The sequence below is a fragment of the Bifidobacterium sp. LH_389 genome (genome assembly GCF_056357235.1).
Genome location: NZ_JBKEVR010000001.1, coordinates 230,686 through 287,634, shown reverse-complemented (window position 1 = coordinate 287,634; position 56,949 = coordinate 230,686). Strand labels below are relative to the sequence as shown.

Annotated in this window: 55 protein-coding genes and 1 pseudogene (2 of these 56 cut by a window edge); 17 read left to right on the top strand and 39 right to left on the bottom strand. The window is 65.6% G+C overall.

Annotated elements, in window-relative coordinates; all coding sequences use genetic code 11:
- Together recN and AC1AZA_RS01195 are read right to left on the bottom strand one after the other, a co-directional pair.
- Positions 1-693 carry the beginning of a DNA repair protein RecN gene (gene recN / locus AC1AZA_RS01200; RefSeq protein ID WP_476512923.1) on the bottom strand. The gene continues 1,131 nt to the left of window position 1, outside the view, so the window shows 693 of its 1,824 coding nt (coding positions 1-693); the start codon lies at positions 691-693; its stop codon lies off the left edge, out of view.
- Entirely contained in the window at positions 693-1,613 is a 921-nt protein-coding gene (locus tag AC1AZA_RS01195; RefSeq protein ID WP_476512922.1) for an NAD kinase, read from the bottom strand. Before AC1AZA_RS01195 ends, recN begins: the two co-directional genes overlap by 1 nt.
- Positions 1,614-1,826: 213 nt before the next feature.
- On the opposite strand from AC1AZA_RS01195, the gene AC1AZA_RS01190 reads away from it, so the two are divergent.
- The 3 genes from AC1AZA_RS01190 (at position 1,827) to AC1AZA_RS01180 (ending at position 4,928) form a co-directional block, all read left to right on the top strand.
- The gene (locus tag AC1AZA_RS01190) at positions 1,827-3,281 is read left to right on the top strand and encodes a TrkH family potassium uptake protein (protein ID WP_476513154.1); all 1,455 of its coding nucleotides are present in this window, start codon (positions 1,827-1,829) and stop codon (positions 3,279-3,281) included.
- 106 nt (positions 3,282-3,387) lie between these two features.
- Complete coding sequence (locus AC1AZA_RS01185) at positions 3,388-4,044, top strand: potassium channel family protein (protein ID WP_476512921.1); 657 nt, start codon at positions 3,388-3,390, stop codon at positions 4,042-4,044.
- 185 nt (positions 4,045-4,229) lie between these two features.
- Positions 4,230-4,928, top strand: a complete 699-nt coding sequence (locus tag AC1AZA_RS01180; RefSeq protein ID WP_476512920.1) for a hypothetical protein — start codon at positions 4,230-4,232, stop codon at positions 4,926-4,928.
- On the opposite strand, the gene AC1AZA_RS01175 is transcribed toward AC1AZA_RS01180, so the two are convergent.
- The 34 genes and pseudogenes from AC1AZA_RS01175 to AC1AZA_RS01010 form a co-directional block, all read right to left on the bottom strand.
- A complete protein-coding gene (locus AC1AZA_RS01175; RefSeq protein WP_476512919.1) occupies positions 4,912-5,658 on the bottom strand; it encodes a TlyA family RNA methyltransferase in 747 nt (248 codons plus the stop codon). The genes AC1AZA_RS01180 and AC1AZA_RS01175 overlap by 17 nt on opposite strands.
- A gap of 4 nt (positions 5,659-5,662) precedes the next feature.
- On the bottom strand, positions 5,663-5,818 hold the full coding sequence (locus AC1AZA_RS01170) for a hypothetical protein (protein ID WP_476512918.1): 156 nt from the start codon (positions 5,816-5,818) through the stop codon (positions 5,663-5,665).
- Positions 5,815-6,927 (bottom strand): HAD-IIA family hydrolase, encoded by a 1,113-nt coding sequence (locus tag AC1AZA_RS01165; protein ID WP_476513153.1) that lies wholly within the window; start codon positions 6,925-6,927, stop codon positions 5,815-5,817. Before AC1AZA_RS01165 ends, AC1AZA_RS01170 begins: the two co-directional genes overlap by 4 nt.
- Positions 6,927-8,900: pseudogene (locus AC1AZA_RS01160) on the bottom strand (tetratricopeptide repeat protein); the annotation flags it as partial. The gene AC1AZA_RS01165 and the pseudogene AC1AZA_RS01160, both read right to left, overlap by 1 nt.
- A gap of 586 nt (positions 8,901-9,486) precedes the next feature.
- Positions 9,487-10,809 (bottom strand): tyrosine--tRNA ligase, encoded by a 1,323-nt coding sequence (tyrS, locus tag AC1AZA_RS01155; protein WP_476512917.1) that lies wholly within the window; start codon positions 10,807-10,809, stop codon positions 9,487-9,489.
- A 107-nt stretch (positions 10,810-10,916) separates the two neighbouring features.
- Positions 10,917-11,657 carry a GDSL-type esterase/lipase family protein gene (locus tag AC1AZA_RS01150; protein ID WP_476512916.1) on the bottom strand — a complete coding sequence of 247 codons (741 nt, stop codon included), beginning with the start codon at positions 11,655-11,657 and terminating at the stop codon, positions 10,917-10,919.
- Between the two features lie 345 nt (positions 11,658-12,002).
- Positions 12,003-12,863, bottom strand: coding sequence for a putative ABC transporter permease (locus AC1AZA_RS01145; RefSeq protein ID WP_476512915.1), 861 nt, complete (start codon positions 12,861-12,863; stop codon positions 12,003-12,005).
- Complete coding sequence (locus AC1AZA_RS01140) at positions 12,860-13,405, bottom strand: HD domain-containing protein (protein WP_476513152.1); 546 nt, start codon at positions 13,403-13,405, stop codon at positions 12,860-12,862. The genes AC1AZA_RS01145 and AC1AZA_RS01140 overlap by 4 nt, the downstream gene beginning before the upstream one ends.
- Positions 13,406-13,702: 297 nt before the next feature.
- Positions 13,703-15,199: an argininosuccinate lyase gene (gene argH, locus AC1AZA_RS01135; RefSeq protein WP_476512914.1), complete on the bottom strand. Its 1,497-nt coding sequence runs from the start codon at positions 15,197-15,199 to the stop codon at positions 13,703-13,705.
- 91 nt (positions 15,200-15,290) lie between these two features.
- Complete coding sequence (locus AC1AZA_RS01130; RefSeq protein ID WP_476512913.1) at positions 15,291-15,710, bottom strand: hypothetical protein; 420 nt, start codon at positions 15,708-15,710, stop codon at positions 15,291-15,293.
- 138 nt (positions 15,711-15,848) lie between these two features.
- Entirely contained in the window at positions 15,849-16,058 is a 210-nt protein-coding gene (locus tag AC1AZA_RS01125; RefSeq protein WP_476512912.1) for a DUF3791 domain-containing protein, read from the bottom strand.
- Positions 16,048-16,305, bottom strand: a complete 258-nt coding sequence (locus AC1AZA_RS01120) for a hypothetical protein (RefSeq protein ID WP_476512911.1) — start codon at positions 16,303-16,305, stop codon at positions 16,048-16,050. The genes AC1AZA_RS01125 and AC1AZA_RS01120 overlap by 11 nt, the downstream gene beginning before the upstream one ends.
- Positions 16,302-16,781: a DUF3990 domain-containing protein gene (locus tag AC1AZA_RS01115; RefSeq protein ID WP_476512910.1), complete on the bottom strand. Its 480-nt coding sequence runs from the start codon at positions 16,779-16,781 to the stop codon at positions 16,302-16,304. The genes AC1AZA_RS01120 and AC1AZA_RS01115 overlap by 4 nt, the downstream gene beginning before the upstream one ends.
- Positions 16,782-17,020: 239 nt before the next feature.
- Complete coding sequence (locus AC1AZA_RS01110; protein ID WP_476512909.1) at positions 17,021-18,259, bottom strand: argininosuccinate synthase; 1,239 nt, start codon at positions 18,257-18,259, stop codon at positions 17,021-17,023.
- 218 nt (positions 18,260-18,477) lie between these two features.
- On the bottom strand, positions 18,478-19,017 hold the full coding sequence (locus AC1AZA_RS01105; protein WP_476512908.1) for an arginine repressor: 540 nt from the start codon (positions 19,015-19,017) through the stop codon (positions 18,478-18,480).
- 17 nt (positions 19,018-19,034) lie between these two features.
- Positions 19,035-20,009, bottom strand: coding sequence for an ornithine carbamoyltransferase (gene argF, locus AC1AZA_RS01100; protein ID WP_476512907.1), 975 nt, complete (start codon positions 20,007-20,009; stop codon positions 19,035-19,037).
- Positions 20,010-20,133: 124 nt separating this feature from the next.
- Positions 20,134-21,429, bottom strand: a complete 1,296-nt coding sequence (locus AC1AZA_RS01095) for an acetylornithine transaminase (protein WP_476512906.1) — start codon at positions 21,427-21,429, stop codon at positions 20,134-20,136.
- Positions 21,410-22,336: an acetylglutamate kinase gene (argB, locus tag AC1AZA_RS01090; RefSeq protein WP_476513151.1), complete on the bottom strand. Its 927-nt coding sequence runs from the start codon at positions 22,334-22,336 to the stop codon at positions 21,410-21,412. The genes AC1AZA_RS01095 and argB overlap by 20 nt, the downstream gene beginning before the upstream one ends.
- 48 nt (positions 22,337-22,384) lie before the next feature.
- Positions 22,385-23,554 carry a bifunctional glutamate N-acetyltransferase/amino-acid acetyltransferase ArgJ gene (gene argJ / locus AC1AZA_RS01085; RefSeq protein ID WP_476512905.1) on the bottom strand — a complete coding sequence of 390 codons (1,170 nt, stop codon included), beginning with the start codon at positions 23,552-23,554 and terminating at the stop codon, positions 22,385-22,387.
- Positions 23,551-24,645, bottom strand: coding sequence for an N-acetyl-gamma-glutamyl-phosphate reductase (gene argC / locus AC1AZA_RS01080; RefSeq protein ID WP_476512904.1), 1,095 nt, complete (start codon positions 24,643-24,645; stop codon positions 23,551-23,553). Before argC ends, argJ begins: the two co-directional genes overlap by 4 nt.
- A gap of 213 nt (positions 24,646-24,858) precedes the next feature.
- Positions 24,859-25,734, bottom strand: a complete 876-nt coding sequence (locus AC1AZA_RS01075) for a DUF4190 domain-containing protein (protein WP_476512903.1) — start codon at positions 25,732-25,734, stop codon at positions 24,859-24,861.
- 218 nt (positions 25,735-25,952) lie between these two features.
- Positions 25,953-28,571: a phenylalanine--tRNA ligase subunit beta gene (gene pheT / locus AC1AZA_RS01070; protein ID WP_476512902.1), complete on the bottom strand. Its 2,619-nt coding sequence runs from the start codon at positions 28,569-28,571 to the stop codon at positions 25,953-25,955.
- Positions 28,572-28,578: 7 nt separating this feature from the next.
- Positions 28,579-29,646: a phenylalanine--tRNA ligase subunit alpha gene (pheS, locus tag AC1AZA_RS01065; RefSeq protein WP_476512901.1), complete on the bottom strand. Its 1,068-nt coding sequence runs from the start codon at positions 29,644-29,646 to the stop codon at positions 28,579-28,581.
- 23 nt (positions 29,647-29,669) lie between these two features.
- A complete protein-coding gene (locus tag AC1AZA_RS01060; RefSeq protein ID WP_476512900.1) occupies positions 29,670-30,575 on the bottom strand; it encodes a TrmH family RNA methyltransferase in 906 nt (301 codons plus the stop codon).
- A gap of 222 nt (positions 30,576-30,797) precedes the next feature.
- The gene (locus tag AC1AZA_RS01055) at positions 30,798-31,754 is read right to left on the bottom strand and encodes a hypothetical protein (protein WP_476512899.1); all 957 of its coding nucleotides are present in this window, start codon (positions 31,752-31,754) and stop codon (positions 30,798-30,800) included.
- A gap of 421 nt (positions 31,755-32,175) precedes the next feature.
- Entirely contained in the window at positions 32,176-34,767 is a 2,592-nt protein-coding gene (locus AC1AZA_RS01050; RefSeq protein ID WP_476512898.1) for an ATP-binding cassette domain-containing protein, read from the bottom strand.
- 121 nt (positions 34,768-34,888) lie between these two features.
- Complete coding sequence (locus AC1AZA_RS01045; protein WP_476512897.1) at positions 34,889-35,500, bottom strand: ECF transporter S component; 612 nt, start codon at positions 35,498-35,500, stop codon at positions 34,889-34,891.
- 544 nt (positions 35,501-36,044) lie between these two features.
- Complete coding sequence (locus AC1AZA_RS01040; RefSeq protein ID WP_476512896.1) at positions 36,045-37,238, bottom strand: ABC transporter permease family protein; 1,194 nt, start codon at positions 37,236-37,238, stop codon at positions 36,045-36,047.
- Positions 37,216-38,010 carry an ABC transporter ATP-binding protein gene (locus AC1AZA_RS01035; RefSeq protein WP_476512895.1) on the bottom strand — a complete coding sequence of 265 codons (795 nt, stop codon included), beginning with the start codon at positions 38,008-38,010 and terminating at the stop codon, positions 37,216-37,218. Before AC1AZA_RS01035 ends, AC1AZA_RS01040 begins: the two co-directional genes overlap by 23 nt.
- Positions 38,001-39,131, bottom strand: a complete 1,131-nt coding sequence (locus AC1AZA_RS01030) for a peptidoglycan-binding domain-containing protein (protein ID WP_476512894.1) — start codon at positions 39,129-39,131, stop codon at positions 38,001-38,003. Before AC1AZA_RS01030 ends, AC1AZA_RS01035 begins: the two co-directional genes overlap by 10 nt.
- Positions 39,132-39,249: 118 nt before the next feature.
- Positions 39,250-39,954 carry a hypothetical protein gene (locus AC1AZA_RS01025; protein ID WP_476512893.1) on the bottom strand — a complete coding sequence of 235 codons (705 nt, stop codon included), beginning with the start codon at positions 39,952-39,954 and terminating at the stop codon, positions 39,250-39,252.
- A gap of 510 nt (positions 39,955-40,464) precedes the next feature.
- Positions 40,465-41,133, bottom strand: a complete 669-nt coding sequence (locus AC1AZA_RS01020) for a hypothetical protein (RefSeq protein ID WP_476512892.1) — start codon at positions 41,131-41,133, stop codon at positions 40,465-40,467.
- A 59-nt stretch (positions 41,134-41,192) separates the two neighbouring features.
- Positions 41,193-41,597, bottom strand: coding sequence for a hypothetical protein (locus AC1AZA_RS01015; RefSeq protein WP_476512891.1), 405 nt, complete (start codon positions 41,595-41,597; stop codon positions 41,193-41,195).
- Positions 41,598-41,812: 215 nt separating this feature from the next.
- Entirely contained in the window at positions 41,813-42,484 is a 672-nt protein-coding gene (locus AC1AZA_RS01010; protein WP_476512890.1) for a hypothetical protein, read from the bottom strand.
- A gap of 256 nt (positions 42,485-42,740) precedes the next feature.
- Between AC1AZA_RS01010 and AC1AZA_RS01005 the strand changes: the two genes are divergently transcribed.
- From AC1AZA_RS01005 to AC1AZA_RS00990, 4 genes are all read left to right on the top strand, one after another.
- Entirely contained in the window at positions 42,741-42,902 is a 162-nt protein-coding gene (locus AC1AZA_RS01005) for a hypothetical protein (RefSeq protein WP_476512889.1), read from the top strand.
- A gap of 25 nt (positions 42,903-42,927) precedes the next feature.
- Positions 42,928-43,563 carry a response regulator gene (locus AC1AZA_RS01000; protein ID WP_476512888.1) on the top strand — a complete coding sequence of 212 codons (636 nt, stop codon included), beginning with the start codon at positions 42,928-42,930 and terminating at the stop codon, positions 43,561-43,563.
- Between the two features lie 19 nt (positions 43,564-43,582).
- Entirely contained in the window at positions 43,583-44,749 is a 1,167-nt protein-coding gene (locus AC1AZA_RS00995; RefSeq protein WP_476512887.1) for a sensor histidine kinase, read from the top strand.
- A 102-nt stretch (positions 44,750-44,851) separates the two neighbouring features.
- Entirely contained in the window at positions 44,852-45,031 is a 180-nt protein-coding gene (locus AC1AZA_RS00990) for a hypothetical protein (RefSeq protein ID WP_476512886.1), read from the top strand.
- An 11-nt stretch (positions 45,032-45,042) separates the two neighbouring features.
- On the opposite strand, the gene AC1AZA_RS00985 is transcribed toward AC1AZA_RS00990, so the two are convergent.
- Together AC1AZA_RS00985 and AC1AZA_RS00980 are read right to left on the bottom strand one after the other, a co-directional pair.
- The gene (locus AC1AZA_RS00985) at positions 45,043-45,717 is read right to left on the bottom strand and encodes a hypothetical protein (protein ID WP_476512885.1); all 675 of its coding nucleotides are present in this window, start codon (positions 45,715-45,717) and stop codon (positions 45,043-45,045) included.
- Positions 45,718-45,832: 115 nt separating this feature from the next.
- Entirely contained in the window at positions 45,833-47,218 is a 1,386-nt protein-coding gene (locus AC1AZA_RS00980) for a M20/M25/M40 family metallo-hydrolase (RefSeq protein ID WP_476513150.1), read from the bottom strand.
- A gap of 95 nt (positions 47,219-47,313) precedes the next feature.
- Here AC1AZA_RS00980 and AC1AZA_RS00975 point away from each other — a divergent pair, with 95 nt between their 5' ends.
- The 10 genes from AC1AZA_RS00975 to AC1AZA_RS00930 all read left to right on the top strand — a co-directional run bounded on the left by AC1AZA_RS00975 (position 47,314) and on the right by AC1AZA_RS00930 (position 56,422).
- The gene (locus tag AC1AZA_RS00975; protein WP_476512884.1) at positions 47,314-47,940 is read left to right on the top strand and encodes a DUF3043 domain-containing protein; all 627 of its coding nucleotides are present in this window, start codon (positions 47,314-47,316) and stop codon (positions 47,938-47,940) included.
- Between the two features lie 89 nt (positions 47,941-48,029).
- Positions 48,030-49,463 (top strand): dihydrolipoyl dehydrogenase, encoded by a 1,434-nt coding sequence (gene lpdA, locus AC1AZA_RS00970; RefSeq protein ID WP_476512883.1) that lies wholly within the window; start codon positions 48,030-48,032, stop codon positions 49,461-49,463.
- 401 nt (positions 49,464-49,864) lie between these two features.
- Positions 49,865-49,999 (top strand): matrixin family metalloprotease, encoded by a 135-nt coding sequence (locus AC1AZA_RS00965; RefSeq protein WP_476512882.1) that lies wholly within the window; start codon positions 49,865-49,867, stop codon positions 49,997-49,999.
- A 29-nt stretch (positions 50,000-50,028) separates the two neighbouring features.
- Positions 50,029-50,583 (top strand): hypothetical protein, encoded by a 555-nt coding sequence (locus AC1AZA_RS00960; RefSeq protein WP_476512881.1) that lies wholly within the window; start codon positions 50,029-50,031, stop codon positions 50,581-50,583.
- Positions 50,584-50,864: 281 nt separating this feature from the next.
- Positions 50,865-51,617, top strand: coding sequence for a DUF4191 domain-containing protein (locus tag AC1AZA_RS00955; RefSeq protein ID WP_476512880.1), 753 nt, complete (start codon positions 50,865-50,867; stop codon positions 51,615-51,617).
- Between the two features lie 272 nt (positions 51,618-51,889).
- A complete protein-coding gene (glnA, locus tag AC1AZA_RS00950) occupies positions 51,890-53,326 on the top strand; it encodes a type I glutamate--ammonia ligase (RefSeq protein WP_476512879.1) in 1,437 nt (478 codons plus the stop codon).
- Positions 53,327-53,567: 241 nt separating this feature from the next.
- Positions 53,568-54,647 (top strand): hypothetical protein, encoded by a 1,080-nt coding sequence (locus AC1AZA_RS00945; RefSeq protein WP_476512878.1) that lies wholly within the window; start codon positions 53,568-53,570, stop codon positions 54,645-54,647.
- A 13-nt stretch (positions 54,648-54,660) separates the two neighbouring features.
- Positions 54,661-54,816: a hypothetical protein gene (locus AC1AZA_RS00940; protein ID WP_476512877.1), complete on the top strand. Its 156-nt coding sequence runs from the start codon at positions 54,661-54,663 to the stop codon at positions 54,814-54,816.
- Between the two features lie 131 nt (positions 54,817-54,947).
- Entirely contained in the window at positions 54,948-56,201 is a 1,254-nt protein-coding gene (locus tag AC1AZA_RS00935; protein WP_476512876.1) for a Fic family protein, read from the top strand.
- Positions 56,198-56,422 (top strand): hypothetical protein, encoded by a 225-nt coding sequence (locus tag AC1AZA_RS00930; RefSeq protein WP_476512875.1) that lies wholly within the window; start codon positions 56,198-56,200, stop codon positions 56,420-56,422. The genes AC1AZA_RS00935 and AC1AZA_RS00930 overlap by 4 nt, the downstream gene beginning before the upstream one ends.
- A 290-nt stretch (positions 56,423-56,712) precedes the next feature.
- On the opposite strand, the gene AC1AZA_RS00925 is transcribed toward AC1AZA_RS00930, so the two are convergent.
- Positions 56,713-56,949 carry the 3' portion of a putative toxin-antitoxin system toxin component, PIN family gene (locus tag AC1AZA_RS00925; RefSeq protein WP_476512874.1) on the bottom strand. It continues 159 nt past the right edge of the window, so 237 of the gene's 396 nt are visible here — the last part of the coding sequence; the start codon falls outside the window, past its right edge; it ends in the stop codon at positions 56,713-56,715.

Below are 56,949 nucleotides of genomic sequence, written 5' to 3'. Positions count from 1 at the left end.
CGCGTTCTCGATGCGGTCCCGCCGGGCCTTGAGCTCCGTGTCCTCGCCGGGCTGCGGATCCACGCGGTCGATGCGCGCCACGGCGTCCTTGAGGTAGTCGGCGCGCTGGCGGGCCTCGGCCTCCTGACCGTGCAGCTTGGCGAGCTTGGCGTCCATGTCCTTCAGGGCCTGCCACGCGACGCGGTACGCCTCGAACGCGTCGGCGTCCGCGGCGTAGGCGTCCAGGAATTCGCGCTGGCGGGAGGCGGAGGCGATGCGCAGCTGGTCGGCCTGACCGTGAATGGTCACCAGTTCTCCGGCGAGTTCGGCCAGCACGCCGCGCGGCACGCTGTGGCCGTTGAGCATGGCGCGCGAACGGCCCTTGGCGGGCACCGAACGGGTGAGGAACAGTTCGCCGTCCTCCCCCGGCGCGCCGGCGTCCTCGGCGATGGCGGCCGCACGCGAGCCGTCCGGCACAGCGAAGATGCCCTGCGCGCGGGTCTCGTCCGCCCCGGCGCTGATGCGGCCCGAATCGGCCTGCGCGCCGGAGATGAGGCGGATCGCGTTGAGCAGCATGGACTTGCCGGCGCCGGTCTCGCCGGTGATGGCGGTCATGCCGGGCGCGAAGTCCAGCAGCGCGTGGCGGATGGGCGCGAAGTCCAGCACGGCATGGTGGATGGGACCGAGGTTGCGGATCTCCAGTTCCTCGAGCATCAGCGCTCCCCCTTACGACCGGGCTGCTGCGCCTCCTGCGCCTGCTGGGCCTGCTCGCGCCAGCCGACCACGGGAAGGTCGAACTTGGTGACGAGCCGGTTGGTGAACGGCACGCCGGACAGGCGGGCGAGGCGCAGCGTGTCGCGCGACTGGCGCACGTCGATGCGCGTGCCCTTGGGCAGCACGCGCTGGCGGCGGCCGTCGCAGCAGATCCATCCCTCGGACATCGAATCGTCCAGAATCTCCATGGTGAACGTGGAGCCGGCGCCGATGACCAGCGGCCGTGCGAACAGCGCGTGCGCGGCGATCGGCACGAGCTGCAGGGCCTCCACGTTCGGCCAGATGATCGGCCCGCCGGCGGAGAACGCGTACGCGGTGGAGCCGGTGGGCGTGGAGACGATCACGCCGTCGCAGCCGAACGAGCTCATGTCCACGCCGTCCACCCGGATGCCGATCTCCACCATCTTGCCGCGGTCGGCGCGCTCCACGGTGATGTCGTTCAGGGCCCAGTCCTGGATCGGCTCGCCCCCGCCGGGCAGGGTCACGTCCACGTGCGCGATCATGCGCTCGTCCACCGAGTAGTCGTGCTCGCCCACGCGCCGGATGGCGTCGGACAGCTGGAAGCTTTCGAACTCGGCCAGGAAACCCACATGCCCCATGTTGATGCCGATGATCGGCACCCGCGTGCAGTGCACGAGCTCCGCGGCCCGCAGGATCGTCCCGTCGCCGCCGAGCACCACCACGATCTCCGTGTCCGGACGCACGACGGGCGGCTGCACGCCGAACGCGGGTGCCTCGAGGTTGTCCACCACCGTCACTTCGAACCCCACGCGGCGCAGCTGTTCAACGGCCTCGGCGACGACGGTGCCGCTGGCGCGCAGGCGCTGATGGGTGACCACCACGGCATGGCGTGTGCTCATAGGATTCCTTTCGACGCGATATGCCTCCAATCCTAGCGGCCAGCGCGGCAAATCGGCGTATCATCCTTGGTAGTGAAACGCAGAAGGATCAGAAAGACGTACTGGCACCGGCCGAGGGAAGCCGGCCGTGCGGTCGCGCGTGCCCTGAGCCTGCCGGGGTGGAAGCGCCGGGCGGACACCTCCGATCTGGTCACCACGCAGAGCGATGAGGCCATGGCCGCCGCCGGGCGGGCGGACGAGCACGGAGCCCCCGACTGGGTGCGCCACGCCCTGCACGCCGACTCGCAGTCCCCCGACCGGCGCAAGGCGGCCCGCGTGCCGTGGCCCAGCCGGGCGGACGCATTGCTGAGCCACCCCGCCCTGCTGTCCATCTGCTATTTCCTCACGCTCATCGCACTGGTCGCGTTCCTGCTGTGGCTGCCGCTCTCCTCGCGCAACCGCGGCTTCACGTCCCCGCACATCGCCGTCTTCACGGCCGTCTCCGCGCTGACCACGTGCGGCATCCCGGTGGTGAACACCGCCATCCACTGGACCATGTTCGGTCAGGCGGTCATTCTGGTGGCCGTGCAGCTCGGAGGGCTCGGCGTCATGACGTTCGCCTCCATGCTCGCCATCGCCGCCAGCCGCAGGATCAAGGTCTCGCAGCGGCTGCTGACCGCCACGGAGCTGGGGACCACCAAGCTCGGCGAGGTCAAGAGCATCATCACCGTGGTGCTGGTGAGCACGGTCGTCATCGAGGCGACCACGTTCGCCGCCCTGTTCCCCGGCCTGTACCGCGCCAACGGAGGCCTGTTCGGCAGGGCCGTCTGGCAGGCGCTCTTCTATGCGGTCTCCGCCTACAACAACACCGGGTTCACGCCGGACGCCACGGGACTTGTGGTGAGCAATTGGAACGTGGGCCTGCCCATCATGCTCAGCGCCTTCTGCGGCACGATCGGCTTCCCCGTCATCCTCAACGTGTTCCGCACGGCCCGCGCGCGCAAGTCGCCGGCCCACTGGAGCCTCAACACCAAGATCACGCTGGCCGCCACGGGGATCATCGTGGCCGTGTCGCTGGCATGGTTCCTCGCCAACGAGTGGAACAACCAGAACCTGTTCTACGGGGCGGACGGCTCCAAGCGCTTCCGCTACGCCCTGTCCGCGGCGGTGATGCCGCGCTCCTCCGGGTTCGACATCACGTGGGTGCCGCAGGTCTCCGAGCAGACCAAGGTGTTCATGAGCGCGGTCATGTTCATCGGCACCGGCAGCTCGTCCACCGGCGGCGGCATCCGCGTGACCACCTTCGCGGTGCTTGCGCTCATCTGTCGCGCCGCGCTGCTCAACCGCAGGGACGTCACGGCGTTCCGGCGCCGGCTGCCCCGTCAGGTGCGCATCATGGCGGTCAGCGTGGCCGCCACGTGTCTGACCGCCGTGTACGCGGGGGCGATCGCGCTGATCGTCACCACCGGGTGCTCCTTCGGGGACGCGATCTTCGAGGCGAGCTCCGCGTTCAGCCTCGGCGGCTATTCGGTGGGCGTGGCCCGCACCGACACGCCAGCATCGCTGTACATTCTGGCGGCTCTCATGCTGGTGGGCAGGCTCGGCCCGATGACGATCGCCTACACGTCCTCCAAGACGCGCCCGCAGTCGGTGGTGCGCTACCCGGAGGAGTCGATCGGCGTGGGCTGACCGGCGCGGTGTCCCGTACGCGACGCACGCACGGGACGCACACGGGAACGCACAAGGGCACACGTGGAATGCGTGAACAGGCAATTTCCAAGGAAAGGTGGCAGACATGGCCGGCAACAACGCCAACAGCGTGCTCGTGGTGGGCCTCGGGCGCTTCGGCAGCGCGGTGGCGCAGACCCTCAACGACCTGGGGCAGGACATGCTCGCCGTGGACCGCAACCCGGCGCTCGTGGCCCGATGGTCGAGCGTGTTCAACGTGGTCGAGGCGGACATGACCGACATGCTGGCGATCGAGCAGATCGACGCCGCGGAGTTCGGCAAGGCGGTCGTGGCGATCGGCGACAGCATCGAGGCCTCGGTGCTCACGGCCGGCAACCTGCTCGACGCGGGGCTCACGGACATCTGGGCGAAGTCGGTCTCCCGCGAGCACACGCGCATCCTGCAGCGCATGGGCGTGCGGCACGTGATCAGCGCCGAATCGGACGCCGGCAAGCGCGTCGGCCATCTCGTGGCCGGCGACTACCTCGACTACATCGAGATCGAGGGCCCGTACACCGTGGTGAAGATCCACACCCCGGCCGCCATGGTCAACCGGACGGTGGGCGAGGCGCGCATCCGCGAACGCTATGGCATCACGGTGATCGGCGCCATCACGCCCGGCCTGCCGTTCCGCCACGGCGACGAGGAGACCGTGATGCACCGGGACGACGAGCTCATCGTGCTGGGGCTGCAGGACCAGATCGACCGGTTCATCCGAAGCTGACGGGCGGTCCGGGCTTCGGCCCTTCTTCGTTTCCGCCGTTTCTTCCTCCTGCGTGAGGGAGCGCCCGGAAAGTCGCCCGCTGTTCCGTCCCGGTTCTCGCCGCGGACACGTTCCCGTCACCTTGGCCTGCCCATAATGGGGAGGAAGGGCATCCGCCGTTGCGGCGGAGGAAAGGCGACGGGGCCATGGATCATCATCACACCACCACGACCAATCTGACCCTGCCGGCCGGCGGCGAGGTGCGCGCGGGACGCTACGGGCGCATCCGCATCTACGGCGACGCCACGATCGACGACGAGGCGCAGTTCGACGTGATGGACGTGCACGGTTCGATCGTGGCCCACAACGTGAACGGCGGCGTGCTCGTGGTGGACGGGACGATGCGTGCTACGGGCTCGATGCATGTGGGCACGCTCGGCGGCAACGGCGCCGTGGACGTGGAGGGCGCCATGCGCGTGGGGCGCATGCAGTTCACCGGCATCCTCACGGCCGACCGGACCCTGCGCGTGCTGCGCGGTCTGGATCTGAGCGGCATCCTGCGCAATCCGCAGCGCATCGACGCGGACAGCGTGGACGTGGACGGGTTCGTGGAGGTGGCGGACCTGCATGCGGTGGGCGCGGTGAACATCCACCCGCTGGAGACGATGATGCTCTCGTGGACGTGCTTCCGCCAGTTCGACCACGGCAGTACGGCGGACAGCATCTCCTGCAAGGATCTCGATGCGAAGGACCTCTCCTGCCCGCAGATCCGCGCACATACGGTCACGCTGCGCGGCTCCAGCTTCGCGCAGGACGTGACGTGCACCAAGACGCTGAGTCTGGACCGTTCGTCCGTGGCGCTGCAGGTGACGGGCAACTGCGAGCGGATCAGGCTGGAAGGCTGAGCCAGAGCAGGTATTCGCGGTTGCCGTGCGTGCCGGCGATCGGCGAATCGGCGTGGGCGTGCACGGTCAGTCCGTGTCCGCGCGCGCTGGCGACGACGGTGTCCAATGCCTTGAGCCTCAGGGCGTCGCTTTCCACGATGCCGCCCTTGCCCAGTCCCGCGCGGCCCACCTCGAACTGGGGCTTGACGAGCAGCACGATCTGCGCGCCCGGCGCCCCCAGGGCCGCGATCGGGTCCATGAGGTAGGTCAGGGAGATGAACGAGACGTCGGAGACGATGTAGTCGGGCGCGTACGGCAGGTCCGCTGGCGTGACGTCGCGGATGTTCGTGCCGCTCATTTCCGTGACGCGCGGGTCGCCGGCGATGCGCGGGTCGAGCTGGCCGTGGCCCACGTCGAGGGCGATCACCCGTTCGGCGCCGCGGCGCAGCAGTACGTCCGTGAATCCGCCGGTCGAGGCGCCGATGTCGAGGCACATGCGGCCGGCCGGCGAGGGCAGCCCCTGCGGGCCGAACGCGTCGAGGGCTCCGATGAGCTTGTAGGCGCCGCGGGAGACGTAGTCGTCGCCCTTGTCCACCGCGATCGCCGCGCCGGCGGGCACGGCTTCGGACGGTTTGGCGGCCGTTGCGCCGTCCACCGTCACCGCGCCCGCGCGGATGAGCCGCTGCGCCTTGGAACGGGTGTCCACCAGCCCGCGCGCCACGAGTTCCGTGTCAAGACGGTTGCCGGGCATACGGCTAGTCCCTCTGCGCGTCGAGTTCGGCGAGCAGACGGTCGAGCGTCGCCTGCAGGGCGTCGATGCGCTGCTCGTCGTCCAGGGAATCGAATCCCTCGAACTGAGGGAAGCGCTCGGCAAGCGGCTTGCGCGTCTCGTCGTCGTGCATGCCGCTCACGCCTCGTTGGCGGCATCGTCCGCCGCCGTATCGCCAGCCGTACCCGCAGCCGTATCCGCAGCCACCGGGTCGATGGCGAAGGCGGGCAGACGATCGGCGTCGAATGCCTGACCGTCCCGGTCGGCAAGTTCCCATGCCAGGCAGCATGCGGCGCGCAGGGCGTCAAGGCTGTTTGGATCGCTCACGGCCATGCGTCCGTCCGCGTCGAGCCATGCCGCGGCTTCGGCGCAGGACCAGCGTCCCTCGCCCTCGCGCTGCGGGGCGGCGTGCGGCACGTTGAGCCCGGTGAGGTTGCGTGCGATCATCGTCGGGCGCAGTTCGGGGCGAGCCTGCATGAGCTGGAGCGGATTCGCCACACCGGTGAGCACGACCATGGAGTCGTAGCCGCCGCGGTTGCCGGCCTCGATGTCCGTGTCCAACCGGTCGCCGATGGCGATGGACTGTTCCTTGGGCGCCAGATCGCGGCCTTCGCCGGCGTTGAGCATGCGCGCCTCGTCGTACATGGCCGATTCGGGCTTGCCCGCCGAGCCGACCGGCTGGACGCCCGTGGCGGCAACCACCGCGTTGACGAGCGAACCGCAGCCGGGGGCGATGCCCTGTTCGCGCGGAATGCTGAGGTCGCGGTTGGTCACGAAGTACGTAGCTCCTCGTTCCACCGCGTAGGCGGCCTGCGCAAGTTCGGTCCACGGCATGTCCGGGTACCAGCCCTGAATCACCGCCGCAGGCCCCTCGTCCACGTTCGTCACGGGAACGAGGCCGTTGCGGGCCACCTCCTCCCGAAGGTGCGGGGCGCCGATGGTGAGCACCTTCGCGCCGGCGGGCACGCTGTGGGCGACCATGCGGGCGGCCACCACCGAGGAGGTGATGACCTGCCAGTCCTCCACGACGAGTCCGAAGCCGCGCAGCTGGTCGGCCACGACGTGCTGGAACCGGGAGGAGTTGTTGGTGGTGTATTCGATGGTCATGCCGTTGCGTTCGGCTTCGGCGATGGCCTCGGCGGCGTAGGGCACCGCGTTGCGTCCGCGGTACACCACGCCGTCCAGATCCAGCAGGGCGAGACGGTAGGCACGTGCCACCGACGTATCGATGCCCTTGAGGAAGCGTGTCATCACGCCTGCTCCGCCGCTTCGTCGGATTCGGAATCGTCAGTCTCTGCCTCGTTGGCCTCGGCCTCCTGAGCGGGTTCCTCGACGGATTCGGCGCCGTCCTGCGCGGTTTCGGCCGGCACGGTCTCCTCGTCGTCCGCGGATTCGCCGTCGGTGTTGTCCGCCTGAGCCTTCTCGGCTTCCGCTGCGATTTCCGCCTCGTCCTCGGCGGCGTCGTCCTCGCGTTCGATCTTCTCTTCGACGGGACCGGCGCCGTCGGACTCGTCGTCGGATTCCGCAGACTCAGCGGCGTCGGACTCGTCGGTCTCCGCGTCGGCGTCCTCGGACTCCTCATCCTCGGACTCGGCGGCATCATCCTCGGATTCGGATTCCTCGTCCTCTTCCTCGTCGTAGTCCGGCGCGTACTGGGCCTCGTCCTCGCTGATGCCGAGCATGTCGAGCTGATCATCGCTGAAGTCCGCCAGATCGTGGTCGATCACCACGTCGTCGGAGTTCGGGTCGATGTCCTCCTCGGCGTACTGGCTTTCCAGCCGGTCGAGCACGTCGTCGAGCTTGGCGGCCTCCTCGGGCTTGCCGTCCTGCTCCAGGAAGTACTGCTCGGCCTGGAAGGCACGCATGCGGTATTCGCCGGACAGGCCCTTGGAGCGCGCCAGCGTGTCCGCGATCTCGACCGCCTTGTCCCAGCGGCCCAGATCGGCCAGCGCACCGGCGTACACCAGAAACATCTCGGCCTTGCTTTCGCCCCTGAGCTGCTTGGCCTCGTCGCCCAGTGCGATCTCCACGGCCTTCTTCGGATTGCCCAGACCGCGTTCGCAGTCGGCGATGAACGGCAGGTAGTCGAGGTAGCCGTTCATGCGGAAGGCAGTGCGGAACTCCTTGACGGCGGTCTTGTAGTCGCCCTGACGGTAGGCCACGAGGGCCAGCGTCTCGCGCGCGAAGTCGATGCGGGAGGCCTGACGCGCCACCCACTTGGCGTGTTCCAGCGCCCACTTCGGGTCGGTGGCCTCCAGCGTGTACGCGGCCAGGATGTGCAGGCCGATGTTCTCCGCGTGCTCCTTGCTCAGGCCGCGCAGGCGTTCGCGATCGTCTTTGGAGAGCATGGACCATTCCATGCCCTTGGGCATGGTCGGCTCGCCCGGACGCGCGTCGGTGTACGGGTTCTGCGACGGGAACGACATGGTGCCGTCGGAATTGCGGCGGGCCTTGTCCCAATGCTGGCCGCCGCGGCGGTTCTCGTGGAAGTTGCCCTCGTCGTCGTAGCGACCGCGGCTGCGGTCGTTGCGGTCGAAGCGGGGCTTGCCGCCCTGGCCGTCGCGTTCGCCGCGATTTCCGCCGCGATCATCGCGACGGAAATCCTTGCGATCGCCGCGCTCACCGCGGAAGCCGCCGCGGTCGTCGCCGTCACGATGGAAATCCTTCTTGAAGTCCTTCTTGAAATCATTGCGGAACGGGCGGTCACCGTCACGGCGGAAATCGCGGCGGTCCTCGCCGTCCTTGTGGAAGTCCTTGCGGAAACCGCCCTGACGACGGTCGTCGCCGTCGCGGCGGAAGTCACGGTCGCGCTTGAAGTCCTTGCGGAACGGGCGGTCACCATCGCGGCGGAAGCCGCCGTTGCCGCCGCGCTCACCGCGATAGCCGCCGCGGTCCTCGCCGTCGCGACGCGAATCCTTGTGGAAATCCTTCTTGAAGTCCTTGCGGAACGGACGGTCACCGTCACGGCGGAAATCGCGGCGGTCCTCGCCGTCCCTGTTGAAGTCCTTGCGGAAATCCTTGCGGAACGGACGGTCGCCGTCCTTACGGAAGCCGCCGCCCTGGCCGTCACGATCGTTGCGATCGTCCCTGCGGAAGCCGCCGCCGTTGCCGCCGCGACGGAAACCGCCCTGACCGCCCTTGCGGAAACCACCATCGCGATGGAAGCCGCCGCCGTTGCCGCGGAAGCCGCCGTCACGGTGGAATTCACGACGCTCGCCGCCCTCGCCGGTGCCTTCGCCGGCATTGCGACGCTCGCCGTCGGCGCGATCGTGCCAGTTGCGACGATCGTCACGGCGGTCGTCGTGACGGAAACCGCCGTCCCTGCGGAAGCCGCCGCCGTTGCCGCCGCGACGGAAACCGCCCTGACCGCCCTTGCGGAACGGACGGTCGCCGCCCTTGAATCCGCCGTCGCGGTCGCGGAATCCGCCGTCGCGCCTCTGCTCGCCGTCCTCGCGCGGCTTGCGGTCGAAGCCTTCGCCGTCGCGCTGGAACCGCGGCTTGCCACCGTGGAATCCGCCGGAGCGACCGGAACCGCCCTGACCGCGGTATCCGCCGTTGCCGCGGAATCCGCCGCGTCCGCCGTTGCCGCCGCGCGAGCCGCCGAAGCCGCCGGAGCGATGCGGACGGTATCCGCCCTGATGGGAACCGTTGCTACGTTCTTCTGCCATGTTGGTCGTCCTTCACCTATCGGTTGGCCCATGAACATGCGAACATGGGCGTTCGTTCCGCCGGCCTTGCCGCCGGCACGTCTGTCGTCGTTGGATTGTCTGTCGTTGTCGGTTGTCTCTTCGGCTATCCGTCGTCCGCCCGTCAGCGGTTCTCCACCGCGCCGAGCGCCTTCTTGCCGCGGCGGATCAGCGCGAACCGTCCCTGCAGGAAGTCGCCTTCGGACAGCGTCGCCTCGTCGCTGTCCACGCGCACGTTGTTGAGGTACACGCCGCCGGACTTGATGGCGCGGCGCACCTCGGAACCGGTCTTGAACAGACCGGCGGCCTGCGCGGCGTCGATCACGCGGTCGCCCGGCTTGGCCGCCGGGAACACGTGATCACCGTTCTCGTCGGTCACCTTGAAGCCCTCCAACACGGCCTCGAGGGTCGCCTCGTCGATGTCCGCCAAGTCGCCGCCGCGCCCGAACAGCGCGGAGGAGGCATCGATGGCGGCCTGCGTCGCGGCCTCGCCGTGCACGAAGCTGGTGACCTCCCACGCCAGCGTGCGCTGCGCCTCGCGCGCGCCCGGATTGGCCTGGGATTCGGCGACCAGTCGCTCGATCTCCGCCTTGGGCAGGAAGGTGAACACCTTGAGCAGGCTCTCCATCTCCACATCCGGGCGGTTGAGCCAGAACTGGTAGAACTTGTAGGGGCTGAGCATGGTGCCGTCCAGCCAGACGGCGTTGCCCTCCGACTTGCCGAACTTCTTGCCCTGCGCGTCGGTGATGATCGGGCTCGTGAACACGTTGACGTCCGCGCCGCGCACCTTGTGGATCAGGTCCAGTCCGGAGGTGAGGTTGCCCCACTGGTCGGAGCCGCCGAGCTCGAGCGTGCAGCCGTACTCGTCGAACAGGTGCAGGAAGTCGTTGCCCTGCAGCACCTGATAGCTGAACTCGGTGAAGGAGATGCCCTCCTCGGAGTTCAGTCGGCGGGCCACGGTGTCCTTGGCGAGCATGGTGCCGAGGCGGAAGTTCTTGCCCACGTCGCGCAGGAAGTCGATGACGGACATCTGCGCGGTCCAGTCGTAGTTGGACACGAACCGAACGGGGTTCTCCCCCGCCGTTTCGAGGATGCCGCCGATCTGCTTCCTCAGGCGTTCGGCCCATCCGGCCACCACGTCCTTCGGGTTGAGCGTGCGCTCCCCCGACTGGCGCGGATCGCCGATCAATCCGGTCGCCCCGCCCACCAGTGCGATGGGATGGTGCCCGGCGAGCTGCAGGTGGCGCATGTTGATGAGCTGCACCAGATTGCCGATGTGCAGGGAGGCGGCCGTCGGATCGAACCCGCAATAATAGGTGATCGGCTCTCCGTTCAGCGCGTTGGCGAGTCGATCCCGGTCGGTGGACTGGGAAATCAACCCGCGCCATTCCAGTTCATCGAGCAGGTTGCCGAAACCCGCTTCCTTGAAGTTGGTGACGTGAGCCATGCTTGGTCGCTTCTCCCTATCGAATTGTGTCAATTGAGCCTACCCAGTGTCTCAGCAGAGGGCGACACCGCGACCCGGTCCATGCGGCCATCCCCGCGCCGCACACGTCACAGAGCGCGCAGCACGTCCTCGCCGATGCGCTCCACCACGCCGTCCGCAAGCAGCTGGTAGCACCGCTTGGAGGGGTGGAAGCGGTCGTACGCCCAGAATTCCTCGTCCGTGAGTCCGGTGTCGTGGTGGGTCATGTCCACGAACGTCACCTGCTCGCGCGCGCAGATCGCCTTGCTGACGGCCGTCTGACGGTCGGTCATGTCGAGGATCGCCTGCCTGAGCGTGCGGCCGAGCGCCGGCGAACGGTACACCTGCCCGGAGCTGATCACCACCACGTGCCGGCTCAGCGCCTTGGCCTCGTCGATGGCCGCACTCAGGTCCGCGCGCCACTCCTGCTCGCTGCGCCGGGCCATGAGGTCGTTCGACCCGGCGCACAGCACCAGCAGGTCGGGATGCCCCTCCACCTTGGGCAGCAGGCGGAACCGCGCGCGGCGCATGGTGGCACCCAGCCTGCCGTAGGTGCGCCAGTTCACGGAACGCCCGGTGATGCCTGCGATGGCTCGGGCAATGTCCGGCACGAGCCCGTCAGCCTGACGTTCCACGCCGCAGCCGACGGTAAGCGAGTCTCCCACCGTGACCAGCGTGATCGGACGCGTTCCGGCCGCGGCATCGGCCTTCGGGGGCCGGATCGTCCCCTCGCGCGCACCCTCCGGTTCCGGCGCCAGCTTGACCGTGTGCTGCGCCACCAGCCCCTCGGTCAGCGCGATCGGTTTCTGCCACCATTGCAATGCCATCATTCCTCCCCTTGACCGCTGTCCTCGGTCCGCACCGGATTATACGGGAACACGGGCGTCCGCCCAATGAACACTCGCCCGCCGACTGTCGCAGGCTGCCGCCTACAGCCGCCGATTGCGTCCGCATCAGCCCCGTTCCCCGCCCGATTTCTCCCATTCGGTCCAACCTGTGCGCTTCCAATCGCAGCTTGGACCGATCATGCGATTTTTGACCTCGAAAACGGCCCATTTTTCGCACGATCGGTCCAAGCTGCATCAGAGGGGCCACAGGTTGGACCGATCATGCGATCATGCGACCATGCGACCAAGCAGCCAGACGGTCGACCGGGCGCGCGAATCGAGGGGCGACTATTTCCTGCGGTTGCCGAGGCGCAGCACGGCACGCAGCTGGTCGATGAGCTCGCGATGGTCGAAGGACGTCAGTTCGGGGAAGGCACTGAGCATGCGCTTCTGCTGGTCGGTGAACAGCTTGGAGGCCTTCTCCTGCAAACGGTTCAGCGAGCTTTGCGGTCCGGCGGACAGCGTGCGGACCGCGCCCTCCATGGCGGTTCCGACGGCGGCCCCCATGGCCTGACGCCCCGCGTTGAACGATTCGCCGGCACGGTTCGCATACTCGTCGACCGTCCGCCGCGCATTCACGCCGTACTCGGAGGCCATCTGCCCGAAGCGCTCCACGCGCTGCATGAATCCGCTCATGCCGGAGAGTGTAACCGCCATGTCGATCACCAGCAGTACGAAGCACACCGCGGCCATGGCGTGCACGGCAGGTATGGGCACCCGGTCCGAGAACGATTCGATCAGCGGCTGCGTCCACAGCACCACGACCACGCTGAACGCGCCGAAGATCACCGCTCCGTACAGGCACACGCGCCCGTGGATGTTGAACCGGTACTGCGAGTAGTCCCACCAGCGGGCATCGAACAGCTTCTCCATCGCCCACGAGGTGACGTATTCGAGCACGGACGCCAGCAGTGCACCTACCACGAACAGCAGCACCGGGTTGCGCACCTGAGACAGCACGAGCGCCGCACCCACCGCCCCCACGCCGTAGATGGGGCACAGCGGGCCGTTGAGGAACCCGCGGTTGACGGGCCTGCGCTGCTGGACAGACACGACGATCGACTCGTACACCCAGCCGATGAAGCTGTAGAGCAGCACCCACAGGAAGATGTATTCCAGATCGAGGAGAATCTGCGCGAACACGTTCATCGGACCGACCCTCCCTTCTCGGGCGATTCGGCCCGCGTCGGCATTCCGGCCTTCCTCGGCTTGCTGAAGCGTTCCACGGACAGCGTTTCGCGCGTGGCGCTGATCTTGTCCGCGGCGCTCACCAGCCAGCCTTCCAGATGCCGCGGCGGCAGGGGCGTCAGGGGAAACATGTGGCGTTCGATGCCGTCGCGTTCGATCTCGTTGAGACGGAAATCCTTCAGCGCGTTCACCAGCGCCGTATGCCCGTGGGTGAAGCCGTGCAGACGGTGGGCGCCGTTGTCGTCATCATGCCAGTCGTACAGGAAGTAGTCGTGCAGCAGGGCGGTGCGCACGAGAGAGGGCAGATCCACGCGGTTCCACAGGTGCAGCCGGTCGGCGAGCCACACCGCGAGGCATGCCACGCGGATGGAGTGCGCGAAGGTGGTGACGGCTCCGTGCTGGTAGCTGCGCCGTTCGATGGCCATGTGGTCGTGCGCGATGATGTCCGCGCCGTGGCGCTGCACCAGCCGCCTGATCTCGTTGCGCGTGAGCAATCGTTTCAATGCCAATGGTCGCGTCCTTTGCCGTAAACCCGTCACTTTTCGCTGTCGTGATGCATTGTATACGGCGAGGGTCACGCCCGGGCTCATCCGCACGGATGATCTTGCCGGCGGGTCGTTGAATCGGCTTTCGGATGCGATTGGATGCGATTGGATGCGATTTGGGACACGACACGCCCCAGATATGACTCAAGCCGCCACCGTCGGCGAAAACGGTGGCGGCTTGAGACACGCGGGTACGGCCGCGCACACGCAGGTTCGCTCCGCAAGTCAGGTGTACGCGGCGACCTGCCTTGCGGCTCAGAAGCTGCCGGGCACGCGGTATGCCGGGCCGTCCGAGGTGGATCCGGCGAACGCGGCGAGCGGCATGATGGCGCTCTTCGCCTCACCGATCTGCTCGACGACGCGCTCGTACGCGGTGCCGCCCTTGCCGTTGCGGGCGGAGACGGACCCGTGGCTGGAGAGCACCGCACGCACCTTGGGGGCCACGTCGGCAGGCAGGAAGTCCTTGAACGTGTCCGCGAAGTCGGCATCGGTGAGGTCCCACAGCTCCTGACCGCGGCCTTCGGCGATCTTCACGCAGGCTCCGGAAAGCTCGTGCGCATGGCGGAAGGGAACACCGTTTCTCACGAGCCATTCGGCGATGTCCGTGGCGAGGGCGAATCCGGTCGGGGCCTCGGCCTCCAGGCGTTCGGCGTCGAACTTCATGGTGGCCACCATGCCGGTGAAGGCGGGCAACAGCACCTCGAGCGTGTCGACCTGATCGAACACGGCCTCCTTGTCCTCCTGCAGGTCACGCGCGTACGCGGTGGGCAGACCCTTGAGCGTGGCGAGCAGGCCGGTGAGATCGCCGATGAGACGGCCGGACTTGCCGCGCGCGAGCTCGGCGATGTCCGGGTTCTTCTTCTGCGGCATGATCGAGGAGCCGGTGGAATAGCCGTCGTCGAGTCGGACGAACGCGAATTCCTGCGTGTTCCAGATGATGATCTCCTCGGCGAGACGGCTGACGTCCACGCCGGCCATAGCGGCCACGAATGCGAATTCGGCCACGAGGTCGCGGCTGGCGGTGCCGTCGATGGAGTTGTTGGTCACGCGGCTGAAGCCAAGCTCATGGGCGACGGCCTCCGGGTCGAGGCCGAGCGTGTTGCCGGCGAGCGCGCCGGAGCCGTAGGGGGAGGCGTCGATGCGGCGGTCCCAGTCGACGAGGCGTTGCACGTCGCGCAGGAGGGGCCAGACGTGGGCCATGAGCTGGTGGGCGAGCAGGACGGGCTGGGCGTGCTGCATGTGGGTGCGGCCGGGCATGACGGTGCGGCCGGCGCGTTCGGATTGGGCGATGAGGGCGTTGGCGAGGGAGAGCAGTCCGCCGGCGACGGTGCGTGCGTGGCGGCGCAGCCACATGCGGATCAGGCAGGCGATCTGGTCGTTGCGGGAGCGGCCGGCGCGCAGTTTGCCGCCGAGTTCGTCTCCGGCGATGGCGAGCAGGCCGCGTTCGAGTGCGGTGGCTTCGTCTTCGTCGTCTTCCACGGGGGTGAAGCTGCCGTTGTCCACGCGGCGCTGGAGTTCGTCGAGTGCGGCTTCCATGCGGTCGAGTTCGTCGTCGGTGAGCAGTCCTGCGCGGCCGAGTGCGCGGGCGTGGGCGCGTGAGCCGGCGATGTCGTCGTCCGCGAGTCGCCAGTCGAATTGGGTGGATTTGCTCAGTCGGGCGAGTTCTGGCGAGGGGCCGGACGTGAAGCGGCCTCCCCACAGGGCGAGGTGTTCGGTGTTGTCGGCAGGCTGCTGCTTGGGCTGTTCGGCCATGGCGTGCTCTCCTTGGGTTTTGCTTCGCGGTTCGCGGTGCAATGCGTTCGCACAAACTGAGGGAAGCATACCAGCGCGCCGCTACAGACGGCTAGTGTCGTTCCGCGGTGGCGTCGGCGGTTCCGGTGTCGGCGTTGTCGCAGTCCTGCCGGTGTTTGCGTCTGATTGCGGTGTTCGCGATTCCCAGGATCACGGCGGCCCAGCCCAGCACTCGGGTTGCCGTCGGAATCCATGCCGGTGTCTGTCCGCTGGCCAGCGCGACGCCGAAGCAGACCGTGACCGTAAGGAAGCCGAGCGCGATGCACAGTTGGACGATGAATCGCGGTGCGGCAAACGGTTCGTCCTGTTTGCTTTCCCGTAGATCGACGTACCCGCGTACGATCGCATAGGCCGTAGACAGCATCGCGCACAGCAGCAGGCTCGCAAGCAGGGGGATCGTCATATCGGGGACGGATTCGAGGGCCGAACCCGCGACGAGGACGAACGCGCCCGTCAGGATGATCATGACCATCAGGGCCGAGGTGACTATGTTCCGCCGTTTCATTGTGTACTCCCCCGAAAACACCGTTGTTCTACGAGTTCAATGATATCCCCCCGGGGGACGGTCACGGCGGGAGGGAAGCCGGCTCATGCGGCGATCATGCAACCCCTACCACTTGTGCTCACCGGTAGCCACGAGATGGTCGATATCCTCGTAGGCGTTGCGGATGTTCTCTTGATGGTACATCTCGTACATGTCATAAATCTCCTGCGTGATGCCATGCTCGTCCCATTCGCGTAGCACATCGGAAGTGGAGCGGGCGTTGTCTCCCGCATACTGCTCGAGCAGATAGATGAAGAAGTCCATTTCACGCGTCAATCTCGTCCCTCCTCAAGTACAGCGAATCCCTGGGATCCCCGGTAACCTGTTCGACCTCCCACATGTCGAAAATACCCGCCGGGGAAAAGTCAGTCATAGCCAATTCCGGGTCTCGCAACATACCGTATGTCTGCGAATGGATGAAGGACTCCAAGGCCTTCATGGGAGAAAAACCGTACTTTTGGCATATCCGTTGTACGATCTCACGGTCGTAGTGGATCAACAGTTCCCGCTCCAATGTGGTCATGGACGAATCACCTCGATGCAGGTCAGGGCGTCAATCGCCCGTTGCGTGCGAAATGCGTACTGGTCTTTCAGCCTTTGGGGCAGTAATCGTTTCAAGGCCTCTTCCGTAGTATAGATTCCCGCGAAGAAACCGTTCAGTGTGGGCATGGTGGCATCATCCGCCACCGGGCCAAACACGATATCATAATCATCGTCGAGCGGTTCCCCGCTTCGATTCATTGCGATGTAGTCCAGCCAATCGGCCGTGGCACCGGCGAATCCAAGCGTATCGAACTCATCGAGAAGATGTTCATCGAACTCGTACACGGTGACAAAAGGGCCACCCTTCCTCCGACGTCTAGCAGACAGCACCGCCCATCGCGAAGCCTGCTCCAGACTGCTGGTCAGATAGAAGCCTGGGCCGAAATCCAAACGACGATCCGAACGCAGCAGCCGAGGATTCCGAACCTCGACGTTGCTGCCATGATACAGCCGCATGATGCCGACCTCCTTTTTCAACTGTCATCTCTGCCGAGCGGCGATTCCTTGATGTTCCGCAGCAATTCCAACTTACGCCGTTCCCAAGCGGACGTCGAATGCGCGGTGCAAAGAGCGCGCGGTGCAAAAAGGCCTTCCCCGGGGCAAACCCGAGGAAGGCCTGACAGGTCCGGACTACGGACAGCCGCCTGACTCGCGGCGGCAGCTCATCCCGAAGGCGACTGCTGGCGCGGTGTCAGTCACTCCACGGTGTTGTCCGGCACGTCGATGGCGTTGCCGAACTTGATGTCGCGCGCGGCGGCAACGCGGCTGGGCAGGCCGTAGATGTCGATGAAGCCGTTGGAGGACTTCTGGTCGAAGGTGTCGCCGGAGTCGTAGGTGGCGAGCTTGTAGTCGTACAGGGAGGCGTCGGAGCGACGGCCGGTGACGACCGCGCGGCCGCCGTGCAGCACCATGCGGATCTCGCCGGACACGTACTTCTGGGTGTCCTCGATGAACGCGTTGAGGGACTGGGTGGCCGGGGAGAACCACTGCGCGTCGTACACCAGCTCGGCCCAACGCTTGTCGATGTCGCGCTTGATGCGGTGCTGCTCGCGCTCGAGGCAGCAGTTCTCGAGCTCCTGATGCGCGGTGATGAGCGCCACGGCGCCCGGGGCCTCGTACAGCTCGCGGGACTTGATGCCCACCAGACGGTCCTCGATGAGGTCGATGCGGCCGATGCCCTGTGCGCCGGCACGGCGGTTCATCTCCTCGATGGCCTGCAGCGGGGTGACGTCGCGGCCGTCGATCTTCACCGGAATGCCCTGCTTGAACTCGATGGTCACCTCGTCCTCCACGGGCGGGAAGGCCGGATCGTCGGTGTAGGTGTAGCAGTCCTTGGTGGGCGCGTTCCACGGATCCTCGAGGAAACCGGTCTCGATGGCGCGGCCCCACACGTTCTGGTCGATGGAGTACGGGCTCTTCTCGGTCTGCTCGATGGGCAGCTTGTGCTCCTTGGCGAACGCGATCTCCACGTCACGCGTCAGGGACAGGTCGCGGATGGGGCTGATGGCCTTGAGCGCCGGGTCGATGGAGGCGATGGACACCTCGAAGCGCACCTGATCGTTGCCCTTGCCCGTGCAGCCGTGGGAGATGGTGTCCGCGCCGAACTGGTGGGCGGCGCGCACCAGATGCTTGCTGATGAGCGGGCGGGAGATGGCGGAGACCAGCGGGTAGACGCCCTCGTACATGGCGTTGGCCTTGAGGGCCTTCATGCAGTATTCGCTGGCGAACTCGTCGCGAGCGTCCACCACGTAGGCTTCCACGGCGCCGCAGGCCAGAGCGCGGTTCTTGATGGTCTCGAGGCTTTCGCCGCCCTGACCGACGTCGAGGGACACGGCGACGACGTCCTTGCCGGTACGCTCCTTGAGGTACGAGATGGCTACGGAAGTGTCGAGGCCACCGGAATAGGCCAGTACGATGCGGCTGTTGTCTGCCATGGAACATCCCTTTCAATCACGGGCTGACGAATACCCATAAGTATATGCATAACTCTGTATAAATATGCAATCCCGGCGCGGCGCGTCCACCATGTGGAAAGGCCTCCGTATGGAAAAACCGCACCGCAAACCCGCCGCACGCCGATTTGCCCGCGCTCCCCGGGCCTCCCCGGGCGAATCGGCGTACGCGTCCCGACCGGCATACGGACGGGCCGCGTTCAGCTGCGCGAGGCGAGGGTCAGCAGCCAGTCGGCGCGGTCGGCCGCCGTGGCGTCGTCCTTGGCGATCACCAGCACGGTGTCGTCCCCGGCGATGGTGCCGAGCACGCCGTCTATCGCATACCGGTCGATCACGCTGGCCACGTATTGCGCGGCCCCGGACGGCGTATGCACCACGATGAGGTTGCGCGCCGCCGCGGCCGAGGTGAGCAAACCGTTGAGGATGCGGCCCATCTGCGCCTCGGCCTTGGCGTCCGCCACCACCTGCTGGACGACCTCGTCGGCCATGCTCGGCGTGGAGTAGGCGGTGGTGCCGTCCGGCCTGCGCACCTTGGCCGCGTGCATTTCGTCCAGATCGCGGCTCAGCGTGGCCTGCGTCACCTCGACGCCCTGCCGCGCGAGCACGTCGGACAGCTGCTGCTGCGAGGTGATCACGTAATGCGCCAGCGCGTATTCGATGAGGCTGTGGCGGGCCGCGCGCGTGCTCGGACGCTGCAGCCTGCCGTCGGACCGATCGACACTCATACCGTCGTCACTCATAGCGCTTGGGACCGTTCTCAGGCAACGTCCCCGAGCAGGCTCAGGTCGCCGCGCTGCTGGGCGACGAGCCACGTGAGCAGCGCCTTCTGGGCGTGCAACCGGTTCTCCGCCTCGTCCCACACCACGGACTGCGGACCGTCGATCACCGAGGCGGTGACCTCCTTGCCGCGGTAGGCGGGCAGGCAGTGCTGGAACAGCGCGTCCGGCTTGGCGAGGGCCATGAGCTCGTCGTTGACCTGATAGTTCCAGAACGGCTTGGAACGGATGGCGTATTCGGCCTCCTCGCCCATGGAGACCCAGGTGTCGGTGAACACGCAGTCGGCGTCCTTCACGGCCTCCTTCGCGTCGGTGGTCACGAGGATGGATCCGCCGTTTTCGGCCGCGATGCGCTCGGCGTCCGCCACGATGGCCGGATCAGGCAGATAGCCGTAGGGGCCGGCCACGCGCACGTCCATGCCGGCGACCGCGCCGCCCAGCAGGTACGAGTTGGACATGTTGTTGGCCGCGTCGCCCACGTAGGCGATGGTCTTGCCCTTGAGCGCGTCCACGCCGCCGCGGAACTGCGCGATGGTGAGGAAGTCGGCAAGGATCTGGCACGGGTGGAACTGGTCCGTCAGGGCGTTGACGACCGGGCAGTCGGCGTATCGGGCCATCTCCTCGACGCGGTCCTGGCCGAAGGTGCGCCACACGATGCCGTACGCCATGCGGGTGAGCACGCGCGCGGTGTCCGCCACCGGCTCGCCTCGTCCGAGCTGGGAGCTGGACTTGTCGATGACGAGCGGGTAGCCGCCGAGTTCCGCCACACCGATAGAGAAACTGGAGCGGGTGCGGGTGCTGGGCTTGTCGAAGAGCACGGCCACGGCCTGCGGGCCTTCGAAGGGGCGCGAGTAGAAGCGGTTCTCGCGGAAGCGCATGCCGAGTTCGAGGATCTGCTTCTGTTCCTCGTGGTTGATGTCGTCGTCACGCAGCATGTGGCGCAGCTGTCCGGTCATGTCACGTTCTCCTTAAATCCGTTGGTGTTTCGTTGGTTTCCGCGGTTCGCGGTTCGTTACGTTCCGAGTTGCGGCCCGATCGACGCGGCGCGTCCATCGCCGAGCCAATCGGGCCGCCGGCGTTTCAGTCGTTCTTGAGGTCGGTCGGGGCCTGAGCGAGGACGGCGATGAGCTGGTCCACGTCCTCCTTGGTCACGATCAGCGGCGGGGCGAAGCGCAGCGCGTCGGGTGCGACGGCGTTGACGATCAGGCCGCGTTCGAGCGCCCAGTTCGCCAGTGCGTGCGAGCACGGGTGGGCGAGCTGCACGGCGTCCAGCAGACCGCTGCCTCGCGTGGAGACGTACAGCGGGTTGCCGGTGGCCAAAAGCCCTTCGCGCAGCTGCCGGCCGCGCTCCTCCGCGTTGGCGATGAGCCCTTCGCTTTCGATGGCATCGAGCGTGGCCAGCGCCGCCGCGGCACCGAGCGGGTTGCCGGCGAACGTGGAGCCGTGCGAGCCGGGGGTGAACAGTGCGGAGAGCTTGGAGCCGAAGGCGATGAGGCCGCCCATGGGGAAGCCGCCGGCCACGCCCTTGGCGAAGGTGACCGCATCCGGGATGATGCCGCCGGAGAGGTCCTCGCGCTGGAAGGCGAACCACGCTCCGGTGCGGCCAATGCCGGTCTGCACCTCGTCGATGATGAGCAGCGCATGGTACTTGTCGCACAGGGCGCGCACCTGCTTCACGTAGTCGGCGCCGAGCGGACGCACGCCGGCCTCGCCCTGAATGAGTTCCATGATGACGGCGGCGACAGGTCCCTTGCCGTATTCGCCGCGCCCGGTGGCGGAGAACGCGTCGCGCATGGACTGGATGTCGCCGGACTCCACGAATTCGATGGCGGGCACGAGCGGCTCGTAGGGCTTGCGGATGGACGGTTTCCAGGTGGCGGACAGCGCGCCGAGCGTGCGGCCGTGGAAGCCGTGGGTGAGCGCGAGGATGCGCGCGGGCTTGCCGCCGAAGTCCGGCAGGGCTCCGTGCAGGGTGCGGCCGTACAGCTTGGCGAGCTTGATGGCCGCCTCGTTGCCTTCCGCACCGGAGTTGCCGAAGTACACGTGCGAGCCCTCGGGGGCACCGGCCAGCTCGATGAGCTTCGCCGCGAGCCTGATCTGCGGTTCGGTGGCGAAGTAGTTGCTGGTGTGCGCCACCTTGCCGGCCTGCTCGGCCACGGCGGCCACCCACTTGGGGTGCGCGTAGCCGAGCGCATTGACGGCGATGCCGCCGAGGAAGTCGAGGTATTCGTTGCCGTCCACGTCCCACAGGTGCGCGCCCTTGCCATGGTCCATGACGCGCAGCGGCGTGCCGAACACGTTCATGTGAACGTCACGGTATTCGCCGATCCACTTGCTGTCCTTCGGTCCGAGCTGTTCAGTCGCCGTAATAGCCATAGGAGCTCCTCATTTCGATGCCGTCTTCGGGAATGACCATCGTGCCGATGCCGGCCGACGTAAAGATTTCGTTCAGGATGGAGTGCGGCTTGCGGCCGTCGATGATGTGCGCCTGGGGCACGCCGCCGTCGATGGCACGCACGCAGGCCTCCATCTTGGGGCGCATGCCGGACTCGAGGTCGGGCAGCATGTCGCGCAGGTTCTCCACGCCGATGCGCCCGATGAGCGAGTTCTTGTCCGGCCAGTCGGCGTACAGGCCGTCCACGTCCGTGAGGATGACGAGCTTGTGCGCGCCCACGGCCGCGGCCAGTGCGGCGGCCGCGGAGTCCGCGTTCACGTTGAGCACCTCGGTGGCGTCGTCCTCGTTGGGCGCCACGGAGGAGACGACCGGAATGCGCCCGGCCGCGATGAGGTCCTCCACCGCGGAGGCGTCCACGCTCATCACGTCGCCCACGAGGCCGATGTCCGTGGGCTTGCCGTCGATGATGGGCTTGCGCTGCATGGCGGAGAACAGGCCGCCGTCCTCGCCGGACAGGCCGACCGCGAGCGGGCCATGCGTGTTGATGAGGCCGACGAGCTCGCGTGACACCTTGCCCGTGAGCACCATGCGCACCACGTCCATGGCTTCCGGCGTAGTGACGCGCAGGCCGCCCTTGAATTCGGAGTCGATGTGCAGGGCCTTGAGCATCTTGGAGATCTGCGGGCCGCCGCCGTGCACGACGATAGGGTGGATGCCCACCTGACGCAGGAAGACCATGTCCTCGGCGAAGCACGCCTTGAGATGCTCGTCGACCATCGCGTTGCCGCCGTACTTGACGACGATGCGCTGGCCGGCGAACTCCTCGAGCCACGGCAGCGCCTCGATGAGCACTTCCGCCTTCTGGTCGGCGCGCAGGTCGGTGTGCACGTCGAAATGGAAACCGGGTCCCTTGACCTCTGCCAATTCGGTGTCCTTTCAGCTTTCGTAGTCCGCGTTGATGTGCACGTATTCGTGGGTCAGATCGTCGGTCCAGACGGTCGCTTCGGCGCCGCCCGCGTTGAGGTCGATGTCGATGTGGACCTCGCGCGGCGTCATGTCCACTTCGGAGCGGTCGCGGCCCGCTCCCCCGTTCTCGCAGATGCGCACGCCGTTAACGTCCACGGTGACCTTGGACGAGTCGTACGGGGCCACGTCCTCGGGTACGGTGCCCAGGGAACTCACGATACGTCCCCAGTTCGGGTCGTTGCCGCTGATGGCGCACTTGAGCAGGTTGGAGGCGGCGACGGCGCGGGCGCATGCCAGTGCGGCGCCCTCGCTGGTCGCGCCGGTGACGGCGATGCGGATGTCGTGGCTGGCGCCCTCGCCGTCGCCGATGATCTGGCGGGCGAGCGAGGCGCAGGCCTCGGCCACGAGCGCCTTGAACTCGGCGGGGTTGGCCTTGGCGCCGGAAGCGCCGGAGGCGAGCAGCAGCACGGTGTCGTTGGTGGACATGCAGCCGTCCACGTCGATGCGGTTGAACGAGGTCTCCACGGCGGCGTGCAGCGCGTCCTTGGCCAGAGCCGCGTCCACGACGGCATCGGTGGTGATGACGCACAGCATGGTGGCCAGCTGCGGGGCGATCATGCCGGAGCCCTTGACCATGCCGCCGATGCGGTAGCCGGCACCTTCGAGCGTGACGGTCTTCGGCTTGGTGTCCGTGGTCATGATGGCGTGCGAGGCGTCCGCGCCGGACTGGGCGTCCGTGCCGAGCGTCTCATAGGCGGCCTTGGCACCGGCGAGCACGCGGTCGAGCGGCAGCAGTTCGCCGATGAGCCCGGTGGAGCATACGGCCACGTTCTGCGGGGCCGCGCCCACCAGATTGGCGACGGTCTGCGCGGTCAGCGAGGACTGGCGGTAGCCCTCCGCGCCCGTGCAGGCGTTGGCACCGCCGGAGTTGAGGATCACGGCCTTGATGTGGCCGTCCGCCACGGCCTTGCGGGACCACTGCACCGGCGCGGCGCAGAAGCGGTTCGAGGTGAACACGCCCGCGGCCACGTCCAGCGGTCCGTTGTTGACCACGAGGGCCAGATCCTTCTTGCCTTCGACGGCGGAAATGCCTGCCGCGACGCCCGCCGCGGAGAACCCCTGTGCAAATGTGACGCTCACGGTGCCACTCCAATCTTCGTCAATCCCTGATCTTCCGGAAGCCCCAGCGCGATGTTGAGCGACTGGACGGCCTGCCCGGCCGTGCCGCGGTTGAGGTTGTCGATCGCGGCGAAGGCGAGCAGCCGGCCTGCGTGGCGGTCCACGGCCACCTGAAGGTGCGCCGCGTTGGAGCCGATGATGTTGGCCGTCGCCGGCAGCACGCCTTCCGGCAGCAGCGAGATGAAGTCCTGTCCCTCGTAGGCATTGGCCCAGACCTCACGGATTTCGGCGTCGCTCAGCGCCGCGCCCTTGGTGGACAGCTTTGCGGACACGCATGCGAGGATGCCGCGGGACATGGGTACGAGCACCGGGGTGAAACCGAGCGTGAATTCGCCGGCCGCCGCCGCGTCCTTGCCTGCCGCGTGCGCGAAGTTCTGCAGGATCTCGGGGATGTGGCGGTGCGTGCCTCCCACGCCGTAGGGAACGGCGGAACCGAGCGCCTCGGCGGCGAGCAGGTTGGTGCGCTTGAGGTTCTTGCCCGCACCGGAGTAGCCGACGACCAGATCCGCCACGATGTCCTTCGGCTCCACGAGCCCTTCCGCGACGGCGGGCTGCAGGGCCAGCGTAGTGGCGGTCACGTTGCAGCCGGGACCGGCGATGCGCTTGGTACCGGGCAACGCGGCGCGCTGGCGCGTGTAGGCGCCGGAGGCGTCCTTGCCGGTGATGAGCTCGGGCATGCCGTACGTCCAGTGCTCGTAGAAGTCGCCGCCGTAGAACGCATCCCACGCGTCCTTTTCCTCGAGGCGGTGGTCGGCGCCCAGATCCACCACCACGGCGTTCGGATCGAGCTGCGCGGCGAGCCGTCCGGAGGCGCCGTGGGGCAGGGCGAGGATGATCACGTCATGGCCGTTGAGCACCTCGGGGGTGGTGTCCTCCACGGTCAGATCCGCCAGCTGCGGGATGTGCGGCATGTGCTTGCCCAGCTTGTCCCCCACCGACGAATGGCCGGCGACGCAGGTCACCTCGAATTCGGGATGCGCGGCCAGAATGCGCAGCGCCTCGCCTCCCGCATAGCCCGTGGCACCCGCCACGGCAACCGTGTATTTCGCCATATCACGTCCTTTGTCACGCGTTGTTACTCGCATGACTATACACTTCTATGCAGACTTATGCATAACTATGCAATACGGCGTTTCGCAATGCGATACAAGCCCGGCGCAGGCCGCAACGTTACGGTCTGCGCCCCCTTCCGCACCGGTCTTCCTCGTCGCGCACGCGCAGGGGACGCACCCCACCCCCAGACGCACAAGAAAAGGCCCGGACACTCACAGGTACATGACCGACTGCGTACCGGAATCGCCGGCACCGGAACCCGTCGGCTGGTAGCCGTACAGCTGGAGCACCAGATCCTCGAGGCTCAGCCCGTGCGTGAACGCCCACAGCATGACGAGCGAGGTGATCACGTTGATGATCACGGCCGCCAGCGCCAGACCGAAGCCCTTCATGCGGAAGGTCTTGGTGCGCCACATGGCCAGACCGCCCATCACCGCGGGCAGCACCGGCATGGAGGAGAACAGGATGGCGAACACGAACGAAAGGATGGCGTAGGCGTCCCAATGCCCGTACAGCGGGTTCTGCCGCGGATCGTCGAGGTTCACGCCGTAGCGTCGGCTCGCCCTGTCGAACGGATTGGAAGGACCGGGCTGGCCGTTCTGGCCGTTGCCGTACGGTCCCGGCTGGCCGTATTGCTGGGACTGCTGGCCGTACGGCTGCTGCCCGTAGGGAGCCTGACCGTACTGCTGGGGCTGTCCGTACTGCTGGGGCTGACCATAGGGCTGGCCGTACGGTTGGCCGCCCTGATTGTTCTGCCCGTACTGCCCGCCTTGGCCGTACGGATTGCCGGCCGCGTTCTGCCCGCCGTACGGCTGCCCGAACTGGCCGTATGGTCCCGGCTGTGCGGCATTCGCGGGCTGCCCGGGCTGCGCCGCATTCCCGGCGTTCTCCTGTCCCGGAGCCGGCGTCGGATCCGGGGCGCCGAACAGGTACGGGTTGTACGCGGGGTAGTCGCCGCGCATGGCGCCGTATTCCGGTCTGCCGGCGTTCCCGTTCGTCGGGTTCGCCGCATTCGCCGGGACCGGGCCCGTCTGGGCGTTGCCGGCGTTCCCGTTTCCGTTGACGTTCTGGTGCTCCGAATCGTTCATGGCATCCTTCGGTGTGGTGTGTGGATGAGGTATGGCTGCAATGCGGGCCCGCCGAGAGGCATCGGCCGGCCGCAGGAACCGATCGCTGCATTCGACAGTAGCAAAAAGGCCACCCGTCCGCCATAAGGAAGGCGAACGGGCGGCCCACTCATGGGGACGGCCCATGGACATACCGTCGCGTTCCGCCACCGGCCTTCCCGGCGGCGGAACGCATCGCGTCAGGCGCGCAGCTGGGCTCCCAGCGTGGCGGCCTTGTCCACGATGGCCTGACGGATGGACTCGGTGTCCTCCGCGGTCAGGGTGCGGTCGGGCGCGCGGAACGTGACCGCGAACGCGAGCGACTTCTGGCGGTCGCCGAGCTGCTGGCCGGTGAACACGTCGAACAGCTGGATCGATTCGAGCACATCCCCGGCGGCCTCGGCGATCACGGCCTCGAGCTGGGCGGCGGTCACGTCGTCGGAGACGGTGAAGGCCAGATCCTGCTTGACGGGCGGGAACGTGGAGATCGGCTTCGCCTGGAACGGCTTGTCGTCCAGGGAGGCGAGCAGCGCGGTCAGGTCGAGCTCGAACGCGGCGGTGTGCGCCGGGAAGCCGAGCGCCTCGTTGACGTGCGGGTGAAGTTCGCCCACCTCGCCGATATGCGTGCCGTCCGGCAGGGCCACGAAGGCCATGCGGCCGGGATGCCACTGCGCGGGCACGTCCTGCGCCTGCGGCTGGTCGAGCGTGAGCTTGGCACCCAGACGGTCGGAGATGCGGCTGACCGCTTCCACGGCGTCGGACCAGTCGACCGGACGCTTCTCCTTGAGCCAGCCGGAGTCGACCGCGTTGCCGGTGAGGATGCCGGCAACCTGGTTGGGCTGCACGGGCAGGCCGGCGTCCAGCGCGGCAAGGTCCTCGTCGGAGGGACGCACGCCGCCGGGCAGGGCCGGAATGGCGGGGGCGTTCGGGTCGAGCAGGTACACGTGGCCGATCTCGTACAGGCGCACGTCCTCGAGACCGCGGCGCAGATTGCGCTGCACGGTCTGGGCGAGGGTGAGCAGCAGGGAACGGCGCAGGAACTTGCGGTCGCCGTACAGCGAGTTGACGAGTTCCACGCTCACCTGCTTGGTCGCTTCGGGATCGTAGCCGAACGCCTTGTAGTCCTCGTCGCCCACGAACGGGTAGCTCAGGGTCTCCACGAGGCCGTATTCGGCGAGCGTGTCGGCCACCCAGCGGCGGCGGGCCTGCGCCGGAGTGAGACCGCCGTCGATCATGACGGCCGCGGCGGGCACGCGCACGGGAATCGTGTCGTAGCCGACGAGTCGGGCGACCTCCTCCACCAGATCGCACGGCTCGGTGAGGTCCGGGCGCCACGTGGGCGGGGTGACGATGAATTCGCCGTTGCCGCCGCCGCCGAGCTTGCAGCCGATGTCGGTGAGCACGTCGCTGATGGTGTTGATGCCCAGATCGAGCCCGGACAGGCGCTTGACCTCGCTCGCCTTGAAGTGGATGGACTTCGGCTTGAGCGTGTTGTTGAGGTCCGCCGGGTGCTTGGAGGCCTCGCCGTTGCCGTAGCGGGTGAGCAGTTCCGCGGCCATCTGGGCGGCGGCGGGCTGCAGCTGCGGGTCCACGCCGCGCTCGAAGCGGCGGGATGCCTCGGACGGGGTTTTGTGGCGGCGGGCGGAACGGGCGATGGACACCTGATCGAAGTGCGCGGCCTCAAGCAGGATGTTCTTGGTCTCTGCGGTCACCTCGCCGTACAGACCGCCCATCACGCCGGCAAGGCCGATGATGCGCGAGGCGCGCTGGCCGTTCGGCGAATCGGTGATGAGCAGGTCCTCGGGGCTGAGCACGTGCTCCTTGCCGTCGAGCGTGGTGAGCTTCTCGCCCTCGTTCGCGCGGCGCACCACGATCGGCCCCTCGAGCTTGTCGAGGTCGTAGGCGTGCATCGGCTGACCGAGGTCGAGCATCACGTAGTTGGTCACGTCCACCGCCAGGGAGATGGAACGCATGCCGGCGCGGGTCAGGCGGCGGCGCATCCAGTTGGGGGTCGGGGACGACGGATCGAAGCCGCGGACGATGCGCGCATAGTAGCGGTCGCAGCCGGTCACGCCGTGGATCGGGTTGTTGTCCTCCACGGCCACCTCGATGTCCGGCGTGACGGACGGGTCGAGGGCATCGGCGGACAGGTCCGGCACATGCTTGTTGAGCTCGGCCACCGGATCGGTGTAGGCGGCGCCGGTGGAGTGATGGAACTCGCGGGCCACGCCGCGGTAGGAGAACGCGTAGCCGCGGTCCGGGGTGATGTTGATCTCCAGGATCGGCTGGTCGAGGTGCAGCAGGTGCATCGCGTCGTCGCCGGGCTTGAGCGCCTCATACTGCTCGTGCGTGAAACCGTAGTCGCGCAGCAGGATGATGCCGTCGTGGCTGTCGCCGAGGCCCAGCTCGCGCTCGGAGGCGCACATGCCGTCGGACACGTGGCCGTACGTCTTGCGCGGCTCGATCCGGAAGTCGCCGGGCAACACGGCGCCGGGCAGGGTCACCACGACCTTCTCGCCGGCCGCCATGTTCGGGGCGCCGCACACGATGCCGCGCGGCACCTTGTTGCCGTTCTCGTCGATCTCGTTGTACTTGTCTCCCACGTCCACATGGGTCCAGCTGATGGTCTTGCCGTTCTTCTGCGGCTCCTTGACACAGTCGACCACGTAGCCCACCACGATCGGGCCGGTGACGGTGGAACGGTGGATCTCCTCCTCCTCAAGGCCCACCCTCACGAGGTCTTTGGCGAGCTGGTCGTACGGCAGGCCCTCGGGAACCTCAACGTGTTCCTTGAGCCAATCGATGTCTACCATAGGCATGTCGAAATCACTCCCCCATCACAAACTGTTCGCTGAAGCGCACGTCGCCCTCCACGAGGTCGTGCATGTCGTTGATGTCGTGGCGCAGCAGCAGGGTGCGCTCGATGCCCACGCCGAACGCGAAGCCGGAGTAGACCTTCGGGTCGATGCCCGCGGACTTGAGCACGTTCGGGTTGACCATGCCGCAGCCGCCCCACTCGATCCAGCCGGGGCCGCCCTTCTTGTCCGGGAACCACAGGTCCATCTCCGCGCTCGGCTCGGTGAACGGGAAGTAGCTCGGGCGCAGACGGGTCTTGGCGCCCTCGCCGAACATGGCGACGGCGAGCTTGTCCAGCACGCCCTTCAGGTCCGCCATGGTGAGGTTCTTGTCCACCGCGAGGGCCTCGCACTGGTGGAACACCGGCGAATGCGTGGCGTCGAGCTCGTCGGTGCGGAACACGCGGCCGGTGCACGCCAGGTACAGCGGCACGCCGTGCTTGATCAGCGAGCGCACCTGGTCGGACGAGGTCTGCGTGCGCATCACCATGTTGGAGCCGACGAATCCGGCGGCGTCGCGGGCCTTGTCGCCCTTGACGTAGAAGGTGTCCTGCATCTGGCGGGCCGGGTGGTCCGGGCCGAAGTTCAGGGCGTCGAAGTTGTACCATTCGGTTTCCACCTCGGGGCCGTCCGCGATGATCCAGCCCATCGAGGTGAAGAAGTCCTGCACGTCCTCCATGAGCTTGGCCAGCGGGTGGCGGGCGCCGAGCGGGCGACGGTCCACGGGCAGGGTCATGTCCACGGTTTCGGCGGCCAGGGCGGCCTGTTCCTCGGCGGCCTTGACCTCGGTCTCGCGCGCGGCGAAGGCACGGCCGAAATCGGCGCGCAGCTTGCCCATGAGCTTGCCGGCGTCCTTCTTCTGGTCGGCGGGCAGCGAGCCGATGGCCTTGCTCGCCTGGGTCATCGCCGAATCGGCGCCCGCATACTGCGCCCTGAGGGCCTTCAATTCCTCCGTGCTGGAGGCCTGTTGGATCTTCTCGATGCCCTCGGTGACCTGCGCGGTCACCTCGGCGGCATCGAAACGCAACGTTTCTGCCACGAGAATCCTTTCGTGTTTTACCGTCAAACCGCCAAAATTGTCCCAGCATGACTCGACATGGCCATGCTCATGAGCATTACGGCGGCGCTGGTGCCGAGGTTGAGCGATTCGGCCTTCCCGTAGATCGGGATGGACACGATCCGCTCGCAGCGGTCCAGTTCGCCCGGCTCGAGACCGCGGGCCTCGTTGCCGAATAGCACCGCCCGGGGGCCGCGTGCGCCTGCGCCGACGCCGGTGCCGCCGATGCCGCCGCCTGCCGCCAGCACGTCCGGCAGCGATTCGGGGCGGCGTGCGTCCGTGCCGTACACGTCCGCGGCCCATACGGGCATGGACCGTTCGGCCGCGAAGGCGAAGAATTCGTCCGTGCCCATGGCGAGCACGGGAATGTGGAACAGGGAGCCGGCCGTGGCGCGTACGGTCTTGGGGTTGAACCGGTCCACGCAGTCGTCCACCAGCATCACCGCGGCGCATCCGGCGGCGTCCGCGGCTCGGATCACCGTACCGGCGTTGCCCGGGTCTCGCACCTGCCAGAACGCGGCCACGAGCGCGGGGGCCGGGTCAGTTTCGGCGCCGCCCAGTTCCAGCTCATCCGGCCGTGTCTGCATGGCCTCGACGCTTCCCACCGCCACGACGCCCTGCGCGTCCCCGCTCATCCGTTCCAGAACGGCTTCGGTCACATGGTGGACGTAGATCGGCGAATCGGCGCGCTGCGACTCCTCCTCTATGCTGCGCACGGCCGGCGAGGCATCCTCCGCCACGTACAGGTCCTGCACCGCGTCGGCCCGCCAGCGCACGGCCTCGCGCACGGACTGCGGCCCCTCGATGAGGAAGCGGCCCGACCGTTCGCGCGCGTTGTGCGAGGTCAGGGACGCCACGCGGCGCACTCGTTCGGATCTTGGATTGTCGATGATCTGCATGTTGATGGGCATGCGCCCCAGTCTACCCGGCCGCTCCGGTCCGTCGCCTGTGCCGCGTCCGCCGGCCGCCGCATGCACCCGCACCGCCCGCACGCACGTCCATTCTTTCCAATCTGCACGCCTTTTACCGCAAACTGGAAACTTTGACCGCGAAACAGCCCCTCGAAAGGCCCGTTTCGCGGTCAAACTTTCCAGTTTGCGCATCCGGGCGCCCGGAGTGCGGGCGGGCGCAGGTCAGAGTTTCGGCACGCCGGCGAGATCGAGCTTGAATCGCACCTTCTCCGGCTCGAGTTCAAACTCGCGATACGTCGCACGCACGAATCGGATGCCGCCCCGCAACCGGATGTTGCTTTCGCGCTCCTTTTCCGCCAGCACTGCGTCGATGCCGTCGCCGCCGGCAAGCATGTCCGGATTCACGTACTTCTCTCGCCCGTCAAGTTCCAGTACGATCATCTCCCCCGTCGGCAACACCCAAAGGAAGTCCACCCGGTACCACCGACCGGTCACGGGATCCTGAATCCATTGCTGCAGCAGCGGCGTGACATACCCCCATTCGATCAGCAACCCCCGCACGATCGACTCCCCGCCGTTTTCGCTGCGCGCATCCCCGTGCGCAACAACGTTCCGCGCCGCCGCTACGCCCTTGTATCCCCGGCGCCCCTCGACAAACACCTCCAGCGCGTGCCGGACGACCCCATGAATCCGCATCGCCGCGTCGCAGATCGCGAGCGCTTGCGGAAAGTCCAGCGTGCGGGCGCAGTCGAATACCGTTTGCAGCAGGCCGGTGACGTTCAGCCCTTCATGTTGTTCTGCTTCCACCTTGGGCATGAAGTGGAATGCGTAGTAGCGGCGGTCCCGGCAGTGCGACTGCAAGTCGGTGGCGAGGTGGATGCGGTCGTGCATGCGGTAGGTTTCGTTCAGTCCCCATATTGCGGCGGCGCTGATCTGTGCGAATGCGGCGTTCGGGTGCATGCGTGCTGCGGTGCGCAGCTGATGCATGATGCGTTCGCGATAGGTCAGTCCGTTCCAGTATTCCGGGCGGACGAACATGTCGTCGCGCACTGCGAGGAGTTCGCCTTTGGCCGCCCGCGCGCGCAGGATGCGTCGCCGCCGTGAATTGCGGGCCCTCAGGCAGATGCCCTCTCGTTCGGTGACGGCGAGCGCCAGTTGCAGTCGTTCGTTGTCGTTCATGTTGCCACGGTATGCGGCCGTCAATGTCCGACGGAAGCCGGTCGGGACTGTGTGGTCGAACGTACCCCCCGAACGTGTGGGTTCGCGCGTGTCGCGGCCGACTTATCCACAGTCGGCCGTGCCGGTCCGCCGACCGCAGCAACCCGGCCGACCGCCGCCCGCCGCCTGCATCACATCCGACCGCTGCCAGCCCGCCGTTCGCCCGTACCCCGGTCCGTCCGCCGGTGCCACGTCCGCCGGCCGCCGCATGCACCCGCACCGCCCGCACGCACGTCCATTCTTTCCAATCTGCACGCCTTTTACCGCAAACTGGAAACTTTGACCGCGAAACAGCCCCTCGAAAGGCCCATTTCGCGGTCAAACTTTCCAGTTTGCGCATCCGAGTATCCGGGCGCGGGAGCGCGGGCTCCCGGGGCGCGGGTCAGGCGGCGCCGCCCATGAAGGAGAACGTGCCGGCCTGCCACGCGGCCGCGAGCGCGACGGCGGGAATGATCAGGCAAACCGCGAGGAACACCCTGTCGCGCGGGTGCACCACGCTTACGCGCGCGTGGCTGCGCGGTCCGGTGCCGCCGAATCCGCGGGCCTCCATGGCGGTGGCGAGCGTGGTGGATCGGCGTACGGACAGTACGAGCAGCGCGAAGGCCTGGGGGCCGAACGCCTTGAATTTGTTCTCGTCGCCGAGTCCGCGCGAGCGGCGGGAGGCGGTGAGCGCGGACCAGTCGTCCTGCAGGACGGAGAAGAGTCGCAGGCCGGCGAGTCCTCCGTAGACGAAGCGGTCCGGCAGGTGGAGGATCTGACTGAACGCGTCGGCCAGATCGGTTGCGTCTATGCCAAGCACGGTGATGATGGCGGGGATGCCGATGGCCAGGATGCGGATGGCGGTGGCGACGGCGAGTTCGGCGGACCGGTCGGTCACGTGGATGAGCCCCCAGTGCCACCAGAGATCGCCGCCGGCCTTGCCGTACAGGAGCACGGCCAGCGCGCTCGTGGGCGCGCCCAGCCAGATGGGCCACGTGGATCTGACGACCCGCCACGGGGTGAATCCGATGGCGAGCAGCACCGCGAATTCTATGCCGAGCGCCACGCTGGCGGACACCCAGTCGAGGGTGAACAGCAGCGGGATGGACAGCAGGAATGCGCTGATGAGTCGGTAAACGGGGTTGATCGAGGCGAGCAGCGGAGAGCGGCTCGACTGTTTGACCGGTTCGGTGCGTGCGTTGACCTCGCTCACGCGCACCACGTCGGATTTCCACTCCCCTTCGGCGCGTTCGGGCACGAGTTCAACGAGCCGGGCGCCGAGCGCGGTGACGAGTTCGCGGTCGTGCGTGACGACGATGATGCTCACGCCGTCCGCCCTGAGTGTGTTGATGAGCGTGACGATCTGCATCCACGTGCGGCGGTCCTGACCGAACGTGGGCTCGTCGAGCAGGAGCACGCGCGGCGCGGCGGCCAGCGCGGAGGCGACGGTCAGACGGCGCTTCTCCCCGCCGGAGAGCGTGTACGGGTTGGCGTTCGCGTACTGGCTCAGCGAGAAGCGCCTGAGCAGCGCGCGGGCGCGGGATTCCGCATCCTTCGGGCTCATGCCGCAGCGCAGGGGCGCGACCATGACCTCCTCGAGCACGCTGCCCTTGGCGAACTGGTGCTCGGGGTTCTGGAACACGTAGGAGATGCGCGAGGCCAGCTGGGCGGACTGCCATGCGAACGGGGAGTCGCCGTCCGCCCCCTCGGCAAGCTGCGGCGAGGCGACCACGGCGCCGCCGACCGGTTCGAGCAGGCCGGCGAGCGTGAGCGACAGCGTGGACTTGCCCGCGCCGTTCGCGCCCACGAGCGCGGTGATCTGCCCGGCGGCGAAATCGAGGTTGATGTGCTGCGCGATCGCCCTGCCGTGGCGTCCGATGGCGAGGTCACGGCAGCTCAGAAGCGTCTCCCCGGTGCCGACGGCCGGGTCGGTGTCCGGCTCGCCGGGCGTGTGGATGCGACGGATCTCGTCCTCGGGACGGCGGTAGCGGTCCGGCACCCAGATGCCGAGCGCGGCGAAATCGATGTCCGGGTCGCGGAAGATCTCGTCCGGGGTGCCGTCCGCCACGACCACGGTGCGGCGGAATCCGGAACGGTCCACGTCGCCTTCCTCGCCGGTGCCCTCCACGCGGGCGGCGGCCTGCTCGCTGCTTTCGAGGCCGAGCACCACCACGCGGTCGATCAGGTCGATCCACGGCCCGGCGCGATGCTCCACGAGCACCATGGTGGAACGGTGGGCATCGAGCACACGGCGAACGGCATCCACGATCTGCGTGACGCCGTCCGGGTCGAGGTTGGCGGTGGGCTCGTCGAGCAAAAGCACGCCGGGACGCATGGCGAGCGCGCCGGCCAGTGCGATGCGCTGCTGCTGCCCGCCGGAGACGTGCATGGTGGACCGGTGCAGTTCCACGCCGTGCATGCCCACCGCGTCCAGGGACTCGCGCACGCGCCGCCAGATCTCCTCGCGCGGCACGCCCAGATTCTCCGGACCGAACGCTACGTTGTCGCCCAAGCGCTGGAAGACCGCCTGCGCGTCCGGATCCTGCAATACGAGTCCGACCCGCCCGCGGGCCTGACGCACGGGCATGCCGTCCACGAGGATGCGTCCCTCGGTCACGCCGCCGTCCGCGTCCTCCGTGCCGGTGCCGCGTCCGTCCGAACCGGCGGAGGCCGCGTCGTCCGCGCCGAGCAGACCGGCCGCGCCTTCGAGGATGGTGGACTTGCCGATGCCGGAGGCTCCGAGCAGCAGGACGCGCTGGCCCGCCTCGACGGTGAGGTTGAGGTCGCGCACGGCGAAGTGCCGGCGCGAGGCATGGCGGTAGCCCCAGCCGTCGAACGTCAGCGTCGCGTTGTCGACACCGTTCGCCCCGTCCCGGCCGCGCTCGCCCAAACTGCGGCTGCCTTGGCTGCGCTCGCTGCGGCTGCCTTGGCTGCGCCCGCCCGGCTCTCGTGCCGCCAGTTGGCGTACGGCCTGCTTCTCCTCGGTGCCTTGCATGGCGGTTCGTCCTTCCCCGGCGTTCGCGCGGCATGCGGAACGCAACGATGCAAAGAATACGTGATAAAAAACGCAATGCGGCCCCCTTCGGAAGGAAGAGGGCCGGTTCGGAATGCGGGCGTCAGGCGCCGCGCACTTCGCGTCCGGACGCGAACTTGTCGAGCGCGCCGGTCTTGGCGATGGCGACGTACAGGAACCACATGAGCACGCCGGCGAACACGATACCGGAGATTACGGTGGTCACGAGGTACATCACGCCGTAGGAGCCGCCCAGGTCGATGGCCTGCAGGTTGGTGAAGAAGGAGTATCCCCAGCAGCCCAGGCCGGACAGGGCGCCGGAGAGGATGGTGATGGGCAGGGTCCACTTGCGGTAGGCGAAGACGAGGAACGCGATTTCGGCCATGATGCCCTGCACGAGCGCGATGAGGAAGGTGGCCGCACCGCCCCACATGTTGCCCAGCAACGCCTCGAGCACGCCGGCGACGACTTCGGCGTAGATGGCCGCGCCGGGCTTGCGCACGATGACGGCCGCGAGCGGGCCGGCGAACAGCCACAGGCCGTTGAACAGGCCGGGCAGGCCGGGGACCAGAACGTCCAGGGCGGCCCACGGTCCGTAGGTGAGGGTGGCGACGAGCCAGTAGATCAGTGCGCTCGCCACGCCGATCACGGACGCGACGGCGATGTCGACCACGCGCCATGTGAGGTTCGGCTTCGCGGTGGTTTCGGTAGACATGGATGTGCCTTTCTCTGTAACTTCCCAAAGGCACGGGCGGAGAGACGTCCGTCACCGGCATTGCCCGGCGACGTTCAATCGGTCGAGGCGATCTGCCTCCTCTCAGCCGCGGCGTTCCGCCGTTCGTGACGGCGTTGACGCATGCAGCTCCCGTGTCATGGGACACCATAGCATGATCCGGCGGATCGTCAAGGATCTGCCGAAGGGTTTTCCGGATAACATCCGGGTTGCGCATGCCGCGATCGGGCCCGGAGAGGACTTACAGCCGCCGGATTGCGCTCCCGGCGCATTCCGGCGCCCTGCCTATACCGATAAATCCGATTCGTGTGGTGGTATCCGTGCCGAACGCCGGATAGGGCCACTGGAAAACAGCGAAATTTCAGTGTGGATACCCGGCTGGCGGCCGAGGATCCACCACACGAATCGGATTTATCTGCGAGGTCACTGCGAGGCCACTTTCACACTTCGCATAGCCGTATGCCATTCAACGTAGTTTCCCGCGCGAAACCGCATTCCATCACAAATTCTCCATATTCCACCCGTGTCACAGCCGCTTCTGGATGAACGTGGCCATGTTGCCGCGGGCAAGCAGCATGCAGCACAGCGTCACCGCTCCCAGCGCCACCAGGAACGACGCACCGGAGGTCATGGCGAGCGCGCCGGCCATGGGCGGAAGGCTCCGGTGCGTCCAAGCGAACAGCAGGAGCATCCACAGGAACCCGGCCGCATGCCCCACGGCCAGCATGAACGCGTTGGAGAGCGCGTAGATGAGCGCGGTGGGGTTGCGTCCGGCGCCGACGCTGCGGTAGAGCGCGAATTCGTGGCGTCGGAACACGAGCGGCATGGCGAGCATGAGGCAGCATGCGAGTCCGGAGACGAGCCAGAACCAGCGGGAGATGCGTGCGCGGTATTGGTCGAGCGGCGGGGTGGCGTTGGAGTCAGCGGTGAGGAACGGGGTGATGGAGATGACGGTGTGGCCGTCGTCGAGCGCTGCGGCGAGGGTCTGCCGGGCGGTGTCGTTGTAGGCGCCGGGTTCGAATTCGACCAGGCATTCGGCCACGGTGCCGGTGGCGGGGCCCATTGCGTAGAGGGTCTGGCTTTCGTTGAATTTGCGTGCGGAGGCGTCGAGCACGTGGGCGACGGCGGTTTGGCGCTGCCATGTGGATTCGCCGGCGTTGCGGTCTCCCATGGCCAGTTCGAGCCGCGCGCCTTCGGCGATGCCGAGGCGTTTGGCGAGTGTGGCGTCGATGAGGAATCCGTCCTCGTAGCGGGCGGGTGAGGATGGGTCGATGATGGGTGCGACGTTGCCGACGACGGTTTGCGTGGTGAGGTATTCGCCGGGCGCCTTGGTCAGTTGCGTGGAGGTGAATCCGCGTGCGCCGCCGGCGAATCCGGCTGCGGCCTTGACGCCGGTGACGCGGTTGAGGTTGACGCATGCCGCGGCGGAGATGAGTCCTTCGCCGGTTTCGGTGCGGGCGGAGGCCTTGAGCATGTATTGGCCGGAGACGGTGAGGCGGGTCTGGTAGTCGAAGGCGTTCTGGCGCATGTTGGCTTCCGCGAGCGTGAGTCCGCCGCAGGTGAGGGTGACGAGCAGGATGAGCAGCAGTGCGGTGCCGGGTTGGCATGCGAGCGTGCGGAGTACTTGCCGCCATACTGCGGCGAGCGGCCAGCCGGGTCCGGTGTCGCTGCGGCTGCGGGGCCGTTTGGTCGTCCGGCTACGGTTCGGGTTGCGGGTCATGGGGCTCGCCTCCTTGTGTCGCCTCGGCGTACGGTGCGGTTTCCGGGGCCGGCCGCCCGCATGCATCCGCCGCATCCGGCACGTCCGCCGAGCCCGTCGAATCTGCCGCGCCGCCCGCATCCGCAGCCGCGCCCGCGGTTTCCCCGGTCATGCGGTCGGTGCGGATGCCGCCGTCCTCGAGGGTGACGATGCGTTCGCACCGGTCGGCCACGTACTGGTCGTGGGTGACGACGATCACGGTGGTGCCGCGGTCGCGTGCGGCGCGGATGGCGTCGAGCACCACGCCGGTGGTGGTGTGGTCGAGCTGGCCGGTGGGTTCGTCGGCCAGGACGAGCGGGGGTTTGGAGGCGAGGGCGCGGGCGATCTGCACGCGCTGCTGCTGGCCTCCGGACAGGCGGTTGACGGGTGCGTCGGCGAAGGGTTCGAGGCGCACGTCGCGGATCATTTCGTCTACGCGCGCCCGGCGTTCGGCTTCGCCCCACGGGCTGGAGACGACGGCGATGTCGATGTTGTGGCGCACGCTTTGCCGGGCGAGCAGGGTGGGGGTCTGGAACACCCAGCGCATGTCGCCCTGCGAGGTGGTGTTGTCCACGGTGCCTTCGGTGGGTTTGAGGATGCCGCCGATGAGCTGCAGGAGCGTGGTCTTGCCGGAGCCGGAGGGCCCTACGAGCGCGATCATCTGCCCGTCGGGAACGGTGAGGTTCACGCCGGAGAGGACTTCCGGGTCTTTGGCGTCGTAGCGGAAGTGCACGTTGCTGAGCGTTACCGGCATGTCGGCGTCTCCTGCATGACGGCCAGCGGGTCGGCCAGCACGTAGAAGGTCTTGAGGTCGTCCGCGGGCTGGATGTGCGTCACGCCGAGCGAGCCGCCGGCCACGGTGACCGTCTTGGCCTGGTAGTCGGCGTCCTCGCGCCCGTATTTGCCGTACACGCACACGGTCGCGCCGTCCTCGCCGGTCATGACGGCGGACGACGGCACGGACAGGAGCGTGGTCGCCTGCTCGCGCCGCAGGCTCACGGTGTAGGTGCGCGGTGCCGCGGACGATTCCGCCGAGCCGGAGCCGGAGCCGCCGCCCATGGAACCGCCGCCGGAGGTCCCGCCCGTGGATCCGCTGTCCTGCGCGGTGAGCTTGCCGAGCAGGTCCGCGTTCACGTCCCCGTCGCCGTGGATCACGGCCACGTCCGCCCCGTTCTGGGCGAGTACGTAGGCGCCGGATGCGAAGTCCACGGGACCGGCGGGGCCGGAGAGCTTGACCGATGCGATGGACGGCGCGGTGGCGAACACGGCGGATCCCTGGGTGGGCGCGGCCGCGTTGACGGCCACGTGCACGGTCTGTGCCGTGAGTCCCTCGGCCGGCAGCCATACGGCCCACAGCGGGTCGAAGACGCCGGTGGGCGCGCCGATGCCGAGCCGTTTCTCGAGTTTCCTGACGGCCGCGGCGGTGGTCTCGTTGTAGTCCCTGTTGGGTGTGCCCGCGAAGTCGCCGATCGTCTTGAGTGCCTGTTCGAGGTTGAGCACGTCGTCGCCGGAGTCCCCCACGGTGAGCATGCGGTAGAACGGTGCGGGAGAGGCGATCGCCATGCGCCCGATTCCGTCGATCGCGAGCAGCATGCCGCCGGTGGAGACCGTATCCCCGGGCTTCACGTCCACGCGCGTGACCACGCCGCCCTGCCATGCCGGCGCGGTGACCCGGATGCCCGGGGTGAGCGTGGCGGTGATGGTGCCGTCCATGGCCCCGTCGTCGTTCACGGTGGTCGGCTGCTGCAGGATGGCCACCGGCTTGGGCGACAGCGTTTCCGGGTCCTGCGCCTGCACCCACGAGAACACGCCCACTCCCGCCAGCGGCACCGCAACCAGCAGCGCCACGATGATCCATGCCAGTGCCTTGCGCATGTCCGTCACCCCTCTCCGCAACGATCTCCTCGGTGAGATCGGCCTTATTCCAAGTCTATCAGCGCGCGTTGGCGCAGCCCGCAACCCGTGTAGTCCGGAAGATGACTCGAGCGGCACATCATTGCTCTCCCTTCCGGAGTTCCTCCTGATGCTCCTCCAGCCCGCCGCCGAAAAACTTCCTCTGCGCGGACGAGTACGTCAGGCACCGGGTCGCAGCCCCATTATCCTCCCGACTCATGGTGGTGTCCTCATCAACGAGATCGTAGATCTTCACCGACGCCTCGGCTATGTCCAGTCCCGATAGCACCGGCTCGATGCTTTTCGCGAACTCGGGAACGGTGTTGGCCATGCACCGCACCCTGCCCTCGTACTGCCGCTGCCGGGACACATCCCAATCCACGGTGGAAAACGCCATCTGCTCCACCGGATCGAAGACCGAATCACAAGCCGCCAAGGCCTTGCCCAACGCGGTATCCGCCAACGGCCTCTCGCCGGTCGCCTGATTATTCGGATTGTCCATCGCCAAACCATAGGCCCCTCCAATGATCCAGGGATAGATGTCCAGATCATACCCGTACTCACCGGCCAGACCATGGTCCACATAGCAAGCTATCTGCGCCTCGATCGCCTGCTCCGTCTCCGGCCTCGTCAACTTTCCGTCCGCCAGGACCGCATCCGCCAGACGCTGATACCGATCGGTACCCCCGCCATCCCCCGCATCAATGAACTGATCACCACCCGCTCCCGCGCCGCACCCGCCCAGCAGCATGACAACGACACAACAAACAATCCCCAACGAGCGATTCCCACGACGAAGCATCATTGCCCCCAAACCCCATGAATTGACCACTAACCGAAGTCCACGATCGGCGACGATCGATGATGAAAGAGACGCCCGGATTTATCCAGCAATTTCAGCCTATCAAACCAGCCATGTTTCCATTCTTCGCGTGTTGTGAACGCCTTCAATGCGCTTGCCTATATCCCACGCCGCATGCCGGGCGCCAACAGCTCTCGCTGAAACGAGACCGCAATGCCCCCGAAATCCTTGATCTTGTGGATGAACCGGCTTCGCCGGCGTTGATTGTCCACTGGTTCGGAGCCCCGGCGCGAACAGGCGGCGGGCGTTCACGCAAATGCCGCCATCCCAGATCTCCAAATGTGGTCGAGGAAAACCGGCAGTCCGGGTGAAACTTGCCCAGCGCATAGGTGCCATAAATCAGCCAAAGCTGCACGTTCACCATCCATCGCCGCCGCCCGGGAACAAGTCTCTTTTCTCATGACAGCTCCTTACCGTTGACGACTTGATGAAGCCATGGAAGATGCCGTTCGCTCATTGCTCGCCGCCGAAGGTCCTACGCGTCGCGGACGCATACTGCAGACAGGTTTCGATGGTCGACTGTTCCCGTTCGCTCATGCTGTCCCTGAGCGGAAGGTATACGTCCCAAATCCTGTCGACGGCATCCTCCGGACTGTCGTCCTTCCATGCGGGATCGATGCGCCGGGCGAATTCAGGGGTGTTGTTGGACAGGCATTGCACTACAGCATTAAAGCGTTTGGTGGCTAGGGCCTGCCAATCCACGCCCGCGACCGCCAACGATTCGACGGGCTGGAACACCGCATCGCAGGTCGCCATCGCCTTCCCGAGATAAGGATCCAGTTCCGACGCGTCGGGATCCTGCGGCGAGTACAACCTGTAGTGGGGATTGCTTCGGGACAAGCCAAAGTCGCCGTTGATCGTCCACGGATAGATGTCCAGATCGTAGCCGTACTCCCCCGCAAGGCCATGCTCCTCATAGCAATCCATCTGACTTTCTATGGCCTGCTCCGTCTCCGATCGCGTCAGCTTTCCGTCAGCCAGAATATCGTCAACCAATGTCTGATATGCTCCTGTTTCCCGAGCATCTACACCGACGACATATTGCTCTTTTAAAGATCGATTCACGCAACCTGAAGTAAGAGAAACGGCAACAATAACAAACATTGCAAGCAAAAGTTTCAATATATGCTCCTCGCAACTTTGTCGGTGCCAAAACAATGGCACCGACAAAAATATCACTCTCAGTAGTAAAGCGACTCAACACTTTCCCAACTGAACTGTGGTTCATTCCAACCGGAATGCATTGACATTCTAAGCTCAGAAGCATTCGTGATCCGCAAACTTGCAGATAGGTAACCTAAAAATTGTTTTGAGGTACGTTTTTCTCCTTTAGAAGTTGTGTAATGAACATACACACCCACTTGAGAACACTTATTGGACAAATTTCTTGTTGAAGCTGTCACCACTCCATTAGCATATTGCGCTTGAAGAAGAGCCTGACACTCATTCCCAAAAACAACTACTCTACTGAGTAAGTCATTTGCAGAAGCAAAAGGAGCAAATGTGAGTGCAGCTATAGCAACGACAACGGTAATATAACTCGCAATTCTCTTTTTCTTTACCATTAGACTGACTTTCTTTTGCATTGAGCGAACCAATCGGTAAGTCCACGATCAACGATGATCGATGATGGAAGAGATGCTCGGATTTCTCCGGCAATTTCAGCCTATCAAACCAGCTGTGCTTCCATTCTTCGCGTGTTGTGAGCATCTTCAATGCGCTTGCCTATATTCCATGTCGCATGCCGGACGTCACCAGCTTCTCGCTGAAACGAGACCGCAATCCAGATCACCCGCACAACCTATTGAACGCCGAACCGGTGCACGGGCTGTCCATCCCATTGCAGGCATTGCCGTATCGACTCCCGTGTCTGCTGCGCAAGACCCTGGGCTTGGGAGCTGCTTTCGAGATAATCATGCGCGGAGCGCAGCCCCTCCTCGGTTGCCGGCCATGTGGATTCGATATGTGCCGCCATGTCCGCATCGATGTTGCTGACGCAGAGCAGAAGGTTCCGGTATCGGGGCGCGTAGAAGGCATCAAAGTCAACCGTGCTGATGCGGTGGTCTTCCACGGCACGGAAGTATCCGTTGCAGGTGCCGGACGCCTTGTCCATCGCTTTCCCCACGCGGTCTATGGTGCGTTTGCCTTCCGGCGAATTCGCATCGTCGACCAGCGCGAAGTCGGGATGGTCCTTGCCGAGCTGATAGGAGATGCCGATCCACGGGTCCGCGTTGACGTCATAGGCGTATTCACCAGCCAGGTGCTGCTCGGTGTAGCATTGCACAATCGCCTCGTACACCTGTTCCAGCTCCGCATTGGTCACGTTCCCGTCCTCCATGACCTTGGAGGCAAGCCGCTCGTATTGATTGCCCGTCTGCACGCCGTTGTCGACGAACGTCTCGCCTGTCGGCCCTCCGCACCCGGCAGTCAGCATGACCGCCGCCAATGCCACAACGCCGATGCGTCTGCTCATGTTCAACATAGGCACCTCCCAACACCGAAAAACTAAACGCCAACAGGTCAGATCGGCAACACTGCCATCTGGAGAAGAACAAGGCTGAAAGCTTTCATGGCCAGTGTATCATGGAGCGGTTGTTCTCTTCGCATGTTGTGAATGCCAGTTAAGGCGAACGCATGAGACGAAGAGGACATTTGTCAAAAATCTTCGCGTGTTGTGAATATGGCGGCAATCTATCATGGAGGAAGATCACCGAGACAAGGAGGGTCTCATGAAATTCGTTGCCCTGATTACCGCATTGACGCTGGCAATCGGCCCCATCATGCCCGCAGCCAAGGATTCACGCGACTTCGGGATCCGCGCCAACGAAGCCTCATTGTATTCCATCGACTGCCCGTCGTGGCTGTGGTTCATCTGCGGCAGCAAGAAATAGCCTACGGCAACGATCACAGGACATCATGAACGGTCAGGCGACGCGAATCGCCATCGTTGACAACGACCCCCGTGCATTGCAATCTTTGAGCGTTTCCATCGAGCGGTTGCTTGAACTCGCAACTATCACCTTTGCTGCAACACAAGGACAGGAAGCACTTGCCTATTGCAGCAAAGTGGACCTATGGGTGTTGGATATGTCGCTGGAAGACCTTCAGGGGCCGGATCTATGCAGGCAACTGAGGGGTAGTGCCATCAATGCCACAGTGCCGGTACTGGGCGTCACCAGTTTCTCGCTTGGGCGCTACCGTGACGCCCTTATTGCCGCTGGCGGACAGGCACTGGTGGACAAAAGCGACGATCACGCCATTATCCGGGCGGCGCGGCTGTTGCTTCGGGGCGAAGCATTTGCAGGCTTTGAGACGGCGGATAACGCTCATCGCAGAATTCAAAGAGAAGAAGAGCAACATCAGAAACTCACCAAACGGGAGCAGGAGGTGATCGGTCTGATCTCCGAAGGCATGCTTGACTCCGATGTGGCCTTCCGTCTGGGCATCACTCAAGATACCGTGCGCAAGCACATGCAGCATGTCCTGCACAAACTTGGATTCAGCACCACACGTCAAGCGGCACTTTATTGGTCGAACAAGCACAGTCATTAAGTCCGGAAGCCTAAACCACATGCATGAAGCCAATCCGCCGAAATACAATCCATCGGCCAATCCCGTAGACCGTCCTCAGATCGTGCGCATTGCGCTCTCCGGCATTGCCGTCTGCTTCATCATATGGAGCATCTTTGATACCGGAATCGCAACACTGACCGCCATGTTCTGGTACGCTCTGCAAACCATCGGTGTCATTGCAACTATACGTTTCCCTAAAGTCGCCGGCATTGCGCTCATCGCCACGGATTTCTGCGCAGCCGCATTCCCCGGTGTCCACGTTTCCACATTCGCCGGCATGTTCCTCGCCATCGGGTTGCTCAGCTACGAGACCGATAACGTCATAGCAGCGATCACGTTCGCTGTCTCCGCAGTCTCGCAGGCCGTACAGCAATGGTTGTTTCTCGGCGGCGATTTTTCATATCCGCCATATGCGGCTATCACCGTCACCTATCTGCTCGCCGCACTGGCCGGGAGCATGGTACGGGTCAGTGAGCAAATGGCCCGCATACGCATCAGTGCCGAACAGACCCTGCACTACTCCCGGCATGCCGTCGCCTTGGGCAATCAGATCCATGACCACGTTACCGGAGAACTGGTCATGATCATTCGCATCGCGCAGCATCGGCTTCGCACTGACCCCGGCAGCACCGACAACGACCATGCCGACCGCAAAGCGTGGCTGGAGGTGGAACGATCTGCGCGAAAGGCATTGGCCGACACACGCGAGGTCATTGACATGCTGGATCACATCGCGAACACGTCGGTCGAGTCAACCTCCGAAGCGGCAGACAACGACGCCTTCGCGAATCGCGTTCGCTCGCTCGTCGCAGACAAGGCGACCAGTCTCGCATCGGCCGGATTCCACGGTCAGCCAATCGTGAACATCGGCAAGGACGTCCGCTTCTCCAATCCTTCATGCCGTCAGCTCATACTGGATACCATCACAGAACTGGCCAATAACATCGCACGCCACGGTGACCCGTCCGAGAACTACTCACTTGCCGTCATCGCTCACTCACAGTTCGTCAGCGTAACCAGCAGCAATGCCGCCAGAGCCAATGACGATATGGTCGCAGGGCGCGGACTCGACAGCCTGCAGGATCGCATCAGGGCCCGTGGCGGCTCCATCGCCATCGAAACGGAAGAACGTATGCACTATTGCATTGTCACGTTTACGCTGTGAAATCGTTACCACCACGCGCAGGCGCTCATCCTCGACGCCGCGGCAGAGATGTACGGCAACATAGCCCGTCATGCCGTCAAAGACGAGGAATACACGGTTTCGGTGACCATCAATCAGGATGGCGCACTGATCGTTACCTCCAACGTCACCAAGCCCGATGACGACATGACCGGCGGACACGGGCTGCTTGCGCTGGAACGAAATCTGCGCAAACACGGCGGATCGCTGGAGACCGAGCTGTCCGACGGCCGCCGCTATTGGTACGCGGACATTCGTATCTAGCCACGGCCCCGTTACTCATTCCCGAAAGCATGTGGAACGTTGCCCGACCATTGGGCGCATTTTCCTATTGCATCGAGCTGCGAATCGGGAAGGTCACCGGCCGCCAAAGCATCGTCAATGAGACCGTACAGGGACGAAAGGCCGTCTTCATCATGCCCCCATGCCGAATCGATGGCATCCGCAATATCCGTCTTGGCATTTGCGAGGCAACGGCACATGTTGTCATACTCCCTAGATGCCAACGCGTTGAAGTCAACAGTGGCCAAACGCAAATCCTGAACTTTCTGGAAATGACCATCACATGTACTTGACGCCTTCTCCATTGCTTGCGTTGCACGCTTATAGGCCTGTTGCTCTTCTTGCGAAGACTCATCTTTCATTTGCGCATATTCAGGATGCGATCTGCTTAAACCATAACCCGCAAGCACCCAGGCATTTGCTTTCACATCATAGGCATATTCCCCAGCCAGCCCTTGTTCCGCATAGCACTGAATCAATGCTGCATACACCTGCTCCAACTCGGCATCGGTCAGCTGCCCGTCGGACAATACCGTGGAAGCCAGGTTCTCATATTGATCTGAATTTTGCGAACCGCCTTGCAGGAATTGCTCACCGGTCGTTGACATTCCACAACCCGGCAACGCCAGTGCGCAAAGAAGCACTACAAGCCTACGCAACTTACGCATGGCGCCCCCTGATATTTATGAAATTTGTGTGCGTCACCAGTGATGCAATTATATCGCATCGGCGGCGCCTCAGCGGAGTCCCCACACTCCGCCAAGACACCGCGGAATGGAATCCCTACTCCCCCAGCTTGGCGAGGAGCAGCGCCTCGGCGACCACGTTGCGCTTCAGGCCGTACAGGCCCACGGACTCGTTGGGGCTGTGCGCGTTGGACTTCGGGTCCTCCGGGCCGGTCACCAGCACCTGCGCCTTGGGGAACAGGCGGCGCAGCTCGGGGATGAACGGAATGGACCCGCCCTGCCCCTGATTGATCGGGGGCACGCCGAACGCCTCCTCCATGGCCGCGAGCGCATCCTTGGTGGCCTCAGCGTCCGGGTCCATGGCCCAGCCCATGCCGTTGTCCGTGGGGGTGACGGTGACCTCCGCGCCGAACGGGGCGTGGGCGACGAGGAAATCGGCGAGGGCCTTCTGTGCCTCCTCGGGGCGCTGCGTGGGGGCGGTGCGCAGGGAGAGGCGGAACGTGGCCTCGTGGTCGATCACGTTGAACGAGCCCTCCACGGGCTGCGCGTCGAAACCGATCACGGTGACGGACGGCTTGGTCCACAGGCGGGAGGCGAGCGAACCGGTGCCGGCCAGTCGGTAGCCGGGCACCACGGAGGCGTCGGCGCGCATCTGCGCCTCGTCCACGTCGCGCTGGAGTCCGCCGACAGGCTCTTCGGCCTTGATGCCGGGAACGGCGAGGTCCCCGGATTCGTTGTACATGGAGGCGATGAGCATGGCGGCGAGCGTGTTGGCGTCCAGGATCGGGCCGCCGTACTGGCCGGAGTGGACGGGGTGGCCGAGCACGCGCACGGTCACGTCCACGCCGGTGTTGCCGCGCAGCGAGGTGGTCAGGGACGGGATCTCGTCGGACCAGTTGCCGGAGTCGGCCACGACGATCACGTCGGAGTCGAATTCGTCGCGGTGCGCCTCGATGAACGGGATGAAGCTCGGCGAGCCCATCTCCTCCTCGCCTTCGATGAACACCTTGACGTTCACCTTCAGGTCGTCGCCGAGGGCCTTCAAGGCGCCGGAGTGGATGGCCAGACCGCCGCCGTCGTCCGCGCTGCCGCGGCCGTAGAGGCGGCCGTCGATCTCCGTGGCCGTCCACGGGTCGGTGTTCCAGTCGGCCGGATCCGGCACGGGCTGCACGTCGTGGTGCGCGTACAGCAGCACGGTGGGGGCGGCCGGGTCCACGATCCTCGAGCCCACGACCTCCCACGCGCCGGGGGTGCCGTCCGGATTGACGGACTGCACCACCTTCGCATCCACGCCCACGTGCCGCAGCTCCTCGGCCACGAATTCGGCGGACCTCTTCATGTGCTCGCCGGTGATGCCCTCCGCGGAGACCGCTCTGAGGGCGATCTTGCGCGCAAGCACGTCCAGAATGCGCGTCCAATCCGCGTCCACCCGTTCGCGGATCGCGTCCGCGTCGATTCGCCTGACGGCCTTCTCGCTGGCCATTGCGGTCATAGTGGGTACTCCTTCGCTGCGTCGTACGGTTGAAATGCCGGGCCTGACGGGCCCTGAGCGTCTAGGCGTCACCGTAACCTGCTCGTATGACATGGAACCCGTTCAAGCGTAAAACCACAGAGGAAGAGGCTCAGAAGCCCGTGGAGTCCCAGGGCAAGCCCGGCGGCAAGGGGCGCCCCACCCCCAAGCGCAGGCAGGCCGAGGCGGAGAACCTCAGGCCCATCGTGCCCGCGGACCGCAAGGCCGCGAACAAGGCAGCGAAGGCCAAGCTGCGCGCCAAGCAGGACGCCGAATACCAAGCCATGCAGACCGGCGACATCAAGAACATGCCGAAGACCGAGCAGCTGCCGTGGCGCATCTACATCCGCGACTACATCGACGCCCGATTCAACGTTGCCGAATGGTTCATCCCCGTGGCCGGCGTGCTCATGGTCGTGGCCCTGGTGCTCACCTCCGCCTTCCAGTACACTGACTTCGCGATGGCCGCCTCCATGGTGGTGTTCGTGCTGCTCTACGGCTACGTGGGCGTGGCCGCGTTCGACCTGTGGTTCATGTGGCGCAAGCTCAAGCCGCTGCTGGTGGCCAAGTACGGCGAGCGTTCGGTGTCCAAGGGCATGCGCTCCTGCTCGTACGCGTGCAGCCGCGCCATGCAGATGCGTCGCTGGCGCGTGCCCAAGCCGCGCGAGCCGAAGCGCGGCGTGTGGCCGAAGTGAGCCGACGCGGGCTTTGCGCGTAACCGGGCCGTCCCAGCTGGGGCGGCCCTTATTCTTGGATTCTTGGCAATCGAACGAAGGAGGACCGCATGGCCAGGCAGTATGACGTCATCATCATCGGGGCGGGCCCGGGAGGCTATTCCACGGCGCTGCGCCTCGCCGAGCTGGGCCGCAGCGTGGCGATGGTGGAACGCGACCGGACCGTGGGAGGCACGTGCCTCAACCGCGGCTGCATCCCCACCAAGGCGCTGCTCACCGTGTGCCACACGCTCGATCTGGCGAAGCGTTCGCGCGAGCTGGGCGTGGATCTGGAGATGGCCGGCATCGACTACGGCCGTCTGGCGGACTACCGGCGGGCCACCGTGGACGCGATGGTCAAGGGCCTCACCGGCCTGCTGGCGCACCGCAAGGTCGAGGTGATCCGCGGCGAGGCGGAGCTGACCGGGGAGCACACGGTGCGCGTAACGCAGCCGGGCGACGGCACGCTTGAGCTCGAGGCGGACGACATCGTTCTGGCCACCGGCGCCCGGGCCCGCGCACTGCCGAACATCCCGTTCGGCGCGGCGGTCATCGATTCGGACGCCGCCCTCACGCTCGACGAGTTCCCCGCCTCCGCCATCGTGATCGGTTCGGGCGCGGTGGCCCTGGAGTTCGCGAGCATCTGGCATTCGGCCGGCTGCGACGTGACGCTCATGATCCGCAAGGACCGCGTACTCTCGCAGTGGAACCGCCGCACGTCCGTCATGCTCACCCGCGAGTTCAAGCGTCAGGGCGTCGCCGTGCTGGACCGTACGGCGGTCAAAGGCATCGATACGGGCGTGAACCTGGGCGCCCGCGTGCACTACGTGAAGGGGGACGACCCGACCGAGCTCACGCGCGAGGCGGAGCTGGTGCTCGTGGCGATCGGCCGCGAGCCGAACACCGACGCCCCGTGGCTGCGCGACCGGGGCATCCGGCTCGACGAGCACGGCACGGTCGTCACCGATGCGTACGGACGTACGTCCATACCGCACGTGTGGGCGGTGGGCGACATCACGCCCGGACCGCAGCTCGCCCACCGCGCCTTCGAGCAGGGCATCGTCGTGGCCGAATCCATCGCCGGTATCTCCCCCGCCCCCACCCCCGTGGACGACATGACCATCCCGCAGGTGGTGTTCAGCCATCCCGAGGCCGCCAGCGTGGGCCTCACCCTGGAGCAGGCGGAGGCGCGCGGCGACTTCGTGAGCGTGGAGGAGACCCAGTACCCGATGCTCTCCAACTCGCGCGTGCTCATGTCCGGCGCGAACGGGTCGCTCTCGCTGGTGACCGGCTGTGCGGCCGCGGACCCGGATACGCCGCTGGTCCTCGGCGTTCACATGGTGGGACCGAACGTCTCGGAGATCATCGCCGAAGCGGAGCAGCTCGTGGGCAACCGCGTGCCCGTGCACCGCGCCGCACGCCTCATCCACCCGCACCCCACGGTGTCCGAAGCGCTCGGCGAGGCGCTGCTCAAGGCGGACGGCCGGCCCCTGCACACGCGGTAGTACCGTTCCGCCTTGTTCTCCGGCAGTCCGGATTTGACGAGGAACAGCATCACCGTATCGTCCTTCGCCAGCAGGCTGCCGGAGGCGGTGTCCTTCGTCCCGGTCTGGCGCACCGTGACCTCGGTCTTGCCGCCGACACTGCCGGAAACGACGGAAAGCACCTGCACCTTGGCAAGGGTGAAGGCTGTGGGGCCCGGGACCGATTGACAACCCCTTCACCCCCCCCTATATAATTAGATATACGTCAGCGTTTTGGCAAGGAACGGCTGACATCTCTTTCGCATACTGCCGCTCTGACAATGAAGGGGAGCGTCGCGAGCATCAAATTAGCCGATTTTACAATAAGGAAAAGCGCATGAAAATACAATATCGGCCCGTCATCCCCTATAGCGCAGATCAGAGTGCTGTGGCTCCACGAACTGTCACATGTTTGGGGTCTTTGTCATTCCGACAGCAACACCGTCATGTATAAATCGGCGACGGGAGCCTACAGGAATGGCGTGAGGTACCTGACTGCCGATGACATCAACGGCTAATAAGAGTCTGTATTAGGAGGCTGATCACCATGAAGCTCAATCGCAGTAAAGTCGTTGCCGCGGTTCTTGCGGCGCTGATACTCGTTTCCGGACTCTCCGCCTGCGGAACCAACTCCTCGGGCAATGGCATGTCCCGGGTCAAGCTTTATTCCTCGGTCAGCGAGATGCAGGGCGACAGCGATGCCGTCATCATCGGCAAGGTGCAGAGCGACGGCGACACGGTCAAGGACGTTGACGCTTCCACATCCTTCACCCTCGCCAAGGTGCAGGTGCTTTCCGTCGTCTCCGGCAGCGTCGGGGACAAGACCGAAGTCACGGTGCGCCAGACCGGGACGAAGGACACCGCCTCCGGCAGCCTGCTGGCAAAGGACGACACGGTGATGCTGTTCCTCGTCAAATCCGGGTTGCCGGGAGACAAGGCAGAGCAGTACTACATCACCGGGTCAACGGCCGGCGTCTACCGTGCGTCGGGAGATGCGAGTACGGCAAGCGCTCAAGCGTCCGACGCAGCCTTCCAACGCGTGGACGGCGATTCGGGAGACTCGCTGCCCGGGGAGATCCGGCTCTCGGACCTGAAGCGCTAGCATTCCCATATCCTCTGGTTGCGGCCGGTACCACAACCGGCTGCAACCAGTTTTATGACTTTCCGGCTTCGGCGTGTAGAAATCGTGCGACTTCATTCACTGTGCGAAGAACAATGAAGCCCCCCTTCCGAACCGCACGATGCGAACGGGATGAAGGAACCCGGCACCGCAACCACGTTCCGAAACGGGGCACCGCCGGCAAGGTAGACGGGAGTTGCTACAATGCCGTACTCAGTGTGTGTCCGTCCACGGCATCGTTAGCAAATCGTAAAGGATGAGGAATGGCAGAAAAGACCGACAAGAAGGCCGAAAAGGCCGCCAAGAGGGCCGAGCGCAGGAAGAACAGCACCTTCGCGAAGATCAAGCAGATCTACGCCTTCACCGTCAAGGACGACAAGAACCTGCCGTGGATCCTGCTCGGCTCGTTCGTCGCCCCGGTGCTGGTGTTCGCGATCATCTGCCTCGTGGCCCGCATGAGCGTGCTCGGATGGGTCATGTGGATGATCGCCGGCGTGATGTTCGGCCTGCTCGCCGCCACGTGGATGCTCACCCGCCGTGCGGACAAGGTCGGCTACCGTCAGATGGAAGGCCGTCCGGGCGCGACCGGCGCAATCCTGAGCACCATCAAGAAGGGCGGCTTCTACTTCCCGCAGGAGCCCATCTGGATCGACCCGCGCACCAAGGACGCCGTCTGGCGCGGCTCCGGACGCACCGGCGTCTATCTGGTGGGAGAGGGCGACTACGCCCGCGTGATGCACGCCATGGACCGCGAGGAGAACAAGATCAAGCACGTGACCCGCGGCTCCGCCATCCCGATCTACAAGTTCAGCGTGGGCGACGGCCCCAACCAGGTCAAGCTGCGCGACCTGCAGAAGAAGGTCATGCGCCAGAAGGTCAAGCTCACCAAGACCGAACTCGAGGAACTTAACAACCGCATGCGCACCCTGCAGCGCCAGAACGCCTTCGGCATCCCCAAGGGCATCGACCCGACGCGTCCGCAGCGCGTCTCCCGCCGAGCCATGCGCGGCCGCTGACGACGCGACCGCTCTGACGCCACTGATCTGACGCACCGGCAATCCGAATACCGGACACGGGCCCCCGCAATCCTTCGCGACTGCGGGGGCCCGCCGTATTCTCCGGCAAACCGCCCGAAGCGTTGCAAAACCGTTGCGCCGGAACGCCCGAGGCACGGTCCGTTCGCCCGCAGTCCTCCGTGAAGTAACATGCTCGTAACCCAAACTGCACGTCCGCGAAACCACGAAATCTACACTTGTCACTCGTAAGTTCTCATGAAAGGAGCGGTCCCGTGACCGAACTCAAGTCCAAGGAAGACGTCGAGGCCCTTATCAATCAGGAAGGCATCGAGTATGTCTCCGTTCGTTTCACCGATCTGATCGGCGTCCAGCAGCACTTCACCGTGCCCGCCAGCGAGTTCCTCAAGGACGCCTTCACCGACGGCATGCCGTTCGATGGTTCGTCCGTCCAGGGCTTCCAGGCCATCAACGAGTCCGACATGAAGCTGGTCCCGGACGTGACCACGGCCTTCGTCGATCCGTTCCGCAAGCACAAGACCCTTGACGTGGCCTTCTCCATCGTGGACCCGCTGACCGACGAGCCCTACTCCCGCGATCCGCGTCAGGTCGCCGGCAAGGCCGAGGCCTACCTGAAGTCCACCGGCATCGCCGACACCGCCTCCTTCGCCCCCGAGGCCGAGTTCTTCATCTTCGACAAGGTCCGCTTCGAGAACAGCATGCAGCGCTCCTTCTACGAGGTCGACTCCGTTGAGGCCCCGTGGAACTCCGGCATCGACACCGAAGAGGACGGCACCCCGAACATCGGCTTCAAGAACCGCGTCAAGAAGGGCTACTTCCCGGTTCCGCCGCTGGACCACTCCCAGGACCTGCGCGACGACATGGTCGCCAACCTGCAGAAGGTCGGCCTGATCCTCGAGCGTTCCCACCACGAGGTGGCGGGCGCCGGCCAGCAGGAGATCAACTACCGCTACAACACGCTGCAGCACGCCGGCGACGACCTGATGAAGTACAAGTACGTCGTCCACGAGACCGCCGCCCTCGCCGGCAAGGCCGTGACCTTCATGCCCAAGCCGATCGCAGGCGACAACGGCACCGGCATGCACTGCCACCAGTCCCTGTGGAAGGACGGCAAGCCGCTGTTCTACGACGAGAAGGGCTACGCCGGCCTGTCCGACATCGCCCGCTGGTACATCGGCGGCCTGATCAAGCACTCCTCCTCCGTGCTGGCCTTCACCAACCCGTCGCTGAACTCCTACCACCGCCTGGTCCCCGGCTTCGAGGCCCCGGTCAACCTGGTGTACTCCGCCCGCAACCGTTCCGCCGCCATCCGCATCCCGCTGGCCGGCACCTCCCCCGCCGCCAAGCGCATCGAGTTCCGCGCGCCGGATCCGTCCTGCAACCCGTTCCTCGCCTTCTCCGCCCAGCTCATGGCCGGCCTTGACGGCATCCTGAACCACATCGAGCCCCCGGAGCCGGTGGACAAGGACCTCTACGAGCTGCCGCCCGAAGAGCACGCCGGCATCAAGCAGGTGCCCGCCTCCCTCGCCGAAGCCATGGACGCCCTCGAGGAGGACCACGACTTCCTGACCGCCGGCGACGTGTTCACCGACGACCTCATCGAGACCTGGCTGGACCTCAAGCGCGGCGAGATCGATCAGGCCCGTCTGGCCCCGACCCCGCTCGAGTACGAGCTCTACTTCCACATCTGAGTTCTACGGCTCGGATTCGTTGGAATTCAGCCGGTTCTTGAGCTAGGGGTAGCCAAAAGGTAGCCATAGCGATCAGAATTGAGAAAGCCCCTCCGGTTCTTCCGGAGGGGCTTTCTGTTCTGGTATTGAAGCCAAGCCGGATGAACGTTACGCAACCCCGATCCAAGGGTGCATAATGAAGGGTGGAGAATATCTGCACGCACAGTTGCATATGTGGCCCGACGTTACAAAAGGACGCAGGATGAACGAGGAGAAGAGCCGCGGCACCGCGGATACGGATGACGTGAAGGGTGCCGGGGTCCTGCCCCCGGCCGGACCGGGCCCACGGGCGGACGATGAGGAAGCGCCCGCCCGTGGGAGGCATCCGAAGTGGCTGACGCCGGCGATCGCGGGAGGCGCCGCGGTCGCACTGCTGGCCGCGGGCGGTACTGGCGTGGCCGTATGGCGGCACCATGTCGAAACGGAACGGCAGGCGGCGTTGGCGGCCTGCAGGATACAGTTGTCCGACCTGGACGAGGCGTACCGTCTGCTGGACGAAACCCTGAACGGGCAGGACGTCACGGAAGCGCAGAAGATCACCGCCGGCCAGGTGGCGGATCCCGCGACGGTCGACGCGCTGACGCACACGGTCGGCCGGGCGAAGACCCGCGACACGAGTCCGACCTGCGACGAAACGGCGGACAGGACCACATTGGACGCGGCCGCGGCGAACGCAAAAACGCTGGCCGTCGAAGCGGGCACCCGTCGAAGCGAACTCGCCGACGCGACGGCCAAGCTCGTCGCGTCACGCGACGAGAAAACGCTCACCGACGCACGCAACGCCCTGGAATCCCTCAAGACCGAGGCGCAGCAGCTCTACGACACGACCGACGGCAAAGTGCAGGACGACACGACCCGCGACACCCTGAAAAACACGATCGACACCGCCAACGCCGACACCGTCGACGACGCGAACAAGTCAACGGAACAGATCCGCAGCGCCATGGACGCGGTCAGCCAAAGCAAGACCGCGAAGGAGGAAGCGGACCGACAGGCCGCCGAAGCCAAGGCAAAAACCGAAGCAGCGGAAGCGGCGAAAACACGGAAAAAATCCTCCTCGACCGGCACATCGTCCTCGGCGAAGAAAAACACCAACGGCAACGCGAAGAAAAACACCGGGAACAGCACAACAAAGAAGAACACGGGAAACAGCAGCAGCGGCTCGTCCAACTCCGGCAACGAATCCGGATGGGACGGAAAAGCATGGGGAGGCGCATTCGGAACCGGCGAAGTCGGACGAGGTACTGGCGTATGTCCCGAGAGTGCATGCGGTGTAGCCTGACACACATCCGCGAATGCTCTCCCCTTCCCTGCCGACTCTTGCCGCGACAGCCGCCCGTGAGCAGGTCGACGTCGATGCGACCCTCCGTCTGCTCCATGCCGATCCCATGAGCCTCGCCGCCTGCGAGGACGGGTACGAGTTCGATCCGGACCCGAACGAGACGGAATAGGCCGTATCGGCGCATTGCCCGCCTTTATGGAACCATGACAGGTATCTAAGATACGAAAACGTCAAAAACGGCTATTAGAAGTATTGATATAGTGGCTGTAACGTCCGTTCAACGCGAAAGGAGCGCATAGCGTGGATTACAAGACCATCAGACAGACCATGCACATGAGCCGCACGTCGAAACGGCCGGACGAGATCGCGGACGAGGAATACGAGCGTCGGCTCAACGGGTGGAGCACATTCCGCACAGGCATTATCCTGCGGGGCCGCGAGGTCTTCGCAGTGGGCTTCCGTGAAATGGCCACGCTGTCGGACGCCATCAGGGAAAAAGAGGGCAAGGTCACCGAACTCTGGGAGGCGCTGCCACCCATCGCCCGCCGCGCCTACCTGTATGACCTCATCGGGGCGGAGATGCAATCCACCAACAGCATCGAGGGAGTCCGCTCCACACGCAGGGAGATCAGCGAAGCGCTCGAGGCGGCCAAGGGCGAGGCACACCACGCACGGTTCGGGGAATTCGCGAAACTGTTCCTCGCGTTGAGCGACGACGACCCCGCGCGATACGCGATGCCGGCGACGCTGGGGGACATCAGGGGAATCTACGACCGTGTCATGGCCGGCGAGCTCGCCACGGAGGACGAACCGGACGGCGTGCTGTTCCGGGAAGGTCCCGTCTACATCGACGACCAAGCCACCGGAAGACGCATCCACACGGGCGTCACACCCGAAGCGGAGATCAAAGTGGCCCTCACCCAATGGCTCAGCCTCGCACGCGACCGGAACGTGCCGCCCATCATCCGGGCCGCACTGTGCCATTTCACATTCGAATGCATCCATCCGTTCTACGACGGCAACGGGCGCACGGGACGTTTCCTGTTCGCGCTTCAACTGCGCCAGCATCTGAGCGTGCCGACCGCAATCAGTCTCAGCCCTGTGATCTCGGATGGCAAAGACCGGTATTACAAGGCGTTCGAGGATGCACAGCACCCGCTGAACCGTTGCGACGCCAGCCTGTTCGTCTACAGGATGCTGAAATTCATCGCGGAAGCACAGAACCGAATCATCGAAGACCTTTCCGGCAAACGTTCCGCGCTCCTGCGCGCCCTCTCGGAGATAGACCGCGTGAGCGGTGAAAGCGGATGGAGCGACGACGAAGGCAACGTCGTCGCCATGCTCGTGCAGGATGAGCTGTTCGGCGTCGCCCCGCACCGGATGACCCGCATTCAGATGCGCGAGGCCCTGGGCGTGGGACGCGACCGCGTGAACCACGCCCTCGACTCCCTGACCGGGCACGGCGTGCTCGCCGCCGAGGGGCAGCGGCCTGTGTTCTACTCACTCTCGACCGCCGCACGGGGCACGTTCACCGGGACGGAAGGCGGATCATGACCCCGGCGCCGGTGCCCGCCCGTCTGAACTACGGGCCGATGCGCATGCTCCTGTACGAGGTCGCGCCCGGTCTGACCGTCGCCAGCGCCATACTGGACGGCAAACTGAACGACGCGAACGACTTCCTGCACGAACTCGTCCACCGCGCCTACGGGGTCGTCGTCCACCAGCCCGAAGCCCGCTGCCGGACGACAGCCACGCGCCCGTTACATGCAAGTTAGTTGACTCGTCCTAGCGGGAAAGCACTTCCCACTAGGTTCCCACTAAGACAGGCCTGCCCCCATACGCTCCACACCGAAACACGCGCAAACGAGTTGTACTGGAAACGGTCGCCCTCAAGCGGCCTCCTCTCGCAACAAGCGGCGAGACCGCGACCCCTGACTGCACGCTGGGACCGTAGCCTCTGCCCAATTCAGCCGGTTCGGAAGACCCCGGAAGGCACACGCTTCGGCGTTGCCCGCCGGGGTCTTCCCGTATTCGGATTCGGCACCGGGACTAGCCAAATGGCGTTTCACCGAGCGAAGACGCTCATGTACTCGCTCGGAGTGACGATCACGGGACTGGATATTATCACGTCATCGAAGTCCTTGTCTCCGGTCACGAACACGTCCGCGGCACCGACGATCGCCGAGTACAACACTGGATAGTCAAGGGGATCGCGTATCTCGAACAGGCCCGGCTTCGGCGTCAACGGGGTGACAACGGTCTCGAAACTCAACTCGAACAGATACTGCTCAAGCACCGCGGC

Coding starts and splice junctions, on each gene's coding strand:
- argH (WP_476512914.1), bottom strand. CDS start 15,199: ATGGCCGAACAGCCCAAGCAGCAGCCTGCCGACAACACCGAACACCTC.
- AC1AZA_RS01190 (WP_476513154.1), top strand. CDS start 1,827: ATGGCCGCCGCCGGGCGGGCGGACGAGCACGGAGCCCCCGACTGGGTG.
- AC1AZA_RS00985 (WP_476512885.1), bottom strand. CDS start 45,717: ATGCGTAAGTTGCGTAGGCTTGTAGTGCTTCTTTGCGCACTGGCGTTG.
- AC1AZA_RS01055 (WP_476512899.1), bottom strand. CDS start 31,754: ATGAACGACAACGAACGACTGCAACTGGCGCTCGCCGTCACCGAACGA.
- AC1AZA_RS01115 (WP_476512910.1), bottom strand. CDS start 16,781: ATGCGGCTGTATCATGGCAGCAACGTCGAGGTTCGGAATCCTCGGCTG.
- AC1AZA_RS01130 (WP_476512913.1), bottom strand. CDS start 15,710: ATGGTCATGATCATCCTGACGGGCGCGTTCGTCCTCGTCGCGGGTTCG.
- AC1AZA_RS01025 (WP_476512893.1), bottom strand. CDS start 39,954: ATGATGCTTCGTCGTGGGAATCGCTCGTTGGGGATTGTTTGTTGTGTC.
- AC1AZA_RS01035 (WP_476512895.1), bottom strand. CDS start 38,010: ATGCCGGTAACGCTCAGCAACGTGCACTTCCGCTACGACGCCAAAGAC.
- AC1AZA_RS00975 (WP_476512884.1), top strand. CDS start 47,314: ATGACATGGAACCCGTTCAAGCGTAAAACCACAGAGGAAGAGGCTCAG.
- AC1AZA_RS01145 (WP_476512915.1), bottom strand. CDS start 12,863: ATGAACGTGTTCGCGCAGATTCTCCTCGATCTGGAATACATCTTCCTG.
- AC1AZA_RS01095 (WP_476512906.1), bottom strand. CDS start 21,429: ATGGCTATTACGGCGACTGAACAGCTCGGACCGAAGGACAGCAAGTGG.
- lpdA (WP_476512883.1), top strand. CDS start 48,030: ATGGCCAGGCAGTATGACGTCATCATCATCGGGGCGGGCCCGGGAGGC.
- AC1AZA_RS01060 (WP_476512900.1), bottom strand. CDS start 30,575: ATGCCCATCAACATGCAGATCATCGACAATCCAAGATCCGAACGAGTG.
- AC1AZA_RS00980 (WP_476513150.1), bottom strand. CDS start 47,218: ATGGCCAGCGAGAAGGCCGTCAGGCGAATCGACGCGGACGCGATCCGC.
- AC1AZA_RS01075 (WP_476512903.1), bottom strand. CDS start 25,734: ATGAACGATTCGGAGCACCAGAACGTCAACGGAAACGGGAACGCCGGC.
- AC1AZA_RS01175 (WP_476512919.1), bottom strand. CDS start 5,658: ATGCCCGGCAACCGTCTTGACACGGAACTCGTGGCGCGCGGGCTGGTG.
- AC1AZA_RS01030 (WP_476512894.1), bottom strand. CDS start 39,131: ATGCGCAAGGCACTGGCATGGATCATCGTGGCGCTGCTGGTTGCGGTG.
- tyrS (WP_476512917.1), bottom strand. CDS start 10,809: ATGGCTCACGTCACCAACTTCAAGGAAGCGGGTTTCGGCAACCTGCTC.
- AC1AZA_RS01150 (WP_476512916.1), bottom strand. CDS start 11,657: ATGATGGCATTGCAATGGTGGCAGAAACCGATCGCGCTGACCGAGGGG.
- AC1AZA_RS00955 (WP_476512880.1), top strand. CDS start 50,865: ATGGCAGAAAAGACCGACAAGAAGGCCGAAAAGGCCGCCAAGAGGGCC.
- AC1AZA_RS01180 (WP_476512920.1), top strand. CDS start 4,230: ATGGATCATCATCACACCACCACGACCAATCTGACCCTGCCGGCCGGC.
- AC1AZA_RS01195 (WP_476512922.1), bottom strand. CDS start 1,613: ATGAGCACACGCCATGCCGTGGTGGTCACCCATCAGCGCCTGCGCGCC.
- AC1AZA_RS01015 (WP_476512891.1), bottom strand. CDS start 41,597: ATGCAAAAGAAAGTCAGTCTAATGGTAAAGAAAAAGAGAATTGCGAGT.
- AC1AZA_RS01110 (WP_476512909.1), bottom strand. CDS start 18,259: ATGGCAGACAACAGCCGCATCGTACTGGCCTATTCCGGTGGCCTCGAC.
- AC1AZA_RS00930 (WP_476512875.1), top strand. CDS start 56,198: ATGACCCCGGCGCCGGTGCCCGCCCGTCTGAACTACGGGCCGATGCGC.
- argC (WP_476512904.1), bottom strand. CDS start 24,645: ATGGCGAAATACACGGTTGCCGTGGCGGGTGCCACGGGCTATGCGGGA.
- AC1AZA_RS00995 (WP_476512887.1), top strand. CDS start 43,583: ATGCATGAAGCCAATCCGCCGAAATACAATCCATCGGCCAATCCCGTA.
- AC1AZA_RS00945 (WP_476512878.1), top strand. CDS start 53,568: ATGAACGAGGAGAAGAGCCGCGGCACCGCGGATACGGATGACGTGAAG.
- argF (WP_476512907.1), bottom strand. CDS start 20,009: ATGACCGGACAGCTGCGCCACATGCTGCGTGACGACGACATCAACCAC.
- pheT (WP_476512902.1), bottom strand. CDS start 28,571: ATGCCTATGGTAGACATCGATTGGCTCAAGGAACACGTTGAGGTTCCC.
- AC1AZA_RS01105 (WP_476512908.1), bottom strand. CDS start 19,017: ATGAGTGACGACGGTATGAGTGTCGATCGGTCCGACGGCAGGCTGCAG.
- AC1AZA_RS01120 (WP_476512911.1), bottom strand. CDS start 16,305: ATGACCACATTGGAGCGGGAACTGTTGATCCACTACGACCGTGAGATC.
- AC1AZA_RS01165 (WP_476513153.1), bottom strand. CDS start 6,927: ATGACACGCTTCCTCAAGGGCATCGATACGTCGGTGGCACGTGCCTAC.
- AC1AZA_RS01000 (WP_476512888.1), top strand. CDS start 42,928: ATGAACGGTCAGGCGACGCGAATCGCCATCGTTGACAACGACCCCCGT.
- AC1AZA_RS01185 (WP_476512921.1), top strand. CDS start 3,388: ATGGCCGGCAACAACGCCAACAGCGTGCTCGTGGTGGGCCTCGGGCGC.
- AC1AZA_RS01010 (WP_476512890.1), bottom strand. CDS start 42,484: ATGAGCAGACGCATCGGCGTTGTGGCATTGGCGGCGGTCATGCTGACT.
- AC1AZA_RS01005 (WP_476512889.1), top strand. CDS start 42,741: ATGAAATTCGTTGCCCTGATTACCGCATTGACGCTGGCAATCGGCCCC.
- AC1AZA_RS00960 (WP_476512881.1), top strand. CDS start 50,029: ATGAAGCTCAATCGCAGTAAAGTCGTTGCCGCGGTTCTTGCGGCGCTG.
- AC1AZA_RS01040 (WP_476512896.1), bottom strand. CDS start 37,238: ATGACCCGCAACCCGAACCGTAGCCGGACGACCAAACGGCCCCGCAGC.
- AC1AZA_RS00940 (WP_476512877.1), top strand. CDS start 54,661: ATGCTCTCCCCTTCCCTGCCGACTCTTGCCGCGACAGCCGCCCGTGAG.
- AC1AZA_RS01045 (WP_476512897.1), bottom strand. CDS start 35,500: ATGTCTACCGAAACCACCGCGAAGCCGAACCTCACATGGCGCGTGGTC.
- AC1AZA_RS01050 (WP_476512898.1), bottom strand. CDS start 34,767: ATGCAAGGCACCGAGGAGAAGCAGGCCGTACGCCAACTGGCGGCACGA.